At 59.7% G+C, this 56,741-nt stretch carries 55 protein-coding genes, 3 tRNA genes and 1 pseudogene; 28 read left to right on the top strand and 31 right to left on the bottom strand.

All coding sequences use genetic code 11. The features are described 5' to 3' along the window. Positions 1-38: 38 nt before the first annotated feature. From E4O98_RS06990 to E4O98_RS07035, 10 genes are all read right to left on the bottom strand, one after another. Positions 39-236 (bottom strand): type III secretion protein, encoded by a 198-nt coding sequence (locus E4O98_RS06990; protein WP_081883306.1) that lies wholly within the window; start codon positions 234-236, stop codon positions 39-41. A gap of 241 nt (positions 237-477) precedes the next feature. Beyond that, positions 478-1,401 (bottom strand): sigma 54-interacting transcriptional regulator, encoded by a 924-nt coding sequence (locus E4O98_RS06995; RefSeq protein WP_032878007.1) that lies wholly within the window; start codon positions 1,399-1,401, stop codon positions 478-480. 323 nt (positions 1,402-1,724) lie between these two features. Then, positions 1,725-2,825 carry a redox-regulated ATPase YchF gene (ychF, locus tag E4O98_RS07000; RefSeq protein WP_005784608.1) on the bottom strand — a complete coding sequence of 367 codons (1,101 nt, stop codon included), beginning with the start codon at positions 2,823-2,825 and terminating at the stop codon, positions 1,725-1,727. A 22-nt stretch (positions 2,826-2,847) separates the two neighbouring features. After that, positions 2,848-3,432, bottom strand: coding sequence for an aminoacyl-tRNA hydrolase (gene pth / locus E4O98_RS07005; RefSeq protein WP_005784610.1), 585 nt, complete (start codon positions 3,430-3,432; stop codon positions 2,848-2,850). Between the two features lie 167 nt (positions 3,433-3,599). After that, on the bottom strand, positions 3,600-4,205 hold the full coding sequence (locus E4O98_RS07010; protein ID WP_005784612.1) for a 50S ribosomal protein L25/general stress protein Ctc: 606 nt from the start codon (positions 4,203-4,205) through the stop codon (positions 3,600-3,602). Positions 4,206-4,343: 138 nt separating this feature from the next. Beyond that, complete coding sequence (locus tag E4O98_RS07015; protein WP_003208392.1) at positions 4,344-5,285, bottom strand: ribose-phosphate pyrophosphokinase; 942 nt, start codon at positions 5,283-5,285, stop codon at positions 4,344-4,346. A 46-nt stretch (positions 5,286-5,331) separates the two neighbouring features. After that, positions 5,332-5,406: transfer RNA gene (locus E4O98_RS07020), tRNA-Gln, on the bottom strand. Positions 5,407-5,443: 37 nt separating this feature from the next. Then, a complete protein-coding gene (ispE, locus tag E4O98_RS07025) occupies positions 5,444-6,292 on the bottom strand; it encodes a 4-(cytidine 5'-diphospho)-2-C-methyl-D-erythritol kinase (RefSeq protein WP_032878006.1) in 849 nt (282 codons plus the stop codon). 1 nt (position 6,293) lies between these two features. Further along, the gene (gene lolB, locus E4O98_RS07030; protein WP_032878005.1) at positions 6,294-6,911 is read right to left on the bottom strand and encodes a lipoprotein insertase outer membrane protein LolB; all 618 of its coding nucleotides are present in this window, start codon (positions 6,909-6,911) and stop codon (positions 6,294-6,296) included. A gap of 4 nt (positions 6,912-6,915) precedes the next feature. Further along, positions 6,916-8,640, bottom strand: coding sequence for a tetratricopeptide repeat protein (locus E4O98_RS07035; protein ID WP_032878004.1), 1,725 nt, complete (start codon positions 8,638-8,640; stop codon positions 6,916-6,918). Between the two features lie 182 nt (positions 8,641-8,822). Between E4O98_RS07035 and hemA the strand changes: the two genes are divergently transcribed. The 6 genes from hemA (at position 8,823) to E4O98_RS07065 (ending at position 14,187) form a co-directional block, all read left to right on the top strand. After that, complete coding sequence (hemA, locus tag E4O98_RS07040) at positions 8,823-10,112, top strand: glutamyl-tRNA reductase (protein ID WP_032878003.1); 1,290 nt, start codon at positions 8,823-8,825, stop codon at positions 10,110-10,112. Beyond that, on the top strand, positions 10,109-11,191 hold the full coding sequence (prfA, locus tag E4O98_RS07045) for a peptide chain release factor 1 (RefSeq protein WP_032878002.1): 1,083 nt from the start codon (positions 10,109-10,111) through the stop codon (positions 11,189-11,191). The genes hemA and prfA overlap by 4 nt, the downstream gene beginning before the upstream one ends. Then, entirely contained in the window at positions 11,192-12,022 is an 831-nt protein-coding gene (gene prmC, locus E4O98_RS07050; RefSeq protein WP_078820237.1) for a peptide chain release factor N(5)-glutamine methyltransferase, read from the top strand. Continuing rightward, complete coding sequence (locus E4O98_RS07055; RefSeq protein WP_148853432.1) at positions 12,016-12,771, top strand: molybdopterin-synthase adenylyltransferase MoeB; 756 nt, start codon at positions 12,016-12,018, stop codon at positions 12,769-12,771. The genes prmC and E4O98_RS07055 overlap by 7 nt, the downstream gene beginning before the upstream one ends. Continuing rightward, positions 12,764-13,558: a glutamate racemase gene (gene murI / locus E4O98_RS07060; RefSeq protein ID WP_032877999.1), complete on the top strand. Its 795-nt coding sequence runs from the start codon at positions 12,764-12,766 to the stop codon at positions 13,556-13,558. The genes E4O98_RS07055 and murI overlap by 8 nt, the downstream gene beginning before the upstream one ends. 110 nt (positions 13,559-13,668) lie before the next feature. Next, a complete protein-coding gene (locus E4O98_RS07065; RefSeq protein ID WP_005784623.1) occupies positions 13,669-14,187 on the top strand; it encodes an acyloxyacyl hydrolase in 519 nt (172 codons plus the stop codon). Positions 14,188-14,324: 137 nt separating this feature from the next. On the opposite strand, the gene E4O98_RS07070 is transcribed toward E4O98_RS07065, so the two are convergent. From E4O98_RS07070 to E4O98_RS07125, 12 genes are all read right to left on the bottom strand, one after another. Continuing rightward, positions 14,325-14,630, bottom strand: coding sequence for a YkgJ family cysteine cluster protein (locus tag E4O98_RS07070; RefSeq protein WP_032803249.1), 306 nt, complete (start codon positions 14,628-14,630; stop codon positions 14,325-14,327). Positions 14,631-14,684: 54 nt separating this feature from the next. Further along, complete coding sequence (locus tag E4O98_RS07075; RefSeq protein WP_032877998.1) at positions 14,685-15,176, bottom strand: DUF2878 domain-containing protein; 492 nt, start codon at positions 15,174-15,176, stop codon at positions 14,685-14,687. Continuing rightward, on the bottom strand, positions 15,169-16,440 hold the full coding sequence (locus tag E4O98_RS07080; RefSeq protein ID WP_032877997.1) for a cyclopropane-fatty-acyl-phospholipid synthase family protein: 1,272 nt from the start codon (positions 16,438-16,440) through the stop codon (positions 15,169-15,171). Before E4O98_RS07080 ends, E4O98_RS07075 begins: the two co-directional genes overlap by 8 nt. Continuing rightward, positions 16,427-17,236, bottom strand: a complete 810-nt coding sequence (locus tag E4O98_RS07085) for a DUF1365 domain-containing protein (RefSeq protein ID WP_148853436.1) — start codon at positions 17,234-17,236, stop codon at positions 16,427-16,429. The genes E4O98_RS07080 and E4O98_RS07085 overlap by 14 nt, the downstream gene beginning before the upstream one ends. Beyond that, entirely contained in the window at positions 17,233-18,480 is a 1,248-nt protein-coding gene (locus E4O98_RS07090; protein WP_032877995.1) for an FAD-dependent oxidoreductase, read from the bottom strand. The genes E4O98_RS07085 and E4O98_RS07090 overlap by 4 nt, the downstream gene beginning before the upstream one ends. Beyond that, positions 18,477-19,259 carry an SDR family NAD(P)-dependent oxidoreductase gene (locus tag E4O98_RS07095; RefSeq protein WP_032877994.1) on the bottom strand — a complete coding sequence of 261 codons (783 nt, stop codon included), beginning with the start codon at positions 19,257-19,259 and terminating at the stop codon, positions 18,477-18,479. Before E4O98_RS07095 ends, E4O98_RS07090 begins: the two co-directional genes overlap by 4 nt. Further along, positions 19,256-19,678, bottom strand: coding sequence for a nuclear transport factor 2 family protein (locus E4O98_RS07100; RefSeq protein WP_032877993.1), 423 nt, complete (start codon positions 19,676-19,678; stop codon positions 19,256-19,258). The genes E4O98_RS07095 and E4O98_RS07100 overlap by 4 nt, the downstream gene beginning before the upstream one ends. After that, positions 19,671-21,113 (bottom strand): deoxyribodipyrimidine photo-lyase, encoded by a 1,443-nt coding sequence (phrB, locus tag E4O98_RS07105; RefSeq protein ID WP_248134526.1) that lies wholly within the window; start codon positions 21,111-21,113, stop codon positions 19,671-19,673. Before phrB ends, E4O98_RS07100 begins: the two co-directional genes overlap by 8 nt. Beyond that, a complete protein-coding gene (locus tag E4O98_RS07110; protein ID WP_032877991.1) occupies positions 21,114-22,043 on the bottom strand; it encodes a MerR family transcriptional regulator in 930 nt (309 codons plus the stop codon). A 3-nt stretch (positions 22,044-22,046) separates the two neighbouring features. Continuing rightward, positions 22,047-23,006: a DUF523 and DUF1722 domain-containing protein gene (locus E4O98_RS07115; protein ID WP_005784633.1), complete on the bottom strand. Its 960-nt coding sequence runs from the start codon at positions 23,004-23,006 to the stop codon at positions 22,047-22,049. 112 nt (positions 23,007-23,118) lie between these two features. Continuing rightward, a complete protein-coding gene (locus E4O98_RS07120) occupies positions 23,119-23,334 on the bottom strand; it encodes a TIGR02450 family Trp-rich protein (protein ID WP_005784634.1) in 216 nt (71 codons plus the stop codon). Beyond that, complete coding sequence (locus tag E4O98_RS07125; RefSeq protein ID WP_032877989.1) at positions 23,331-24,317, bottom strand: FAD-dependent oxidoreductase; 987 nt, start codon at positions 24,315-24,317, stop codon at positions 23,331-23,333. The genes E4O98_RS07120 and E4O98_RS07125 overlap by 4 nt, the downstream gene beginning before the upstream one ends. Positions 24,318-24,529: 212 nt before the next feature. Here E4O98_RS07125 and E4O98_RS07130 point away from each other — a divergent pair, with 212 nt between their 5' ends. Then, positions 24,530-25,429: a TIGR01777 family oxidoreductase gene (locus E4O98_RS07130; protein ID WP_032877988.1), complete on the top strand. Its 900-nt coding sequence runs from the start codon at positions 24,530-24,532 to the stop codon at positions 25,427-25,429. A gap of 14 nt (positions 25,430-25,443) precedes the next feature. Next, positions 25,444-26,469, top strand: coding sequence for a ferrochelatase (gene hemH / locus E4O98_RS07135; protein WP_223018952.1), 1,026 nt, complete (start codon positions 25,444-25,446; stop codon positions 26,467-26,469). 127 nt (positions 26,470-26,596) lie between these two features. Here hemH and E4O98_RS07140 read toward each other — a convergent pair whose 3' ends face one another. Continuing rightward, positions 26,597-28,690: a TonB-dependent siderophore receptor gene (locus E4O98_RS07140; protein ID WP_248134528.1), complete on the bottom strand. Its 2,094-nt coding sequence runs from the start codon at positions 28,688-28,690 to the stop codon at positions 26,597-26,599. 112 nt (positions 28,691-28,802) lie between these two features. After that, positions 28,803-29,963, bottom strand: a complete 1,161-nt coding sequence (gene algW / locus E4O98_RS07145; protein ID WP_005784639.1) for a Do family serine endopeptidase AlgW — start codon at positions 29,961-29,963, stop codon at positions 28,803-28,805. Between the two features lie 101 nt (positions 29,964-30,064). On the opposite strand from algW, the gene E4O98_RS07150 reads away from it, so the two are divergent. From E4O98_RS07150 to cysN, 3 genes are all read left to right on the top strand, one after another. Beyond that, positions 30,065-30,823 carry a Nif3-like dinuclear metal center hexameric protein gene (locus E4O98_RS07150; protein WP_103734664.1) on the top strand — a complete coding sequence of 253 codons (759 nt, stop codon included), beginning with the start codon at positions 30,065-30,067 and terminating at the stop codon, positions 30,821-30,823. A gap of 259 nt (positions 30,824-31,082) precedes the next feature. Continuing rightward, positions 31,083-32,000, top strand: a complete 918-nt coding sequence (gene cysD, locus E4O98_RS07155) for a sulfate adenylyltransferase subunit CysD (RefSeq protein ID WP_005784641.1) — start codon at positions 31,083-31,085, stop codon at positions 31,998-32,000. A 9-nt stretch (positions 32,001-32,009) separates the two neighbouring features. Next, positions 32,010-33,908, top strand: a complete 1,899-nt coding sequence (gene cysN / locus E4O98_RS07160; protein WP_078820251.1) for a sulfate adenylyltransferase subunit CysN — start codon at positions 32,010-32,012, stop codon at positions 33,906-33,908. 193 nt (positions 33,909-34,101) lie between these two features. Here cysN and E4O98_RS07165 read toward each other — a convergent pair whose 3' ends face one another. The 3 genes from E4O98_RS07165 to E4O98_RS07175 form a co-directional block, all read right to left on the bottom strand. Then, positions 34,102-35,001 (bottom strand): acyltransferase, encoded by a 900-nt coding sequence (locus E4O98_RS07165; protein ID WP_005784643.1) that lies wholly within the window; start codon positions 34,999-35,001, stop codon positions 34,102-34,104. Continuing rightward, a complete protein-coding gene (gene pta / locus E4O98_RS07170) occupies positions 35,002-37,101 on the bottom strand; it encodes a phosphate acetyltransferase (RefSeq protein WP_078820253.1) in 2,100 nt (699 codons plus the stop codon). 79 nt (positions 37,102-37,180) lie between these two features. Next, complete coding sequence (locus E4O98_RS07175; protein ID WP_103734661.1) at positions 37,181-37,471, bottom strand: DUF3565 domain-containing protein; 291 nt, start codon at positions 37,469-37,471, stop codon at positions 37,181-37,183. Here E4O98_RS07175 and E4O98_RS07180 point away from each other — a divergent pair. Continuing rightward, the gene (locus tag E4O98_RS07180) at positions 37,470-37,955 is read left to right on the top strand and encodes a peptidylprolyl isomerase (RefSeq protein WP_003171645.1); all 486 of its coding nucleotides are present in this window, start codon (positions 37,470-37,472) and stop codon (positions 37,953-37,955) included. The two genes, E4O98_RS07175 and E4O98_RS07180, sit on opposite strands and share 2 nt — an antisense overlap. A gap of 263 nt (positions 37,956-38,218) precedes the next feature. Here E4O98_RS07180 and rpsT read toward each other — a convergent pair whose 3' ends face one another. Then, complete coding sequence (gene rpsT, locus E4O98_RS07185) at positions 38,219-38,497, bottom strand: 30S ribosomal protein S20 (protein WP_003188401.1); 279 nt, start codon at positions 38,495-38,497, stop codon at positions 38,219-38,221. 253 nt (positions 38,498-38,750) lie between these two features. On the opposite strand from rpsT, the gene murJ reads away from it, so the two are divergent. The 6 genes from murJ (at position 38,751) to ispH (ending at position 46,268) form a co-directional block, all read left to right on the top strand. Beyond that, a complete protein-coding gene (gene murJ / locus E4O98_RS07190) occupies positions 38,751-40,289 on the top strand; it encodes a murein biosynthesis integral membrane protein MurJ (protein WP_078820255.1) in 1,539 nt (512 codons plus the stop codon). A 119-nt stretch (positions 40,290-40,408) separates the two neighbouring features. Continuing rightward, a complete protein-coding gene (gene ribF / locus E4O98_RS07195; RefSeq protein WP_003188404.1) occupies positions 40,409-41,347 on the top strand; it encodes a bifunctional riboflavin kinase/FAD synthetase in 939 nt (312 codons plus the stop codon). 14 nt (positions 41,348-41,361) lie between these two features. Next, positions 41,362-44,193 carry an isoleucine--tRNA ligase gene (gene ileS, locus E4O98_RS07200; protein ID WP_248134530.1) on the top strand — a complete coding sequence of 944 codons (2,832 nt, stop codon included), beginning with the start codon at positions 41,362-41,364 and terminating at the stop codon, positions 44,191-44,193. Further along, entirely contained in the window at positions 44,186-44,698 is a 513-nt protein-coding gene (gene lspA, locus E4O98_RS07205) for a signal peptidase II (RefSeq protein ID WP_032877979.1), read from the top strand. Before ileS ends, lspA begins: the two co-directional genes overlap by 8 nt. Positions 44,699-44,705: 7 nt before the next feature. After that, positions 44,706-45,143: an FKBP-type peptidyl-prolyl cis-trans isomerase gene (gene fkpB, locus E4O98_RS07210; protein WP_177327426.1), complete on the top strand. Its 438-nt coding sequence runs from the start codon at positions 44,706-44,708 to the stop codon at positions 45,141-45,143. Positions 45,144-45,320: 177 nt separating this feature from the next. Continuing rightward, complete coding sequence (gene ispH / locus E4O98_RS07215; protein ID WP_248134532.1) at positions 45,321-46,268, top strand: 4-hydroxy-3-methylbut-2-enyl diphosphate reductase; 948 nt, start codon at positions 45,321-45,323, stop codon at positions 46,266-46,268. Here the strand turns inward: ispH and E4O98_RS07220 are convergent. Next, a complete protein-coding gene (locus tag E4O98_RS07220; RefSeq protein ID WP_032877973.1) occupies positions 46,222-46,803 on the bottom strand; it encodes a GspH/FimT family pseudopilin in 582 nt (193 codons plus the stop codon). The two genes, ispH and E4O98_RS07220, sit on opposite strands and share 47 nt — an antisense overlap. 206 nt (positions 46,804-47,009) lie before the next feature. Here E4O98_RS07220 and pilV point away from each other — a divergent pair, with 206 nt between their 5' ends. From pilV to thiO, 5 genes and pseudogenes are all read left to right on the top strand, one after another. After that, positions 47,010-47,495, top strand: coding sequence for a type IV pilus modification protein PilV (gene pilV, locus E4O98_RS07225; RefSeq protein ID WP_005784655.1), 486 nt, complete (start codon positions 47,010-47,012; stop codon positions 47,493-47,495). Further along, positions 47,492-48,199, top strand: a pseudogene (locus tag E4O98_RS07230) (prepilin-type N-terminal cleavage/methylation domain-containing protein). Before pilV ends, E4O98_RS07230 begins: the two are co-directional and overlap by 4 nt. 5 nt (positions 48,200-48,204) lie before the next feature. Further along, on the top strand, positions 48,205-48,735 hold the full coding sequence (locus tag E4O98_RS07235; protein WP_248134534.1) for a PilX N-terminal domain-containing pilus assembly protein: 531 nt from the start codon (positions 48,205-48,207) through the stop codon (positions 48,733-48,735). Positions 48,736-48,746: 11 nt separating this feature from the next. Continuing rightward, positions 48,747-49,148 carry a type IV pilin protein gene (locus E4O98_RS07240; RefSeq protein WP_282445085.1) on the top strand — a complete coding sequence of 134 codons (402 nt, stop codon included), beginning with the start codon at positions 48,747-48,749 and terminating at the stop codon, positions 49,146-49,148. Between the two features lie 62 nt (positions 49,149-49,210). After that, the gene (gene thiO / locus E4O98_RS07245; RefSeq protein WP_032877963.1) at positions 49,211-50,320 is read left to right on the top strand and encodes a glycine oxidase ThiO; all 1,110 of its coding nucleotides are present in this window, start codon (positions 49,211-49,213) and stop codon (positions 50,318-50,320) included. Here the strand turns inward: thiO and E4O98_RS07250 are convergent. Then, entirely contained in the window at positions 50,307-50,540 is a 234-nt protein-coding gene (locus tag E4O98_RS07250; RefSeq protein ID WP_005784659.1) for a PP0621 family protein, read from the bottom strand. The two genes, thiO and E4O98_RS07250, sit on opposite strands and share 14 nt — an antisense overlap. A gap of 127 nt (positions 50,541-50,667) precedes the next feature. Further along, entirely contained in the window at positions 50,668-51,693 is a 1,026-nt protein-coding gene (locus E4O98_RS07255) for an outer membrane protein assembly factor BamD (RefSeq protein WP_005784660.1), read from the bottom strand. 149 nt (positions 51,694-51,842) lie between these two features. Between E4O98_RS07255 and rluD the strand changes: the two genes are divergently transcribed. The 5 genes from rluD (at position 51,843) to E4O98_RS07280 (ending at position 56,684) form a co-directional block, all read left to right on the top strand. Continuing rightward, the gene (gene rluD / locus E4O98_RS07260) at positions 51,843-52,805 is read left to right on the top strand and encodes a 23S rRNA pseudouridine(1911/1915/1917) synthase RluD (protein ID WP_005784662.1); all 963 of its coding nucleotides are present in this window, start codon (positions 51,843-51,845) and stop codon (positions 52,803-52,805) included. After that, a complete protein-coding gene (gene pgeF / locus E4O98_RS07265; protein ID WP_032877959.1) occupies positions 52,802-53,527 on the top strand; it encodes a peptidoglycan editing factor PgeF in 726 nt (241 codons plus the stop codon). Before rluD ends, pgeF begins: the two co-directional genes overlap by 4 nt. A 135-nt stretch (positions 53,528-53,662) precedes the next feature. Next, the gene (gene clpB / locus E4O98_RS07270; RefSeq protein WP_005784667.1) at positions 53,663-56,227 is read left to right on the top strand and encodes an ATP-dependent chaperone ClpB; all 2,565 of its coding nucleotides are present in this window, start codon (positions 53,663-53,665) and stop codon (positions 56,225-56,227) included. A gap of 295 nt (positions 56,228-56,522) precedes the next feature. Continuing rightward, positions 56,523-56,598 (top strand) — tRNA-Asn (locus E4O98_RS07275). A gap of 9 nt (positions 56,599-56,607) precedes the next feature. Further along, positions 56,608-56,684 (top strand) — tRNA-Pro (locus E4O98_RS07280). Positions 56,685-56,741: the final 57 nt, after the last annotated feature.

Raw genomic sequence — 56,741 nt, forward strand, 5'->3', positions numbered from 1 at the left:
GGGCTGCAAAGCCTGAAAGGTAATCGATCACCTCGCGATTATTGGCCTGAGCCCGACCGGATCAGTGCTTGAATATTTTTTACTTCAGCACTCTTCCAGCCATTTTTTATTGCATCAGCCTTCATTTTCTCGAAGATAGCTTCGGCTGAGCCCTCGTTCGCGCCTCCAACTCCATCCATACTCCCTGAATATGTCTGCGGTATAGAGCCTGTACCACTTCCTGCGCCAACATTCATATAGAAATCCTACTATGAGTTTTTTGGGTCTTTATTTTTCCATCGGTCAAATCACGGCAGCATCTACGTGTTACAGAGATTTGCTTCTGGCAACAACTGTGTGGCCCGTATTAGTAATGCGTTCCAGATGTTTCCAGGTCGCGATGTAACTAATTGTTTTCTTGAGTGGTTGTTTGATCAGGTCTTTGGCGATACAGGGTTTTTATGGCCTACTTGTTAGCTGTGAGAGGAATGATTGAGCTTATGCCAGTGATATCTTCAAGTGTTTCATCCTGTAATACAGCGTGCGCTTAGCGACCCCCAGTTCAATTGCTACGGTATCTACACAGTGGTGGTGGCGGTACATGGATTCTTCAATCAATGCTTTTTCAATTTGTTGGAGGCGTGTCTTCAGGTCCGTCTGAAGTGGTTGCTGTCTGCATGCGGGAGTTGAGAGCGGCGGGAGGCCCAAGACGAACCGTTTCGCCGTCGAACGTAGTTCGCGCACATTACCCAGCCAGGAGTGACAGAGCAGTTGATGCAGCAGGCTGTCAGGAGGCGATGGGGCACTGCATTTGAACTGCTCCGCTTCTTCCTGAACCATTTCCAGAAACAACGGGATGATGCGTTCGCGCCGATCTCGCAGGGCGGGGAGCTCGATGTTGACCACATTCAAACGAAAGTAGAGGTCACGCCTGAAGGCGCCTTGTTCGACCATGATTTGCAGCGACTGCTGGGCTGATGCGATGACGCGCATGTCCACGGAGATCAGCCGAGTCGAGCCCAGGCGTTCCACCCCACGGCACTCCAGCACGCGCAGGAGCTTGGCTTGCAGGTTCAGGGGCATGCTGTCGATCTCATCCAGGTATAGGGTACCCAGGTGGGCTGCTTCGACGAATCCAGCCCTTGATTGTATTGCCCCGGTATAAGCCCCGCTGTTGACACCGAACAACTGGCTTTCCGCGAGGCTTTCTGGGATTGCCGCACAGTTCACGGCAACAAAATTACCGCGTCGCCCCGATAAACGATGAATCCGCTGTGCAAGAGTGTCTTTTCCGGTGCCGGTTTCTCCCAGCAACAGAATGTCAACGTTGAGCGCGGCAGTGTTGTTAAGCGTGGTTTCAATTTCCGGACCTTCGATGAGTGAAACGTCTGTTTTATTATCCTTCTGGACGTAGGTCGACATGAATTGATACTCCCTGTTCGCTATTACTTCACTGTTGCAAATACGGTGTGCAAGCGCCATTTCAGTAGAGCGTAGATTATAAAAGTTGTCACTCGGTGTAGAGAGGTTTAAGCGGAGGAGTGATGTAGGAAAATGATGGTAAGTTAAGGCTTGTTGGTCGCAGGAATAAGTGCGGGGTTAATCGGTCGATTGGTAAGTAGGAATATTCTGAGAGTCTGTTTTTTTTGGGGATACAAGTCTTTTTTCATAAGCGCTCGCCCACAAAAAAGCCGATGCAATGCATCGGCTTTTTCTGGTCCCGCAGTCAATACCGCGGGTTGTACTTACACGTTAAAACGGAAGTGCATTACATCGCCATCCTTGACGACGTATTCCTTGCCTTCCAGGCGCCATTTACCGGCTTCCTTGGTGCCGGCTTCACCCTTGTACTGAATGAAGTCGTTGTAGGCGATCACTTCGGCGCGGATGAAGCCCTTTTCGAAGTCGGTGTGGATCACGCCGGCAGCTTGTGGCGCGGTAGCGCCAACCTTGACGGTCCAGGCGCGAACTTCTTCGACACCGGCGGTGAAGTAGGTCTGCAGGTTGAGCATCTCGTAGCCGGCGCGGATCACACGGTTCAGGCCAGGCTCTTCAAGGCCCAGGGCCTCAAGAAACATATCTTTTTCTTCGCCGTCATCGAGCTCGGCGATTTCAGCTTCGATCTTGTTGCATACCGGAACAACAATGGCGCCTTCTTCCTCGGCAATGGCCTTGACCACGTCGAGCAGCGGGTTGTTCTCGAAGCCGTCTTCGGCGACGTTGGCGATGTACATCACAGGCTTGGTGGTCAGCAGGTGGAAGCCCTTGATCACAGCCTTCTCGTCGGTGCCCATGCTCTTCATCAGGCTGCGTGCCGGCTTGCCTTCGGTGAAGTGAGCGATCAACTGCTCCAGCAGGCCTTTCTGGACCACTGCGTCCTTGTCTCCGCCTTTGGCGTTACGCGCGACTTTCTGCAGTTGCTTTTCGCAGCTGTCGAGGTCGGCGAAGATCAGTTCCAGGTCAATGATTTCGATGTCGCGCTTGGGGTCGACGCTGTTGGAGACGTGGATCACGTTCTCGTCTTCAAAGCAGCGGACCACATGGGCAATGGCATCGGTTTCACGGATGTTGGCCAGGAACTTGTTGCCCAGGCCTTCGCCTTTGGATGCGCCAGCGACCAGGCCCGCGATGTCGACGAATTCCATGGTGGTCGGCAGGATGCGCTTGGGGTTGACGATCGCTGCCAGTGCCTCCAGGCGTGGGTCCGGCATCGGCACGATGCCGCTGTTGGGTTCGATGGTGCAGAAGGGGAAGTTCTCCGCCGCAATACCGGACTTGGTCAGGGCGTTGAACAGGGTGGATTTGCCGACGTTGGGCAGGCCGACGATGCCGCAATTGAATCCCATGGTGTTTCCCCTCGGGTAAAAGTCAGGCCTTCTGGCTGTGCAGGTTTTTCATCGCGCGGTTCCATTCACCGGCGAAGATATCCGGCAGCACGCCGAGGGCAAAATCGATGCTGGCATCGAGTTTTTCCTGTTCGGCGCGTGGCGCACGACCCAGGACGAAATTTGAAACCATACTGGCAACGCCTGGGTGGCCAATGCCGAGCCGCAGACGGTAAAAGGTATTCTGATTGCCCAGCTGCGCGATGATGTCGCGCAGGCCATTGTGCCCGCCGTGTCCGCCGCCTTGCTTGAGCTTGGCAACGCCGGGTGGCAGGTCCAGTTCGTCATGGGCCACCAGGATTTCTTCGGGTTTGATCCGGAAGAAGCCCGCAAGCGCCGCGACAGCCTGGCCGCTGCGGTTCATGTAGGTGGTGGGAATCAGTAGACGAATATCCTGACCCTGGTGCGAAAAGCGCCCGGTCAGGCCGAAATATTTGCGATCGGCCACAAGGTTGATGCCTTGGGCATGGGCGATGCGCTCAACAAAAAGGGCCCCCGCGTTATGCCGGGTCTGTTCGTATTCGGCGCCTGGATTTCCCAGGCCAACGATCAGTTTAATGGCAGTCACGACAGGGGCCCTTCCTTTGGAGTTGTGGATAACATCGCTACACCAGCGTGCGGCGAAAGTGGACGACAGGAGCTCACTTATCCAGAGATAAACTTCGCGTTGTTGCCCGCTTTCTCGCTACGTTTCGGTCCGCGATGTTCCCTCAAGCTCCTTCGTTGCAGAGTGTATTACTCGGCAGCGGTTTCGCCGGCTTCATCTTCTGCTACAACACGTGGCGCGTGGACGTTGGCAACAGCCTTGTCGTCGTTGTGAGCCAGTGCAACGAACTCAACGCCTTTAGGGGCCTTGAGGTCGGACAGGTGGATGATGGTGCCGATTTCAGCAGCCGACAGGTCGACTTCGATGAACTCAGGCAGGTCTTTCGGCAGGCAGCTTACTTCCAGCTCGGTAGTGGTGTGAGAAACAACGCCACCTTTCTTGACTGGAGCTTCTTCGCCAACAAAGTGCACAGGCACGATAGCGGTCAGTTTCTGACCAGCTACGACGCGTACGAAGTCAGCGTGCAGTACGTGGCCCTTGGAAGGGTGGCGCTGCAGGGCCTTGATGATAACGTTCTGCTTTTTGCCGCCAACGTTCAGTTCGATAACGTGGCTGTAGGCAGCGTCGTTTTCGAGCAGTTTGGCAACTTCTTTGGCCAGCATGCTGATGGATTCAGGGGCTTTGTCGCCACCGTAAACTACAGCTGGAACCAGGCTTGCGAGACGACGCAGGCGGCGGCTCGCACCTTTCCCCAGGTCGGAACGCACTTCAGCATTCAGAGTAAAATCGTTCATGTTGTATCTCCAAAATAACCACATTCGCCCCAGCGTTTGCGACCAGCGCTAAAGGCGATATGGGCAAAAAAGCCCCGCCCCAACAGTATGTTGGGGCGGGGCGCTTTTCGTCAGTGAGGTGCTCCGAAGGTTTGACCCTTAACGGAACATCGCGCTGATCGATTCTTCATTGCTGATGCGGCGAACCGCTTCGGCAACTACCGGTGCGATATCCAGTTGACGGATACGCGAACAGGCTTGAGCAGCAGCGGACAACGGGATGGTGTTAGTCACCACCAGTTCGTCCAGCATGGAGTTCTCGATGTTCTCGATCGCTCGGCCCGACAGCACAGGGTGTGTGCAGTAGGCGAAGACTTTTGCAGCACCGTGCTCTTTCAGGGCTTTCGCCGCGTGGCACAGGGTGCCGGCGGTGTCGACCATGTCATCAACCAGAATACAGGTACGCCCTTCGACATCACCGATGATATGCATCACTTCAGAGTGATTGGCTTTTTCACGGCGTTTATCGATGATCCCGAGGTCCACGCCCAGGGATTTGGCAACGGCCCGTGCACGCACGACGCCACCAATGTCCGGGGACACGATCATCAGGTTTTCAAAGCGCTGGTCTTCGATGTCATCCACCAGAACGGGGGAGCCGTAGATGTTATCTACCGGAATATCGAAGAAACCCTGGATTTGGTCAGCGTGCAGGTCAACCGTGAGAACACGGTCGATGCCTACCACGGTCAGCATGTCAGCAACGACTTTCGCGCTGATAGCCACACGTGCGGAACGCGGACGGCGATCCTGACGGGCATAACCAAAGTAAGGGATTACAGCTGTGATTCGAGTCGCTGAGGAGCGGCGGAAGGCATCAGCCATCACGACGAGTTCCATCAGGTTATCGTTGGTCGGAGCGCAGGTCGGCTGAATAATGAAGACGTCTTTACCGCGGACATTTTCATTGATCTCGGCTGTAATTTCGCCGTCGGAAAACTTACCGACAGAGATGTCACCGAGAGGGATATGCAGCTGACGTACGACACGTCGAGCCAGATCGGGGTTGGCATTCCCCGTAAAGACCATCATCTTGGACACGCGCAGTACCTAGAGGCTGAGGGTAACCTGGATGAGTATTAGAAAATGGCAGGGGCGGCTGGATTCGAACCAACGCATGGCAGGATCAAAACCTGCTGCCTTACCGCTTGGCGACGCCCCTGTATCTGTTGCAACGAGTGCCTAACACTCGATTCCTTTTAGAGCAGACTTTGCAGCTTGCGATGCAACATCGAAACGTTGCTTCCCTTTGCTACAAACCCTGTAAGGGTCTCTGTAAGAAGGGCCGAGACTTTATCAGCTTCAGCTTTGCTTGGGAAGCCCCCAAACACACAACTTCCAGTTCCGGTTAATTTTGCTTCGGTAAATTTACCTAACAAATTCAAAGCGTTACGTACCTCTGGATAACGCCTTGCTACAACCGGTAAGCAGTCATTTCGACTGTTTCCCTTGGGAACGGGGCGCACTTTAATGGGAGAAGAGTTACGTGTCAACAACGGATCTGAAAAAATTTCTGCTGTACTTACAGATACTTGCGGCACAAGCACGACATACCAAGGTTCTTCGGGCTCTACAGGGGTAAGTTTCTCCCCTACGCCCTCAGCAAACGCGGCGTGGCCGCGCACGAAAACCGGGACGTCCGCGCCCAGCGTCAGGCCCAGCACAGCCAGGCGATCGTGGTCCCAGCCCAGTTGCCACAAGTGGTTCAGCCCCAGCAACGTCGTTGCAGCATTCGAGCTCCCGCCCCCGATACCTCCGCCCATGGGCAGGATTTTGTCGATCCAGATATCTATCCCGAGCGGGCAGCCGGATTGTTGCTGAAGTTTTTTCGCCGCCTTCACGATCAGATTGCTGTCGTGGGGCACGCCTTCGAATTCGGTGTGCAGCTGGATCACGCCATCGTCGCGTACGGCGAAGGTCAGCTCATCGCCATAGTCGAGGAACTGAAAGAGGGTCTGCAGCTCGTGATAGCCATCTTCACGGCGACCAAGAATATGCAGCATCAGATTGAGTTTCGCAGGCGAGGGCAGGGTCAGGCGTTCTGTCACGTTATTGCCCCAACTTGCGCGGTTGCCAGTCCTTGATCACCAACGTGACATCAAGGTCGGTGCCGTGCAGCTTGATGCGCTCGGGCAGCCAATAACCGTTCTGTTGCACGTAGCTCAGGTACTCCACCTGCCAGCCGTCCTGCTCCAGGGAGGCAAGGCGACTGTCGCCATTGAGGCTCAGGCGACTTTTGCTCTCGGGCGCCGGAAGACCGCGCACCCACCAGACCAAATGCGAGACAGGCAGCTTCCAGCCGATCTGCTGCTCCAGCAGTTCCTCCGGGGAGGTCGCTTCATAGCGGCCCTGGTTGGCCACTTCCAGGCTCACCTGCCCCGGCCGGCCCGTCAGGCGAGCCGCCCCCCGGCCCAGCGGGCCCGAGAGGCGAATGTCGTAATAATCCTGGCGTTGCAGCCAGAACAGGGTGCCGCTGCCGGAATCTTTCGGCGCGCGAACCCCGACCTTGCCCTCGATCTGCCAGCCGTCGATGCTGCTGAGCTGATCCTTGTGTTGTTGCCATTGCGCCGGGTTGCCCTGGCCTTCAACGGATTCACGGGTGCCTACGCCCGCGCAACCGGCGAGCAGGGCGATAAAACTGAAAACGATAATGTGGCGCAAGAACATAAGCTTAAAGGGTCTCGGATCCGGTCAGGCGCTTGATGGTGCCGCGCAGGATTGGGCTTTCGGGTTGTTCCTTGAGGAATTTTTCCCAGATTTGTCGTGCTTCGCGTTGCTTGCCCTTGGCCCAGAGCACTTCGCCCAGGTGCGCGGCAACTTCTTGATCGGGAAACCGCTCCAGTGCCTGGCGCAGCAAGCGCTCGGCCTCGTCGAGGTTGCCCAGGCGGTAATTCACCCAACCCAGGCTGTCGAGTACAGCCGGGTCTTCAGGGTTGAGCGCATGGGCCTGTTCGATCAGTACCTTGGCTTCGGCGTAACGCGTGGTGCGGTCGGACAAGGTATAACCCAAGGCGTTGAGTGCCATGGCGTTATCCGGGTCGCGCTTGATGATCAGGCGCAGGTCCTTTTCCAGTTGGGCCAGGTCATCGCGTTTTTCTGCCTGCATGGCGCGGGTGTACAGCAGGTTCAAATCGTCGGGATATTGCAACAAAGCTTGTTGCAGCAGCTTCCAGGCGCGTTCGCCCTGCTTGTTGGCCGATAAGGTCTCGGCCTGGATCAAGTACAGCTGGATGGCGTAGTCCGGCTCGGCATCGCGGGCCGCCGCCAGGCGTTTTTCCGCTTCGTCGGTACGGCCATTGCTCATCAGGATGTCGGCCTGGCGCAACTGGGCGGGCAGGTAGTCATTGCCGGGGCCGACCTGGGCGTACTCGAGCAGGGCGGCCTGCGGGTCGTTGCGTTCTTCAGCGATGCGGCCCAGGTTCAGGTGCGCCGAGTCGACATGGCTGTCACGTTCAATCAACTGTTCCAGGTAGCCCTTGGCCTCATCCCAGGCTTTGGCTTCCAGGCACACCAGGGCCAGCGAATAGCGCAGTTCGTCGTCGTCGGGGTATTGCTGGACCAGGTTGGCGAACTGCACTTTGGCGTCTTCCATGCGGTCCTGCTCAACCAGCATTCGCGCATAAGTCAGGCGCAGGCGCTTGTCGTCCGGGTATTTCTTGATGCTTTTTTCCAGCAGAGGAATCGCTTCCTTGCCGCGGTTGAGGTTCTGCAGCAGGCGTGCTCGCAGCAGGATCGGCGCGATCTCGCCGTCTTCCGGCGGGTTCTGCTCAAGCAATTTGAGTGCGGCGTCGGCTTCGTCATCCTGTTGCAACAGCAAGGCTTTGCCGAAAATCAACTGGCTGTTCTTCGGATGCTTTTGCAGCAGGCGGTCGAAGCTCTTCATCAGGCCATTGCGGGTGTCCTGATCGGTGTCGGCGGCCGACAGTGCCAGGAAGTCGAAATGCGTGTCGCCCTTGCCCTGCAGGACTTTCTCCATATAGACCATAGAGTCGTCATAGCGGCCCGCGCGCGCCAGTTGCACGGCGGCGGCGCGCTGGGCTTCCAGATCATCGGGGGCATTTTTTGCCCAGATCAGCGACGTATCCAGCGCAGCCTGGTCGGCGCCCAGGTATTCGGCGATGCGAAACGCACGCTCGGAAATGCCCGGATCCTGGGTGTTGATGGCCTGGGTCACGTAATTATCCAGCGCAATATCGAAACGATTACGCTGGCCGGCCAGTTCCGCGGTCAGCAGGCTGTAGATCGTTTCTTCACTGAACGAGGAATAAACCTTGGGCTTTTCAGGGGCGGGGGAGGTGTCTTCTACCGGCGGCGTAGCCTCCGGCGACACGGGTGCCATGGCCTGGCAGCCGCTGAGAAAGACAAAAGCAAGGAGCAACGCGGAAGATCTATTCATATAGGAAGAGGACGACTAACCTGCGGTCGGATCATCATGACACAAGCCTTCGGCCAAACATAACCGAGTCTCAGTGGAGGCCTTTATAGGCATAACGCATTAGGACAATAGACGACGGTGGTTGTTCTGGATCTTTCGAAGTAGGACAATTGTCGGCTTCCCGACATCATCAGCGATATTGAATGGCCTTCCTCGCACTCGGTATTAACCACAAGACTGCCTCCGTAGACGTGCGCGAGCGCGTGGCGTTTACGCCAGAGCAGTTGGTTGAGGCCTTGCAGCAGCTCTGCCGGCTCACCGACAGCCGCGAAGCTGCGATCCTTTCGACCTGCAATCGCAGCGAGCTCTATATAGAGCAGGAACATCTTTCAGCGGATGTGGTACTGCGCTGGCTGGCCGATTATCACCATTTGAGCCTCGATGACCTGCGCGCCAGTGCCTATGTGCATGAAGAGGATGCGGCAGTTCGTCACATGATGCGTGTGGCGGCCGGTCTCGACTCGCTGGTGTTGGGCGAACCGCAAATTCTTGGCCAGATGAAGTCTGCCTATGCCGTAGCGCGTGAGGCCGGCACGGTCGGCCCGCTGCTGGGGCGCCTGTTCCAGGCCACCTTCAATTCGGCCAAGCAGGTGCGTACCGACACGGCTATCGGCGAAAACCCGGTGTCGGTGGCCTTTGCCGCTGTCAGCCTAGCCAAGCAGATTTTCAGCGACTTGCAGCGCAGCCAGGCGCTGCTGATCGGTGCCGGTGAAACCATTACCCTGGTAGCCCGGCACCTGCACGATTTAGGCGTGAAGCGCATCGTTGTCGCCAACCGCACGCTCGAACGGGCGAGTATCCTCGCCGAACAGTTCGGTGCCCATGCCGTGCTGTTGTCAGACATTCCGGCTGAACTGGTACGCAGTGATATCGTTATCAGCTCCACCGCCAGTCAGTTGCCGATCCTCGGCAAAGGTGCGGTCGAGAGCGCGTTGAAACTGCGCAAGCACAAGCCGATCTTCATGGTGGATATCGCCGTTCCCCGGGATATCGAACCCGAAGTCGGCGAGTTGGACGACGTTTACCTCTATAGCGTCGACGATCTGCATGAAGTGGTCGCCGAGAACCTCAAGAGCCGCCAGGGTGCCGCCCAGGCCGCTGAGGAGATGGTCAGCACCGGTGCTGAAGATTTCATGGTGCGCCTGCGTGAATTGGCGGCGGTGGATGTGCTCAAGGCGTATCGTCAGCAGGGCGAACGCCTGCGTGATGAAGAGTTGCTCAAGGCCCAGCGTCTGCTCGCCAACGGCAGCAGCGCCGAAGAGGTGCTGATGCAATTGGCCCGTGGCCTGACCAACAAACTGCTCCATGCACCCAGCGTTCAGTTGAAAAAGCTTACCGCCGAAGGCCGCCTCGATGCGCTGGCCATGGCTCAGGAACTCTTTGCCCTCGGTGAGGGCGCGTCAGACAGCTCTTCGGATAAAAAACCGCAATGAAAGCGTCACTGCTCAATAAACTGGACGTGCTCCAGGACCGTTTCGAAGAACTGACCGCCTTGCTCGGCGACGGCGAGGTCATTTCTGATCAGGCCAAGTTTCGCGCTTATTCCAAGGAGTACGCCGAAGTTGAGCCGATTGTAGCCACCTACAAACATCTCACCAAAGTGCAGGCTGACCTCGAAGGCGCTCAGGCGCTGCTCAAGGACAATGACCCGGACATGCGTGAAATGGCCGTGGAAGAAGTCCGCGAGGCCAAGGAAAAACTCGCCGAACTGGAAGGCGACCTGCAACGCATGTTGCTGCCCAAGGACCCTAATGACGGGCGCAACGTGTTCCTCGAAATCCGCGCCGGTACCGGTGGCGACGAGGCGGCGATTTTCTCCGGCGACCTGTTCCGCATGTATTCGCGCTACGCCGAACGACGCGGCTGGCGGGTCGAGATCCTGTCCGAGAACGAAGGTGAACACGGTGGCTATAAAGAAGTCATTGCTCGGGTCGAAGGTGACAACGTCTACGGCAAGCTGAAGTTCGAATCCGGCGCCCACCGTGTGCAGCGTGTCCCTGCGACTGAGTCCCAGGGCCGTATCCATACCTCGGCGTGCACCGTAGCGGTGTTGCCTGAGCCGGACGAGCAGGAGGCCATCGAGATCAACCCCGCGGACTTGCGTGTCGACACCTACCGCTCGTCGGGCGCCGGTGGCCAGCACGTCAACAAGACCGACTCGGCGATTCGGATTACCCACTTGCCGTCGGGCATCGTGGTGGAATGCCAGGAAGAGCGTTCCCAGCACAAGAACCGGGCGCGGGCCATGTCCTGGCTGTCGGCCAAATTGAACGACCAGCAAACCAGCGCCGCCGCAAACGCGATTGCCAGCGAGCGTAAGCTGCTGGTGGGCTCGGGCGATCGCTCCGAGCGCATCCGAACCTACAACTTTGCCCAAGGCCGGGTAACCGACCATCGTGTCAATCTCACCCTTTATTCCCTGGACGAGATTCTCGCTGGTGGCGTGGATGCGGTGATCGAGCCGTTGCTCGCCGAATATCAGGCGGATCAACTGGCCGCGATAGGTGAATAAATGACCATCATAGCCAGCCTGCTGCGCGCGGCCGACCTGCCCGATTCGCCCACTGCGCGCCTGGATGTGGAACTGCTGCTGGCCGCCGCCCTGGGCAAGTCCCGCAGCTACCTGCACACCTGGCCGGAAAAGATCGTCAGCAGCGAAGACGCCCTGACCTTTGCCGACTACCTGCAGCGCCGCCGCAGCGGCGAGCCGGTGGCCTATATCCTCGGCCAGCAAGGCTTCTGGAAGCTGGATCTGGAAGTCGCGCCGCACACGCTGATTCCGCGTCCGGAAACCGAATTGCTGGTGGAGGCCGCTCTGGAACTGCTGCCTGCTACCCCGGCCAAAGTCCTGGACCTGGGCACCGGCAGTGGCGCCATTGCCTTGGCGTTGGCCAGCGAACGCCCGGCCTGGCAAGTCACCGCCGTTGATCGCGTGCTCGAAGCGGTGGCCCTGGCCGAGCGCAACCGCCAGCGTCTGCACCTCAATAACGCGACGGTGCTGAACAGCCATTGGTTCAGCGCCCTGCAAGGCGATCGCTTTGACTTGATCATCAGCAACCCGCCCTACATTGCCGACAACGATCCGCATCTGGTGGCGGGGGATGTTCGGTTTGAACCGGCGAGCGCCCTGGTGGCCGGGCCTGATGGCCTGGACGATTTGCGCCTGATCATCGATCAATCACCGGCCCATCTGAATGCCGGTGGCTGGCTGTTGCTTGAGCACGGCTACGACCAGGCCTTGGCTGTGCGTGACTTGTTGCTGAGCCAAGGCTTTGAAGGCGTACACAGTCGTATCGATCTTGGCGGTCACGAACGCATCACCCTGGGGCACCGACCGTGCTGACCGATCAGGAGCTGTTGCGTTATAGCCGGCAGATTCTGTTGCAGCATGTCGACATCGAAGGGCAGTTGCGCCTGAAACAGAGCCGCGCGTTGATCGTCGGCCTCGGTGGCCTGGGCGCTCCGGTTGCGCTCTACCTCGCCGCTGCCGGTGTAGGTGAGCTGCACCTGGCGGATTTTGACACGGTCGATTTGACCAACCTGCAACGTCAGATCATCCATGACACCCACAGCGTAGGGCAGACCAAGGTAGATTCGGCCATGCGTCGGCTGAGCGCGATCAACCCTGAAATCACCCTGACCGCCCATCGCGTGGCGCTGGATGCTGACTCGCTGGTCTCTGCAATCGGCGCGGTGGATGTGGTGCTCGATTGCAGCGACAACTTCTCTACCCGCGAAGCGGTGAATGCGGCCTGCGTCGTGGCGGGCAAGCCATTGATCAGTGGCGCGGCCATTCGCCTTGAGGGGCAATTGTCGGTGTTCGACCCGCGTCGCGCCGACAGCCCGTGCTATCACTGTTTATACGGGCACGGCAGCGACACCGAACTGACCTGCAGCGAAGCCGGTGTGGTCGGGCCGTTGGTGGGGCTGGTCGGTAGCCTGCAAGCGCTGGAAGCCTTGAAGCTGTTGGCAGGTTTCGGTGAGCCGCTGGTGGGTCGCCTGTTGCTGATCGACGCCTTGACCACGCGTTTTCGCGAATTGCGCGTCAAGCGCGACCCGGGTTGCAGCGTGTGTGGAACCCTGCATGGTTAAGGGCGCGCCCATCGGTGTGTTCGACTCCGGCGTCGGCGGCCTGACGGTGCTGGAAGAAATCCAGCAGTTATTGCCCCATGAATCGCTGCTGTATGTGGCCGACTGCGGGCATATCCCCTATGGTGAGAAAACGCCCACTTTCATCCTTGAGCGTTCTCGAACCGTCGCCGAGTTTTTCCGCGAGCGCGGTGCCAAGGCATTTGTTATCGCGTGTAACACCGCAACGGTCGCCGCCGTTGCCGATTTGCGCCAGGACTACCCAGATTGGCCCTTGGTCGGCATGGAGCCTGCGGTCAAGCCCGCTGCTGCCGCTACCCGCAGCGGCGTGGTGGGTGTGCTCGCCACCACCGGGACGCTGCAAAGCGCCAAATTCGCGGCCTTGCTCGACCGCTTCGCCACTGATGTACGAGTGGTGACCCAACCCTGTCCGGGCCTGGTGGAGCTGATTGAAGCCGGTGACCTGAACAGCCCGGCTTTGCACATACTGTTGCAGGGCTATATCGAGCCACTGCTCAGCGCCGGTTGCGACACCATCATCCTGGGTTGCACCCACTATCCCTTCCTCAAGCCGCTCCTGGCGCAGATGCTGCCCCCCAGTATTATCCTGATCGACACCGGCGCCGCCGTGGCGCGCCAGCTCAAGCGTTTGCTGGATGAGCGCGACCTGCTGGCAGCTGGCAATCCCGACACTGCACAGTTCTGGACCAGCGGCGATCTGACCCACCTAAGAAATATCCTACCGACACTTTGGAAACATCCCGGAGTTGTGCGAAGCTTTGGCTCGTGAAAATTTCGTGAAATGGTGCTGATAAAAGCTGAACTTCCGGCTCTACGTCAGCTTCTATAGCCAGTTAGCCTGTTTAAAACTATATAACTTCGTTCGGAAGGATGTTTCTTATGAAGCGCTTGTTCTGTTTGGCTGCGATTGCGGCCGCTGTGTTGGGACACTCTGTTTCAGCCCAGGCCGCCGGCCTGGAGTTCGGGTTGGGGAGTACCAGTGATTCGACGTTGACCTATCGACTGGGCCTGACTTCGGATTGGGATAAAAGCTGGATGCAAAGCGATGTTGGCCGTCTGACCGGCTACTGGAGCGGCGCCTACACGTATTGGGAAGGTGATGACCGGGCAGGTGCCAGCAGCCTGTCGTTCTCGCCGGTGTTTGTGTATGAGTTTGCCGGCCAGTCGGTCAAGCCCTACATCGAAGCCGGTATCGGCGTGGCGGTGTTCTCCCGTACCCGGCTGGAAGACAACAACATCGGCCAAGCCTTTCAGTTCGAAGACCGCCTGGGTTTCGGCCTGCGGTTTACCGGTGGGCATGAAGTGGGCATTCGCGCCACGCACTATTCCAACGCCGGCATCAGCAGCAATAACGATGGGGTAGAGAGCTACTCGTTGCACTACACCATGCCGTTGTAATTCAACAACAACGAAGCCCCCCCTGTGGGAGCGGGCTTGCTCGCGAAGGCGGTGTATCAGCTAGCACATGCATAGACTGACCCACCGCCTTCGCGAGCAAGCCTGCTCCCACATTTAGATCTTTGCTCATCGCAGGATCAGCGGTAGACCGTCGCGATGCCTTCCCGCTCTTCAAGACACTCCGGCGCACCCATCTCAAACTCCCGGCAAATCAGCGGGCGAAGCGCGTAAATCGTGCACATCATCGTGTCCCGGTCCAGCGCGGCGCACCAGCCGTCGTCCAGGCGCAGCATCACTTCGCCGCCCCACTCATCGGTATCGATAAAGCGCTGCGGCACGCCGGTGTCGGTGATCAGCATGACTTCCAGCTGACAGCAGCAGGCCGCGCACGTCGAGCAGGTGACGGCCGGTTCAGTGATTTGGATATGGGGGATGTTGGTCATAGCCGCGCAGTGTAAGGCAAGTGCGTTAAGCGTGTATGAATGCTCGGACAAGCGTCAGTGTTCGAGCTTGCGCGCGAGCCCGTGCAGCAAGGGAAACAGCATGGCCCATAGCAGCGTCAGACCGGTCAGAGTGGCTGCCGTGCCGTAGCCAAAACCCACGCCGGCCAATTGGCTGCCGGCGTAATAAGACAAAGGTCCACCCACTGCGCCCAACAGGCCGGCCAGCCACCAGGGCCGTGCACTCCAGGCCAGGCAATGGCGCAGGGTCGTGGCCAGCAGCGCCCACAGTACGATCAACCAGAATGGAATCAACGGCCCGGGCTCGCTGAAGTGGAAAACGCCCAGGGTGCGCAACAGCGTGTCCAGCAGTGTGCCCGCCAGTGTCACGTTGAGCACGAGCAGGCCGTCATCCGCCGGCGAACTTATCCACAGCAGATGCACGCCCAGTGCCGCCAAACCCACCAGCAGCCATGGGCTGTCGCCGCCGAGTACGCAGGCAAACCAGCCGCATTGGAACAGCGCGGCATTGGCCAGGGTTTTAAGCACTGAAGCGCCCAAGCAATGGCGGGTTGATCGCCGCGGGTTTGGCCAGCAGCAGTTGTGCGGTACCAATGGTGCGTTCCATAAACCCGCCTTCGCAATAGCACAGGTAGAACTCCCACAAACGCAGGAAATATTCGTCGTAGCCCAATTCCATGAGACGGCCATGGGCGCGGCGGAAGTTTTCATGCCACAGGCGCAGGGTACGGGCGTAGTGCAGGCCGAATTCCTCCATGTGCAGCAGGTTCATGTCGGTGTCGCGGCTGACGATGTGCAGCATGTTCTGTACACAGGGCAGGGCGCCACCGGGGAAAATGTAGCGCTGGATGAAGTCGACGCTGCGCTTGGCCTGCTCAAAGCGCTGTTCGCGAATGGTGATGGCTTGCAGCAGCATCAGGCCGTTGGGCTTGAGCAAGTGCGCACATTGTTTGAAATAGGTCGGCAGGAACCGATGGCCCACCGCTTCGATCATCTCGATCGACACCAGCTTGTCATACTCGCCGGTGAGGTCGCGGTAATCGCTGAGCAGCAAGGTCACTTGATCTTGCAGGCCCTGCGTCTGGATGCGTTTTTCGGTGTAGGCGAATTGCTCCTTGGACAGGGTCGTGGTGGTGACCTTGCAGCCGTAATGCTGCGCCGCATACAACGCCATGCTGCCCCAGCCGGTGCCGATTTCCAGCAGATGGTCGCTGGGCTTGAGCGCCAGTTTCTGGCAGATGCGCTCCAGCTTGTTCAGTTGCGCTTGTTCCAGGCTGTCATCGGGTGTCAAAAACTGCCCCGCCGAGTACATCATGGTCGGGTCGAGAAACTCTTCGAACAGGTCGTTGCCCAGGTCGTAATGGGCGGCGATGTTTTTCTGCGAGCCCTTGCGTGTGTTGCGGTTGAGCCAGTGCAGGCCTTGGGTGAACGGGCGGGCCATGCGTGCCAGGCCACCTTCCATGGCGTCGAGTACTTCCAGGTTGCTGACCATCACCCGGACCACGGCGGTGAGGTCGGGACTGGTCCAGTAACCATGGATAAATGCCTCGCCGGCGCCGATCGAACCATTGGCGGCCACCAGGCCCCATACCGCCGAGTCGAGAATCTGAATTTCGCCTAACAGGTGCGCTTCCCGTGCGCCGAACACTTGTCGCTCGCCGTCTTCGATCACCACCAACTGGCCGTGACGCAGTTGGCTGAGCTGGCGCAGCACCGCCTTGCGCAACAGCGCAGCGGTCATGCCATTGACGTTCAGGCGGTTAGCCTTGACCGATAAACTAGGGTGTTTCATGGCGGCGATCCTTGGTGTACCCGACGGCGGTGCGAGAGGCGCCATCGGCGGCCCGGTGGGAAAAAATCGGTGTGCGCTTGAGCAGCAGGCGCAAGGCTTGCCAGTAGATTGCCAGGCAGGTCTTGGCGGTCATCCAGGGGAAACGCCACAAATAGTGATGCAGGCTTGCGCGGCTGAGTGAGTGTTTTTCCAGGCTCAAGGTGGCGTCGAAAACCTTTTGCGTGCCCTGCCAGTCGGCCATGTGCACGCCGAGCCGGGCAGATGGAGGGCTGAAACTCATGCGATATTCCAGGTCGCGCGGTAAGAAGGGCGACACATGGAACCCCTTGGCCACGGCGAAGTGCTGATGCTCATCGGCGTCGAGGGGCTGGGCCGGCAGCACGTAGTGATAGCGCTCGCGCCATGGCGTGTTGGTCACTTCACACAGAATCGCGGCCAACTGCCCGTCGGCCTCGAAGCAGTAGAAGAAACTCACCGGGTTAAACGCCAGGCCCCAACTGCGGGCCTGGGTCAGCAGGCAGATAGCGCCCTGGGGTGTTCGCCCCAGAGCTTTGCCGACTTCGTGGCGCACGGCATCGCTCAAACTCATGCCGTGGCGCGTGAGTTCACGCAGGTAATCCTGCTGGCGAAAGCCGAAAGGCGCCAGGCGACCAGTGCCGGCCAGGGGTGAAAGCCCGAGTACTGCATCCTGTTCGCTGAGGTCCAGATACAGCAGGCCGATGCGGTAGCGAAAAGCGTGGGCCCTGGGCGTAAACCGGCGATGGGCGATCCAGCCGCTATACAGGGCGCTGTTCACAGGCTTTCCCCGAACGCCTGGGCCACGCGCAGGGCACTGACCACGCCGTCTTCGTGGAAGCCGTTGGCCCAGTACGCGCCGCAGTAGAAGGTGTTGCGGGTACCGTGCAATTCTTCCCAGCGTGCTTGAGCGGCCACGGCGGCCAGGCTGTACTGCGGATGGGCGTAGGTGTAGCGCGCGAGGATCTTCAACGGGTTGATCACTTGCGTCTGGTTGAGGCTGACACAAAACGTGGTGTCGCTGTCGATGCCCTGCAGGATGTTCATGTCGTAGGTGACGGCGGCCTGATTCTGCGAGTGGCCGGTCAACCGGTAATTCCAACTGGCCCAGGCCAGCTCGCGGTCAGGCAGCAAGCGCGTGTCGGTGTGCAGCACTACGTCGTTGTCGGCGTAGGGTAGGGCGCCGAGGATCTCTTGTTCGGCCTGGCTCGGGTCGTCAAGCAATGCCAGGGCCTGATCACTGTGGCAGGCCAATACCACCCGGTCGAAGGTTTCGCTGCCGTACGGGCTGTGGATAACCACGCCATTGTCGGTGCGTTGCACTTTATGCACAGGGCAACCGAGGCGCACACGCTCGCGAAAACTGCGGGTCAGCGGTTCGATGTAGCTGCTTGAACCGCCTTCGATCACGCACCATTGCGGCCGGTTGTTGACCGACAACAAGCCGTGGTTCTTGAAGAAGCGCACGAAGAATTGCAGTGGGAAACCGAGCATGTCCGAAAGGGACATTGACCATATCGCAGCCCCCATTGGCACGATGTAGTGGCGGATAAACCTTTGGCCGTAACCGCCGGCTGCGAGGTAGTCACCGAGGGTCATCTCGGCACTGATACGCTGCTCTTGCAGGTCCAAAGGCGCTTGGCGGTTGAAGCGCAGGATATCGCGCAACATGCCCCAGAACCCGGGCGACAGAATATTGCGGCGTTGGGCAAACAAGCTGTTGAGGTTGTTGCCGTTGTACTCGAACCCGCTGCTTTGGTCACACACCGAAAAGCTCATTTCGGTGGGTTTGAACGTCACGCCGATCTGGCCCAGCAACTGGATGAAGTTGGGGTAGGTCCAGTCGTTGAACACAATAAAGCCGGTGTCCACGGCATAGCGTTCGCCCTCTACGGTAACGTGGACTGTGTGCGTGTGCCCGCCGATGCGGTCGCCCGCTTCGAACACGGTGATGTCGTGGCGGCGGCTGAGCAGGTAGGCGCTGGTCAGCCCGGCGATACCGCTGCCGACAATGGCGATCTTCACGGAATGTCCTTTTTCGGTGGCGGGCTGCGCAACATGCGCTTGCCGATGATCAATTGCGCGCGGTTAGGCAACTTCGACAGCGGCCACAGGGTGGCAATGAACATGGCCGGGAAGGCAATTTCCAGCGGGCGTTTCTCCAGTTTCGCAAAGATGTGCCGCGCCGCCTTGTCGGCGGACCAGCTCAGGGGCATCGGGAAGTCATTGCGTTCGGTCAGCGGTGTGTCAACAAAGCCTGGGCTGATCACGGTGACGTCGATGTTTTCCGGTGACAGGCTGATGCGCAGGGACTCGAACAGGTAACGCAGGCCGGCCTTGGATGCGCCATAGGCTTCGGCGCGTGGCATCGGCAGGTAAGTCACCGCGCTGGCCACGCCCACCAGATGCGGGGTACGCCCCGCGCGCAACAGCGGCAGCGCGGCCTCGATGCAATAACTGCTGGCCAACAGATTGGTACGCACCACATGTTCGATGATCGAAGCGTCAAATTGCCGGGCGTCGACATATTCACAGGTGCCGGCATTGAGGATCACCGTGTCCAACTCACCCCAGACCTGGGCGATGTGTTCACCGATCTCGCGCACGGTCTGGCTGTCGGTCAGGTCGCCGGCCACCACCAGCACTTGCCCTGGATAACGATGGGCGAGTGCTTCCAGCGGGCCTTTGGTGCGGGAACTGAGGGCCACATGGGCGCCACTGTTGAGCAGCTCTACGGCCAATGCGGCGCCGATGCCACTGCTGGCGCCGGTCAGCCAATAACGGCGGGGCGATGCAAGGCTCATCCCATTCTCCTTTTCAGCCAACTGATGACGCGGCCGAGAATCGGCACATGTTCATAAAGCAGTGCGCCCGCATCGAAGTAATCGCGATGCCGGTAGACCTTGTCGCGCCACATCAAGTGGGAACAGCCCTCTACCCGGATCATCTTGCCTGCGGCCAGGCGCGGATGACGAAAACTCATGATCCAGCGCAGGTAGCCTTCGCCTTCGGCCGTCTGGTCGATACCCTGAAACTCGAAATCCAGTTGGCTGACGTTGCTGTATAGCTGAGCGAAATAACGCTGCAGTTCGGGCAGCCCATGGACTTCATGCAGCGGGTCGGCAAATACAATGTCATCACTGTACAAACTGCCAAGCAGGTGCAGGTTGTGCTTGTCCAGCGTGGTGAAGGCTTCGGCGAAGCGGCGCAGGAAGTCACTCATGATCAGCCATCTCCTGACGTGAAGGCAGGCGGCGAAAGGCAGCCAATGCGCGTTCCCGAGAGGCTTTGAGGTCGACGATGGCGCAGGGGTAATCCGCCACGCCAAACAAACCGCCAGCCGCTGCCGGGTGATGCACTTCTTTTTTATTCAGCGTGGCCAGTTCCGGCAGCCAGCGCTTGATGAAAATGCCGTCGCCGTCGAATTTCTCCGATTGGCTCAACGGGCTGAAAATCCGGAAGTACGGTGCCGAGTCGGTACCGGTCGATGAGCTCCACTGCCAACCGCCATTATTGGCCGCCAGGTCACCGTCGATCAGGTGGCGCATAAAAAAGCGCTCGCCTTCGCGCCAGTCGATCAGCAGGTTCTTGGTCAGGAACATCGCCACCACCATGCGCAGGCGGTTGTGCATCCAGCCGGTCTCCAGCAATTGGCGCATGGCCGCGTCGATGATCGGCAAACCCGTGCGCGCCTGTTGCCAGGCCGCGAGGTCTTCGGGGGCATTGCGCCAGGCCAGCGCTTCGGTTTCCGGGCGAAAGGCGCGGTGGCGGGACACCCGTGGGTAGCCGACCAGAATGTGTTTATAGAACTCGCGCCATAGCAGCTCGTTGATCCAGGTGATGGCGCCGATGTCGCCGCTCTCGAACTCGCCCTGATTGGTTTGCAGCGCAGCGTGCAAGCACTGGCGCGGCGAAACCACACCGGCGGCGAGGTAGGCCGAAAGCTGGCTGGTACCGGGTTTGGCTGGGAAGTCGCGCTCGTCCTTGTAATAGCTGATCTGCTCGTCGGTGAAGGCGTCGAGGCGGCGGCGCGCCTCGTCTTCACCGGCTGGCCACAGGGCGCGCAAGGTTTCGCTGGGCGACTCGAAACCGTCGACCGTGGTCGGCACCGGATCGCTTTTCACGTCGAGCCTGGCCTGAGCTTTCGGCGTTGCCACCTGGCGCGGCAGGGCGCTGTGCAGGCGGTTGTAGCAAACCTTGCGAAACTGGCTGAACACTTGGAAATAGGTGCCGGTCTTGGTCAGTACGCTACCGGGTTGGAAAAACAGTTGGTCCAGGTAGCTGTGAAACGTGATTCCCTGCGTTTGCAGCGTCTCTGCCACGCCAGCATCACGCTGGCTCTCGTGGATGCCGTATTCCTCGTTGACATGCACAGACTCCACCGACAGTTCCCGGCACAGTTCGCTCAGTGCAGCGGGCGCCTGGTCCCAGGTCGCGGCGTAGCGGATCAATAAAGGGATGTTCAGTTCGCCCAGCGCCTGGCTCAAGTGCTGCAGGTTGCGCAGCCAGAAATCGATTTTGCACGGCGCGTCATCGTGGGCCAGCCACTGCTGAGGAGTGATCAGGTAAATGGCCGCGACGGGGCCACGCTGGCACGCAGCAGCAAGGGCCGTGTTGTCGTGCAGGCGCAAGTCGGTGCGCAGCCAGATCAGATGCATTTAGACGATTCCACGCTGGATCAATAATTGGTGGGCCGACAACGGGTCTTGCGCCATGAACAACTCAGGGATGTCGCGGGTGAGTACGGACAACTCGGCGTTGTGAATGCGCACCGTCGGGCCGGCAATCACTATTGGGCAACTGACGTCGCCCAATAGTTTTGTCAGTGTCGACAAATGGAGGGTCTTGCTCGAATACAACAGCACGGCGCGTGGTTGCAGGTGTTCCACCGCCAGGGCCAGTTCGCCGGCAGGCAGCGGCCAATCGAATACTTCCACCGGGCAGTCGGCGCTGCTCGCCAGCCAGGCGCTGAGCCACAGGTGCGGTTCCAGCGGTAAGTCGGAATGGTTGACCAGCAGCAGCGGCGCGCCGTGGAGTTGGCGATTGTTGTGATAAATCCGCGCGCCGAACTTGCTGCGCAGCCACGACAGGAAAAACGCCCGCTCCATCTGCGCGCCGAACTGGCCCTGCCACCGTTGTTCCAGCTCCTTGAGCAGCGGCAGCATCAATTGCTCGCACAAGGTGCGTGGCGGGTAGAGCGCCATGGCCTGGTTGAAGGCGTCATCGACCCGGCGTTCGGCCAGTTCGCTGATGGCATCCACCAAATGCTGGCGCAGGGCGTGCCACTCGTTTTCCATGGGCGCGGGGCTGGCCTGGGCTGAGTCGATCAAGCCTTTGACCTGACTGACCGGCACGCCTCGATTGAGCCAGGTGAGGATGGCGTGGATGCGTTGTACATGTTCGGCACTGAACAGCCGGTGCCCCTTGGGCGTGCGCTGGGGCACGATTAGGCCGTAGCGGCGCTCCCAGGCGCGCAGGGTCACGGCGTTGACGCCGGTCTGGCGCGCCACTTCGCGGATTGGCAACCAGCCGTTTTCAATGGCCAGGGCAATGTCTTCGCCGGGTTCGTCAAGCAGGGCAGCTTTCATGGGTTATATCGCATTACGCAGGCTGAGGTTTTCCGGGTGCGGTTGCAGGTAGGCCTGCTGCGCGATGTAACGGTCCGGATGTTGGCGAAAGTGATGCTTGAGCAGGGTGAGTGGCACTACCAGCGGCACGATGCCTTGACGGTACTGGCCGATCACGGTTTGCATTTCCTGTTTGTCATCGGCGCTGATGACCTGCTTGAGGTAGCCGCTGATGTGTTGCAGCACATTGCTGTGTGTGCCGCGGGTGGCGCACTTCTTCAGGCCCGTCATCAGCTCGCCGAAGTAGCCGTGGGCCAGAGCCTGGAGATCGACGTCCTTGCCCATGCTGCCGAGCAAATGGCCCAGGCTTTTGTAATGCGCCGGGCTGTGGGCCATCAGCAGGTACTTGTAGCGCGAGTGAAACGTCAGCAAGCCGTGGCGGGTGAGCCCCTCGGCCAGCAGTTGTTGCCAGCTGGCATACACGAATACGCGGGTCAGGAAATTTTCCCGCAACACAGGGTCGTTCAGCCGGCCGTCTTCTTCTACCGGCAGGTTAGGGTGACGCGCACAAAACGCCTGGGCGTAAATGCCGCGGCCGCCACCGTCAACGGGCGTGCCGTTGGCGCGGTACACCTTGACCCGCTCCAGGCCGCACGATGGCGACTTCTGCATGAAGATATAACCGCACAGGTCTGTGTGTGCCTGGGCCATTTGCTGGCCGTAGTCGTGCAGTGGCTGCGTGACGTTGAGTTCACGGTTTACCGTGCCAACGGCTTGCGGCTGCGCAGGGTCGCCTACCAGCCGGATTGGCTCGCGGGGGATGCCCATGCCGATGGCAACTTCCGGGCACAACGGCACGAAGTCGAAGTAGTCGCTGAGTGTCTGGGTGCACAGCAGCGACTGTTTATGCCCACCGTTAAAGCGCACGTTTTCGCCAAGGAGGCAGGCGCTGATGGCGATCTTCGGTTTTGTACTACTCGACATACCCAAAACCTCTGCAATAATCCTGTACAACTTATAAAGTTTGTACAACTACGTCTCATCATAGATTCGATGTTGTACAAGTCAAATAGTTTGTATAGGTTTTTTTGCAGTGTTACTTCCAGCCGATTTTCCAGCACTCGGCGTTTTGCAGGGTCTGCCATGGCAGGCGTTCGGCACGGTGGGTCAGCACCGCTTGCAGCTCGATTTCCAGCACCGTGCCTTCGTCATCACGAAACAACTCGGTGACCAAAAAGTGTTTTTCCTTGTTGCGTGGCTGTGCTGCCGTCCATTTCGACAGCAGCAGCTTGCTGGGGTTGAGGCGGTTCATTGCAGGTGTGCGATCAAGCGTCGTGCCGCTTCCTGACCACTGAGCCAGGCGCCTTCCACCCGGCCCGAAAGGCACCAGTCGCCGCAGACGAACAGGCCCAGGTCGGCATCGGCCAGTACGCCGAACTCATGGCTGCCCGACGGGCGAGCGTAGAGCCAGCGGTGTGCCAGGCTGAATGACGGCGCGGGCATGGCGCTGTGCAGCAGTTCGGCGAAGGCGCCGTGCAAGTGCTCGATTACCGCTTCCTTGGGCAGGTCCAGGTGCGCCTTGCTCCAGGCGCTGGTGGCGTGCAGCACCCAGGTGTCGAGGGTGGTGTCGCGCCCGGGTTTGCTGCGGTTGCGCGCCAGCCAGTCAAGGGGGCTGTCTTGCACGAAGCAGCCCTCCATCGGTGTATCCAGGGGCTTGTCGAAGGCCAGCGCAATGGCCCAGGTCGGGTCCATTTTCACCCCGGCGGCGGCACTTGCCAGCTTGGGGGCAGCGGCCAGCAGGGCAGTGGCCTGAGGGGCCGGTGTGGCGATGATCACATGGCTGAAGGGGCCGTGACTCTCACCGTCGGCGTCGAGCAGGTTCCAGTGCTGTGTGCCCTGGAACACCTCGGTGATGCGGCAACCGAACTCCACCGGCAGGTCATCGAGCAGTGCGCGGGTGATCGCGCTCATGCGCGGTGTACCGACCCAGCGGATCTGTTCATCGGGGGAAGGCGTCAGTTGGCCGGACTTGAAGTTGTACAGCTGGGGCTTCCACTGTTCGGCCCAGCCATTGCTTTGCCAGCGCTGCACTTCGTTGACGAAGCGCCGGTCGCGGGCGGTGAAGTATTGCGCGCCCATGTCCAGCGCGCCGGCATCGCTGCGCTTGCTGGACATGCGGCCACCGCTGCCGCGGCTTTTATCGAAGAGTTGTACGGTGTGGCCCGCGTCTTTCAACGCTCGGGCGGCGGAGAGACCGGCTATGCCGGTGCCGATGATCGCGATGGGGACAGTCATGGGAGGCCTCGTTTTACCGTTGGGTACAGACTACGCCGACACCAATAGCTGTACAATATTGTTTTTTGGTATAAGTTTTGGCGTGCCTGATTGTGTGGCGTGACCTATGGTTAAGCTCAGGCTTGAACGCGCGTCACGCTCGATTATCAAATTGATCCCTGCTTATAAAATAGACCAGTGAGCGGCGGCGAACGTTACATGAGGAGAGTCCCATGCATATTTTGCTGACCGGCGGTACCGGCCTGATTGGCCGTCAACTTTGCCAACACTGGCTCGCCCAGGGTCATCGCCTGACGGTGTGGAGCCGGCAACCGGAAACGGTCGCCAGGGTCTGCGGCGCACAGGTGCTTGGGGTGGCTCGCCTGCAAGAGGTGATTGGCGCGGTGGACGCGGTGGTCAACCTTGCGGGTGCACCCATCGCTGACCGGCCCTGGACCCACAAGCGCAAGGCATTGCTGTGGAGCAGCCGCATCAACCTCACCGAAACCCTGCTGGCCTGGATCGACAGCCTGGAGCAGAAACCGGCGGTACTGATCTCCGGCTCCGCAGTGGGCTGGTATGGCGACGGCGGCGAGCGCGAATTGACCGAAGCCAGCGGGCCAGTGCTGGACGATTTCCCCAGCCAGTTGTGTATTGCCTGGGAAGAAACCGCCCAACGTGCCGAAGCCCTGGGCGTTCGCGTGGTGCTGGTGCGCACCGGCCTGGTGCTGTCGGCGCAGGGCGGCTTTTTGTCGCGCCTGTTGCTGCCCTTCAAACTGGCGCTGGGCGGGCCGATCGGTAACGGTCGGCAGTGGATGCCATGGGTGCATATCAAGGATCAAATCGCCCTGATTGATTTTCTTCTGCACAAGACTGACGCCAGCGGTCCTTATAATGCCTGCGCGCCACACCCGGTGCGTAATCGCGAGTTTGCCAAGACCCTCGGCCAGGTGTTGCACCGCCCGGCGTTCATGCCGATGCCGGCGTTTGCACTGAAGGTTGGCCTGGGCGAATTGTCTGGTTTGTTGCTGGGCGGGCAGAAGGCCTTGCCTGAACGGCTGCTGGCGGCGGGTTTCACTTTCCAGTTCACTGAGTTGCGTGCGGCTCTGGACGACCTGTCCAGCCGCCTCTAAAGATAGGATGTTGCATGACCGATCACGCGTTGTTACTGGTCAACCTGGGTTCGCCAAAGTCCACTTCGGTGGCTGATGTGCGCAGCTACCTCAATCAGTTCCTGATGGACCCTTATGTGATCGACCTGCCATGGCCGGTGCGGCGTTTGCTGGTGTCGCTGATCCTGATCAAGCGCCCTGAGCAGTCTGCCCATGCTTATGCGTCGATCTGGTGGGATGAGGGCTCGCCGTTGGTGGTCTTGAGCCGTCGTCTGCAACAGCAGATGACTGCGCAGTGGACCCACGGCCCTGTGGAACTGGCAATGCGTTATGGCGAGCCGTCGCTGGAAACCGCCCTGACACGGCTGGCCGCCCAGGGTATCGGCAAGGTGACACTGGCGCCGCTGTATCCGCAATTTGCCGACAGCACCGTGACCACGGTGATAGAAGAAGCCAGGCGCGTGGTGCGCGACAAGAAACTCGCTATCCAGTTTTCGATCCTGCAGCCTTTTTACGACCAGCCCGAGTACCTCGATGCTCTGGTAACCAGCGCACGCACTTACCTGGAGCAGGATTTCGATCACTTGCTGCTCAGTTTCCATGGTCTGCCCGAGCGCCATCTGAAAAAGCTCGACCCTACCGGCGGGCATTGCTTCAAGGATGCCGACTGCTGCAAGAACGCATCGCCAGAGGTGCTCGCCACCTGCTATCGCGCCCAATGCTTCAGCGTCGCCCGGGATTTTGCCGCGCGTGCCGGTTTGCCCGATGGCAAGTGGTCGGTGGCGTTTCAATCGCGCCTTGGCCGGGCCAAGTGGATCGAGCCCTACACCGAGGCCCGCCTGGACGCGCTGGCCCAGCAGGGCGTGAAGAAGCTGCTGGTGATGTGCCCGGCGTTTGTCGCCGACTGCATCGAGACCCTGGAAGAAATTGGTGATCGCGGGCGGGAGCAGTTCCGCGAGGCGGGGGGCGAGGAGTTGGTGTTGGTGCCGTGCTTGAATGATGACCCGCAATGGGCGGCGGCGCTCAATACCCTGTGCGAACGAGCGCCCGTTGCCTTGTAGTCAAGCCTTGCGGTGACTCAAATGTGGGAGGGGGCTTGCTCCCGATGGCGGTGGATCAGTGACAGATATACTGCCTGATACTCTGCTATCGGGAGCAAGCCCCCTCCCACATTCAGTTCCATGCTCGTCAGAGATTGAGGGTCAGGCTGACGGTGAGGTTGCGCGGTTCACCGGGGTTGGTCCAATAGCGGCTGTAGGAGCGCTCGTAGTACTTCTCATCGAACAGGTTATTCAGGTTCAGCCCCACGGTGACATTCTTCGTGGCCTTGTAGTGGGCCAGTAAATCCACGGTGTGGTAGGCCGGCAGTTCGAAGCCTGTGCCCGCCTCGCCGGAACGGTCACCCACATAAGTAAACGCCGCCCCCAGGTCTGAACCGCGCAACGCCCCATCCTGGAATTCATAAACGCCCAACAGACTGCCGCTGCGCTTGGCGACCCCGAGAATGCGACTGCCCGTGGGGATGGCTTTGTCGCCCTTGGTCACTTCGGCGTCGATATAGGCCAGTGCGCCAATCACGCGTATGGCGTCGGTCACTTGCCCGGTCACCTGCAGGTCAAACCCCTGGCTGCGCGCCTTGCCAATGGCGCGGTCGGTGTTGGTCGCCGGGTCCAGGGTGAGGACGTTTTCCTTTTCGATATGGAAGGCCGCGAGCGTCGCGCTGAGGCGCTCGTCAAACATCTCGCTCTTGATACCCACCTCATAGCCCACGCCTTCTTCTGGCTTGAAGGATTTGCCGCCGGCATCCAGGCCGCTGTTCGGCTTGAACGAGGTGGATGCGTTGGCAAATACCCCGACTTGCGGTGTCAGCTGATAGAGCAGGCCGGCGCGTTGGGTCAGGGCGTCGTGGGTCTGGCGGCTTTTGGCGTGGTTGCGGGCGAAGTTCTCGGTGCTCTGTTCGAAGTGCTCGAAGCGCGCACCGATCATGCCTCGCAGGCGGTCGGTGAAGATGATCTGGTCTTGCAGGTTCAGGGCGTGGCTTTTGGTCTGTTCGAAGAAGTCGGTGCCGGAGCGTGCGCCATTGGGTTTGGCCTGGCCATAGACCGGTTTATAGATGTCGATAGGGTAGTCACCGCCAATCGCCGTCACACGCTCCTTTTTGCGGTAGTCCTCGTATTCGGTGCCGATCAGCAGTTCATGCTGCCAGCTGCCGATATCGAACAGCCCGCGCAGTTCCAGCTGGGTGATGCTGTCATGCCAACCGGTCGAGCGTTCACGGTAGCGACGGTTGACGGTGTGACCATCCCCATTCAGCGCACGGCTTTCCGACGCATCGCCCCACAGGCTGCCCTGCTTGTAGTGGCTGGCCAGGCGCAGCTTCCAGGCGTCGTTGAGGTGGTGTTCCAACGCGGCCTGGATGCGGTTGTTGTGGTTGCGAATATTGCCGTCGTTGGGCTCGCCCAGAAAGGTGGAATGGGACATGCCAGTATCGGCGACGATGCCCCGGTCGAAGGTGGAGCTGTGGCGCACGAATTCGCTTTCGACCAGCAACTGAGTGTCCGGGGTCAACTGCCAACTGAACGACGGCGCGACGAACACTCGTTTAGCGTCCACGTGATCGCGGAAACTGTGCTTGTCTTCAACCGCCAGATTCACCCGTGACAAGACGCGCCCCTCGCTGTCCAGCGGCGTATTCACATCCAGCGCAGTGCGGTAGCGGTCCCAACTACCAGCACTGGTTTGCAAGGTGGTGAACGCTTCGGGCTGGGGTTTCTTGGTGACGATGTTCACCGTGCCGCCAGGATCGCCACGCCCATATAAGCTGGCGGCGGGGCCTTTGAGAACTTCAATGCGTTCGATATTTGCCGCGTCCGGCGTACTGGGGTAACCGCGGTTGGCGCTGAAACCGTCCTGGTAGAACTCAGACGTGGTGAAGCCGCGCACGCTGTATTCGTAGAGGGTCAGGCCACCGAAGTTGTTTTGCTTGGATACGCCGCCGGCAAATTCCAGGGCGCGCTCCACGCTGGTACTGCCCAGGTCCTTGAGCACCGTGGCGGGGATCACGCTGATCGATTGCGGTATGTCGCGAAGGGCGGTATCCGTTTTGGTGGCACTGGCAGAGCGGGTGGCGCGATAGCCTTGGACCGGGCCTGTGGCGGACTCATACGCCTCGGAGGTTACGCTGATGGTGTCCAGTTCCAGGGTGTTTTCTTCGGCGTAGGCATGGTCGAGCAGCAAACCCAAGGCCAGGCCGGCCAAGGGCACAAACTTTCGAGACGGCATGATAGAGCGTTCCAATAGCGATATTGAAACAATATAACATGCCTAATGAGAATGAATCGCTAAGAAATGTCGCCCTACAAGCGCCCGCGAACGGGCGCTAGGGTCGCGACGGTTATTGCTCTTCTTTTATCGGTGCGGTCGCCGGTGGCGGACGCAGGCCGATTTCCGCCGAGAGCTTGATCTCCTTGCCGTTACGCATGACCAGGATCGCCACCTTGTCGGTCGGTTTGATTCGCGCCACCTGGTTCATCGACTTGCGGCCATCACCGGCCGGTGCACCGTCGATGCTGAGGATTACATCGCCCAACTCCAGGCCGGCTTTCTGCGCCGGGCCATCGCGGAAGATCCCGGCGACCACGATGCCTGGGCGTCCGGTCAGGCCAAACGACTCGGCCAGTTCCTTGGTCAAGGGTTGCACTTCAATGCCCAGCCAGCCGCGAATGACCTGGCCGTGTTCGATGATCGACTTCATCACTTCCATCGCCAGCTTCACCGGGATCGCAAAACCGATGCCTTGGGAGCCGCCGGACTTGGAGAAAATCGCTGTGTTGATGCCGGTCAGGTTGCCATTGGCATCCACCAGCGCACCGCCGGAATTGCCCGGGTTGATGGCTGCGTCGGTCTGGATGAAATCTTCGTAGCTATTAAGGCCCAACTGGTTGCGCCCGGTGGCGCTGATGATGCCCATGGTGACTGTCTGGCCCACGCCGAACGGGTTGCCGATAGCCAGTGCTACGTCACCCACGCGCAACCCGTCGGAGCGACCGAGGGTGATCGATGGCAGGTTCTTCAAATCGATTTTCAGTACTGCGAGGTCGGTTTCCGGGTCGCTGCCCACCACACGGGCCAGGGTTTCGCGGCCATCACGCAGGGCGACCACGATCTGGTCGGCGCCGGTAGTCACGTGATTATTGGTGAGGATGTAGCCTTCGGGGCTCATGATTACCCCGGAACCCAGGCTCGACTCCATGCGGCGCTGCTTGGGGCCGTTGTCACCGAAATAGCGGCGAAACTGCGGGTCCTCGAACAGCGGGTGCGCCGGTTTGTTGATGACCTTGGTGGTGTACAGGTTGACCACCGCAGGGGCCGCAATGGTGACCGCGTCGGCATAGGTGACCGGGCCCTGCACCACCGTGTTGGTTTGCGGTGCTTGTTGCAGGTTCACATCCAGGGTAGGCAGGCCCACCCATTGGGGATAACGCTGAATAATCAGCATCGCGATCAGCACGCCAGCCAACAATGGCCATCCAAAAAAACGCAGTGCCTTGAGCATCAAGTAAGTCCTGACAGGTTGCAGGGGGCGGGCGAGCGCCCATAATGTCGCGCATTATACGAGGCTGCGATGCCTGCGAACCGGATATTTAGGAGTCTTTTATGGCCGTCCCTCTTACCACCCTCGTTGAGGAAGCCGACCGCTACCTTGGCAGTGCCAAAATTGCCGATTATTGCCCCAATGGCTTGCAGGTCGAGGGCCGCCCGCAGGTGATGCGCATCGTCAGCGGTGTGACCGCAAGCCAGGCGCTGCTGGACGCCGCCGTCGAAGCCGGGGCCGATCTGGTGCTGGTGCATCATGGTTATTTCTGGAAGGGCGAGAGCCCGTGTATCACCGGCATGAAGCAGCGCCGCCTGAGAACCCTGCTCAAGCACGACATCAGCCTATTGGCCTATCACCTGCCATTGGACCTTCACCCTGAGGTGGGCAATAACGTGCAACTGGCCAAGCAACTGGACATCACCGTCGAAGGCCCGTTGGACCCGAGCAACCCCAAGGTGGTCGGCCTGGTGGGGTCGCTGGCCGAACCCTTGTCACCGCGTGATTTCGCCCGCCGTGTGCAGGATGCAATGGGGCGCGAACCGCTACTGATCGAAGGCAGCCAGATGATCCGTCGCGTCGGCTGGTGCACCGGAGGTGGCCAGGGCTATATCGACGAGGCGATTGCCGCCGGGGTCGACCTGTACCTGAGCGGCGAGGCATCCGAGCAGACCTTCCACAGCGCCCGTGAAAACGACGTCAGCTTCATTGCTGCTGGTCATCACGCCACCGAGCGCTATGGGGTGCAGGCGTTGGGCGATTATCTGGCGCGACGCTTTGCCCTGGAGCATCTATTTATCGACTGCCCGAACCCGATCTGAGCCTTAGAGCGCGACTGAATGTGGGAGGGGGCTTGCTCCCGATGGCGATGGATCATTGAAATATGTACTAACTGACACACTGCTATCGGGAGCAAGCCCCCTCCCACACTTGAGTCTATTTGCGGCCAAACTGGCCGGTATATTCATATACCGTTTCGATCTAGATGGCGCCCTGAATAGAAGAAGGTGCTGTGCTAGCATGCCCCGCTCGAACACGGCCCGCCTGGCCGTCCATAAGATCGTTTTTCCGTGAGTAACCATGGTCGACAAACTGACGCATCTGAAACAGCTGGAGGCGGAAAGCATCCACATCATCCGCGAGGTCGCCGCCGAGTTCGACAACCCGGTGATGCTCTACTCGATCGGTAAAGACTCCGCCGTGATGTTGCACCTGGCACGCAAGGCTTTCTTCCCGGGCAAGCTGCCGTTCCCAGTGATGCACGTCGACACGCGCTGGAAATTCCAGGAAATGTACAAGTTCCGCGACAAAATGGTCGAAGAGCTTGGCCTGGACCTGATCACTCACGTCAACCCGGATGGCGTGGCGCAGGGTATCAACCCCTTCACCCACGGCAGCGCCAAGCACACCGATATCATGAAGACCGAGGGCCTCAAGCAAGCCCTGGACAAGCATGGTTTCGATGCAGCGTTCGGCGGCGCCCGTCGCGATGAAGAGAAGTCCCGTGCCAAAGAGCGCGTGTACTCGTTCCGCGACAGCAAGCACCGCTGGGACCCGAAGAACCAACGTCCGGAGCTGTGGAACGTTTACAACGGCAACGTCAACAAGGGCGAGTCGATCCGCGTGTTCCCGTTGTCCAACTGGACCGAGTTGGATATCTGGCAGTACATCTACCTGGAAGGTATCCCGATCGTGCCGCTGTACTTCGCCGCCGAGCGCGAAGTGATCGAGAAGAACGGCACGTTGATCATGATCGACGACGACCGCATCCTCGAACACCTGTCCGACGAAGACAAAGCCCGCATCGTCAAAAAGAAAGTCCGTTTCCGTACCCTTGGCTGCTACCCGTTGACGGGCGCGGTGGAGTCCGAAGCCGAGACGCTGACGGACATCATTCAGGAAATGCTCCTGACGCGAACTTCCGAGCGCCAGGGCCGGGTCATCGACCACGATGGCGCAGGCTCCATGGAAGATAAAAAACGTCAAGGCTATTTCTAAGGGGCTGTCATGTCGCATCAATCTGATTTGATCAGCGAGGACATCCTCGCCTACCTGGGCCAGCACGAGCGCAAAGAGATGTTGCGCTTCCTGACCTGCGGCAACGTCGACGACGGCAAGAGCACCCTGATCGGGCGCCTGCTGCACGACTCCAAGATGATCTACGAAGATCACCTGGAAGCCATCACCCGCGATTCGAAGAAGTCCGGCACCACCGGCGATGACATCGACCTGGCCTTGCTGGTCGACGGCCTGCAGGCCGAGCGTGAGCAGGGCATCACCATCGATGTTGCCTACCGCTACTTCTCCACCGCCAAGCGCAAGTTCATCATCGCCGACACCCCCGGCCATGAGCAGTACACCCGCAACATGGCCACCGGTGCGTCCACCTGTGACCTGGCGATTATCCTGATCGACGCCCGCTATGGCGTGCAGACCCAGACCCGTCGCCACAGCTTTATCGCCTCGTTGCTGGGCATCAAGCACATCGTGGTGGCCGTCAACAAGATGGACATCAACGGCTTTGACCAAAGCGTATTCGAGTCGATCAAGGCCGATTACCTGAAGTTCGCGGAAGGCATCGCGTTCAAGCCAAGTACCCTGGCCTTCGTGCCGATGTCGGCGCTCAAGGGCGACAACGTGGTGAACAAGAGCGAGCGTTCGCCCTGGTACACCGGCCAGTCGCTGATGGAGATCCTCGAGACCGTCGAGATCGCCAACGACCGCAACTACACCGACCTGCGTTTCCCGGTGCAGTACGTCAACCGCCCGAACCTGAACTTCCGTGGTTTTGCCGGCACTCTTGCCAGCGGCATCGTGCACAAAGGCGACGAAGTCGTGGTGCTGCCGTCACGCAAACGCAGCCGGGTCAAATCCATCGTCACCTTCGAAGGTGAGCTGGAGCACGCCGGCCCAGGCCAGGCCGTAACCCTGACCATGGAAGACGAGATCGATATCTCCCGTGGCGACCTATTGGTGCATGCCGACAATGTGCCGCAAGTGACCGATGCGTTCGACGCCATGCTCGTGTGGATGGCTGAAGAACCGATGCTGCCGGGCAAGAAATACGACATCAAGCGCGCTACCAGCTACGTGCCGGGCTCTATCACCAGCATCGTGCATCGCGTGGACGTGAACACCCTGGCCGAAGGTCCGGCGAGTTCGCTGCAGCTCAACGAAATTGGCCGGGTCAAGGTCAGCCTTGATGCCGCCATTGCGTTGGATGGCTATGACAGCAATCGCACCACCGGTGCCTTTATCGTCATCGACCGCCTGACCAATGGCACCGTGGCCGCGGGCATGATCATCGCGCCACCGACCAGCCAGGGCGGTGCAGCGCAGCACGACAAATTGGCACACGTGGCCACTGAAGAGCGTGCCCTGCGTTTCGGCCAGCAACCGGCCACCGTGTTGTTCAGCGGCTTGTCGGGTGCCGGCAAGAGCACGTTGGCCTATGCGGTTGAGCGCAAGCTGTTCGACATGGGGCGTGCGGTGTTCGTGCTGGACGGCCAGAACCTGCGGCATGACCTGAACAAAGGCTTGCCTCAGGACCGTGCCGGGCGTACCGAGAACTGGCGCCGTGCGGCTCACGTGGCGCGTCAGTTCAACGAAGCCGGTTTGCTGACCCTTGCGGCTTTTGTCGCGCCGGATGCCGAAGGCCGTGAACAGGCCAAGGCGCTGATTGGCAGTGATCGCCTGTTGACCGTCTATGTGCAGGCGTCGCCGCTGGTATGTGCCGAGCGTGATCCGCAAGGTTTGTACGCGGCCGGTGGGGATAATATCCCTGGCGAGTCCTTCCCGTACGACGTGCCGTTGAATGCCGACCTGGTGATCGATACCCAGGCCTTGTCGCTGGAAGACAGCGTCAAGCAAGTGCTGGAGTTGTTGCGTCAGCGCGGCGCGATCTAGGCTTTATTGCCGCACAAAAAAGCCCGCCACCGAGTGATCGGTGGCGGGCTTTTTACACATTCTCAAATGTGGACTCGGTCAATGTGGGAGCTGGCTTGCCTGCGATGGCGGACTGTCAGTTTATTTATCCTTAGCTGATCCACCGCTATCGCAGGCAAGCCAGCTCCCACATTGAATTGCATCCACATGTTGATCAGCGGCTGGCTGGAAAGTCTTTGTGCAACTGCTCCAGCAACGCATCCTTGTCTTCCCACAACCGGTTGATCCAGCCCTGGAACGCTAACCGGTACTCCCCATCCTGCTCATAATTCTTGCCAATGAATTCAGCCGGGATCTGCACCTCTTCAAACTGCACCACCACCTCCTTCACATTCCCGCACAGCAAATCCCAATAGCCAGGGCGCCCGGCAGGGTAGTGAATGGTTACATTCACCAGTGATTTGAGCTGCTCCCCCATGGCATCCAGCACAAACGCAATTCCGCCGGCCTTGGGCTTGAGCAAATAGCGAAATGGGGAGTTTTGCTGCGCATGTTTGCCCGGCGTAAACCGTGTGCCCTCGGCAAAGTTGAAAATGCCCACCGGATTGTCGCGAAACTTCGCACAGGTCTTGCGGGTGGTTTCCAGGTCCTTGCCTTTCTTTTCCGGGTGCTTCTCAAGATAAGCCTTGGTGTAGCGCTTCATGAACGGAAAGCCCAGTGCCCACCACGCCAGACCAATCACCGGCACCCAGATCAGCTCTTGCTTGAGAAAAAACTTCAGCGGGCGAATGCGCCGGTTGAGCACGTATTGCAGCACCATGATATCGACCCAGCTCTGGTGGTTGCTGGTCACCAGATACGAATGCTGATAGTCCAGGCCTTCAAGGCCGCTCAGGTGCCAGCGTGTGCGGCGCACCAGGTTCATCCAGCCTTTGTTGTTGGTCACCCAGGCTTCGTGGGTGTGGTTCATCAGCCATTCGCTGAAGCGCTTGGCGAAGGGCAGTGCCTTGAACAGCGCGACAATAAACAGGAACGAGCACAGCAGGATCGTGTTCAGCGCCAGCAACAGCGAAGCGATCACCCCGCGTACGGCGGCAGGTAGAAAATCCAGCATTTAGATATCCATAGGTCGGTTGGCGGCTTGGATCGCAGTCAGCGCGATGGTGTACACGATGTCGTCTACCTGGGCGCCGCGCGGCAGGTCGTTGACCGGTTTGCGCAGGCCCTGGAGCATCGGCCCCAGGCTCACGCAATCGGCGCTGCGTTGCACGGCTTTGTAAGTGGTGTTGCCGGTGTTCAGGTCGGGGAACACGAACACCGTGGCCTTGCCCGCCACCTGGCTATTGGGCGCCAATTGCCGGGCCACGCTTTCATTGGCGGCGGCGTCGTATTGCAGCGGTCCGTCGATCAGCAGCGAGCCTTGCTGTTCGTGGGCGAGCAGGGTGGCTTCGCGGACTTTTTCCACTTCTTCGCCGCTGGCCGAATCACCGCTGGAGTAGCTGATCATCGCCACGCGTGGCGTGATGCCGAACGCGGCGGCGGAATCGGCGCTTTGCAAGGCGATTTCCGCCAGTTCCGCGGCGCTTGGGTGTGGGTTCATCACACAGTCGCCGTACACCAGCACCTGCTCGGGGAACAGCATGAAGAACACCGACGATACCAGGGTGCATCCGGGCGCGGTCTTGATCAGTTGCAGGGCCGGGCGAATGGTATTGGCGGTGGAGTGGATGACGCCGGAGACCAGGCCGTCCACTTCGTCCAGGGCGAGCATCATGGTGGCGATCACCACTGTGTCTTCCAGCTGTTGCTCGGCCATGGGGGCGTTGAGGCTCTTGGTCTTGCGCAAGGCAACCATCGGCTCGACATAGCGCTGGCGAATCAGGTCCGGGTCAAGAATCTCCAGGCCCTCGGGTAGCTCGATACCCTGGGCACGGGCGACCGCTTCGACATCCGCCGGTTTGGCCAACAGCACGCAGCGGGCAATGCCTCGGGCCTGGCAGATGGCGGCGGCCTGCACCGTCAGCGGCTCGCTGCCCTCGGGCAACACGATGCGCTTGTTGGCGGCCTGGGCCCGTTGGATCAACTGGTAGCGGAACACCGCCGGCGACAGGCGCATCTCCCTGGGCGTGCCACACCGTTGGTGCAGCCAGCGTGCGTCGAGGTGGCTGGCGACGAAGTCGGTGATGATCTCCGCGCGCTCACGGTCATCGATGGGGATTTCCTTGTTGAGGCTATTGAGCTGGTTGGCGGTGTCGTAGGAGCCGGTGCTCACCGACAGCACTGGTAACCCGGCCTGGAAGGCGCCGCGGCACAGATCCATGATGCGCGGGTCGGGCAGGGTGTCGCTGGTCAGCAGCAGGCCGGCCAGCGGCACGCCGTTGATCGCGGCCAGGCTGACGGCGAGGATGATGTCGTCGCGATCGCCTGGGGTGACCACCAGGACGCCGGGCTTGAGCAGCTCTACGGTGTTGCGCATGGTACGGGCGCAAATGATGATCTTGGTCATGCGCCGGGTTTCATAGTCACCGGCGTTGAGGACCTGCGCACCCATCAGGTCGGCCACATCGCGGGTGCGCGGGGCATTGAGTTCGGGCTGGTAGGGGATGCAGCCAAGCAGGCGGAAATCGCCGCTGCGCAACAACGGCGAGTGCTCTTTAAGGCGCGCCGAGAATGCCTCCATGCTTTCGTCGGTGCGCACTTTGTTGAGGATCACGCCCAATACTTTCGGGTCTTTGGGGCCGCCGAACAGTTGGGCCTGCAATTCCACCCGGCCAGAAAGCTCGGTGAGCACTTCGTTCTCCGGCGCCGAGACCAGGATCACTTCCGCATCCAGGCTCTTGGCCAGGTGCAGGTTGACCCGCGCGGCGTAGCTGGCGCTGCGGGTCGGCACCATGCCTTCGACGATCAGCACGTCTTTGCCTACGGCGGCCTGCTGATACAGGGTGATGATTTCTTCAAGCAGCTCATCGAGTTGGCCGTCGCCGAGCATTCGCTCCACATGGGCCAGGCCCAGGGGTTGTGGTGGCTTCAGGCCGTGGGTACGTGCCACCAGCTCAGTGGAGCGCTCCGGACCGGTATCGCCCGGGTGTGGCTGGGCAATCGGTTTGAAGAAGCCGACTTTAAGGCCGGCCCGTTCCAGGGTGCGCACCAGCCCAAGGCTGATGGAGGTCAGACCCACACCAAAATCGGTGGGCGCGATAAAAAAAGTCTGCATGCGAATTCTCTGGAGGTGCATGGCTTGGGTGGCGCCCTATGCATGGGCGCCTACCGCGAATCAGGCGTCAAGGTTATCGTTATTCGCGCACTTGCGCACACCAGCCGCACGCAAAGGGTTGGCCTATTTTTTCAAGGCGTTGCGCGGGGTCGACGACCCAGGCGCGCGACTGCCACGGCGGCTGGTGGCGCAGGTGCTGGGTGTGGCCGCAGGACAGCTCGGCAACCCAGTGCAGGTCGTCATCCTGGTGGAATCCGGTGATCGTCGAGACCGTTGGTCGGCCCCGTCTGTCCGGGTTCTGTTCGCTTTCGGGCAAATCCTTGTTTAGACTTGTCCGTTCTTCATTCTTATGCAAAAGGTCTCGCCCCATGACGATCGCCGCTAACAAGGCTGTCTCCATCGACTATACCCTGACCAACGACGCTGGTGAGGTCATCGACAGCTCAGCCGGCGGCGCGCCGCTGGTCTACCTGCAAGGCGCAGGTAACATCATCCCAGGCCTGGAAAAGGCCCTGGAAGGCAAGGCAGTCGGTGACGAACTGACCGTAGCCGTAGAACCTGAAGATGCCTACGGCGAATACTCCGCCGAGCTGGTCAGCACTTTGAGCCGCAGCATGTTCGAAGGCGTTGACGAGCTGGAAGTGGGCATGCAGTTCCACGCTTCCGCGCCGGACGGCCAAATGCAGATCGTCACCATCCGTGACCTGGACGGCGATGATGTGACGGTCGACGGCAACCACCCTCTGGCTGGCCAGCGCCTGAACTTCCAAGTGAAAATCGTTGCCATCCGCGATGCTTCCCAGGAAGAAGTGGCTCACGGCCACGTCCACGGTGAAGGCGGTCACCACCATTGATTGTGGTTTGATCAATCGGTAGCAAAAACGCCCCGACTGGTTCGGGGCGTTTTTTTTTGCGTTTTAATGTGGGAGGGGGCTTGCTCCCGATAGCGGTGTATCAGTACCAGATATTCTGACTGACACACCGCCATCGGGAGCAAACCCCCTCCCACAAGGGAAGTTGTGATGAATCTTTGGGCAAACAAAAATGCCCCGGACCTTTCGGTACGGGGCATTTCTTAACTGTTACGCAGCCTGGGCTGCGTGGCAGTTGTTACCACTTAGGCTGCAGCAGGAACGCTCAGAGCCTTGATGTGGCCATTCAGGCGGCTCTTATGGCGAGCGGCCTTGTTCTTGTGGATGATGCCTTTATCGGCCATACGGTCGATAACTGGCACGGCCAGAACGTAAGCAGCTTGAGCTTTTTCAGCGTCTTTGGTGTCGATGGCTTTAACTACATTCTTGATGTAGGTACGAACCATGGAACGCAGGCTGGCGTTGTGGCTGCGACGCTTCTCAGCCTGTTTTGCACGTTTTTTGGCGGAAGGTGTGTTGGCCACCGTCGAGCTCCTCGAAAGACTTTTTAGGAAATAGCAAACAAAATAGGCCGCGAATCATGCCGATGACTTGATGGGTTGTCAAGGGCGGCTGATGCGAACTGCTGAGTGGTCGATCTGAAGAGGCGGGTGATTTATTTCCGGCGCTTGACCTGTAAACTCGCGAGCTTTGGCTCTGTGCTGTTGCAGGCGCGCAGTATCGCATAAGTGGGCGCTTTGTTCGCCTGCTCTTTATCTATAGGCGCAAACTCTTTCAATGAATCTGCTCAAATCGTTGGCTGCGGTCAGCTCTATCACGATGATCTCCCGGGTTTTGGGGTTTGTGCGTGACACTCTGCTGGCGCGCATCTTTGGCGCCAGTATGGCCACGGATGCCTTCTTTATTGCCTTCAAACTCCCCAACCTGCTGCGACGTATCTTTGCCGAAGGCGCGTTCTCCCAGGCGTTCGTGCCGATTCTGGCCGAATACAAGACCCAGCATGGCGAGGAGGCGACTCGTACGTTCATCGCCTACGTCTCGGGTTTGCTGACGCTGGTACTGATGCTGGTAACCATCGTCGGGATGCTCGCCGCGCCCTGGGTGATCTGGGCCACGGCGCCCGGTTTTGCCAATACGCCGGAAAAGTTTGCGCTCACCACTGATCTGCTGCGGGTGACCTTTCCTTATATATTGCTGATTTCCCTGTCTTCGCTCGCCGGGGCGATCCTCAATACCTGGAATCGTTTCTCGGTACCGGCCTTTGTGCCGACCTTGCTGAACGTCAGCATGATTATTTTTGCGCTGTTCCTTACGCCGTATTTCGATCCGCCCGTCATGGCCCTGGGCTGGGCGGTCCTGGCCGGCGGCCTGGCGCAGTTGCTGTACCAACTGCCGCACCTGAAAAAAATCGGCATGCTCGTACTGCCACGCCTGAACCTCAAGGACACCGGCGTCTGGCGGGTGATGCGCAATATGCTGCCGGCGATACTCGGGGTATCGGTCAGTCAGATTTCCCTGATCATCAACACCGCGTTCGCCTCGTTGCTGGTATCCGGCTCGGTATCGTGGATGTACTACGCCGACCGCTTGATGGAGTTGCCATCCGGTGTGCTTGGCGTGGCATTGGGCACGATCCTGCTGCCTACCCTGGCACGCACCTATGCCAGCAAGGATCGTCAGGAGTATTCGCGCATTCTCGATTGGGGCCTGCGTCTGTGCTTTCTGTTGGTGTTGCCATGCGCACTGGCCCTGGGAATCCTGGCCGAGCCGCTGACGGTCTCGCTGTTTCAATACGGGCAATTCGATGCGCATGACGCCTTGATGACCCAGCACGCGCTGGTTGCCTACTCCGTCGGCCTGCTCGGCATTATTGTGATCAAGGTTCTGGCACCGGGCTTCTACGCGCAGCAAAACATCCGTACGCCGGTGAAAATCGCGATTTTCACGTTGATCGTCACGCAACTGCTCAACCTGGTATTTATCGGTCCTTTGGCCCATGCCGGGCTGGCGCTGGCGATCAGTGCCGGAGCTTGTATCAATGCCGGCCTGCTGTTTTATCAACTGCGCAAACAGCAGATGTATCAACCACAGCCGGGTTGGGGGATGTTTACCCTCAAGTTGCTCGTGGCGGTGGCTGCGATGTCCGCCGTGCTGGTGGGCTTGATGCACGTGATGCCAGCCTGGGGCGATGGCGATATGCTGGAGCGCTTTATGCGCCTGGGCGTGTTGGTGGTTGCGGGTGTGGCGGTGTACTTCGGGATGTTGCTGTTGCAGGGTTTCCGCCTGCGCGATTTCAATCGCAAGTCGCTGGGATAGAGACTTCGCCGCGATAAAACGATTGTTTTATCGATTCGACCCATTTGGCCTGCGCTGTTGCCTGTCGTCCGGGGCCGGGTGTGGTTATAATCGACCACTTTATGAGCAAGAAGCGCGTTATGCAGCTGGTTCGAGGTCTCCACAACCTGCGCCCCGAGCATCGGGGCTGCGTCGCCACTATTGGCAACTTTGACGGTGTTCACCGTGGCCACCAGGCTATCCTGGCAAGGTTGCGCGAGCGTGCGGTCGAGTTGGGTGTGCCCAGCTGCGTGGTGATTTTCGAGCCACAACCGCGGGAGTTCTTTACCCCGGAAACAGCGCCGGCCCGTTTGGCGCGCTTGCGCGACAAGCTGCAACTGCTGGCGGAGGAGGGCGTGGACCGCGTCCTCTGCCTGGCTTTCAACCAGCGTTTGCGCAGCCTCAGCGCCGCCGAGTTCGTCGACCGCATCCTGGTCGATGGCCTGGGTGTACAACACCTGGAGGTCGGTGACGACTTCCATTTCGGTTGCGATCGGGTCGGGGATTTCGATTTCCTGCAACATGCCGGCGTCAACCAGGGCTTTACCGTTGAAGCCGCCCAAACCGTCGAACTGGACGGCCTGCGTGTGAGCAGCACCCAGGTGCGTAACGCCTTGGCTGCCGCCGACTTCGACCTGGCCGAGCGTTTGCTCGGTCGCCCCTTCCGCATTGCCGGGCGGGTACTGCACGGCCAGAAGCTGGCGCGCCAATTGGGCACGCCAACTGCCAACGTGCAACTCAAGCGCCGCCGTGTGCCGCTGACCGGGGTTTACCTGGTCAGCGTCGACATCGACGGCCAATCGTGGCCGGGAGTCGCCAATATAGGCGTCAGGCCCACGGTTGCAGGTGATGGCAAGGCCCACCTGGAAGTTCACCTTTTGGATTTTGCCGGTGATTTATACGACCGGCGTTTGACGGTGGTTTTCCACCAGAAGCTGCGTGAAGAGCAGCGTTTCGCCTCCCTGGAGGCGTTGAAAACGGCGATCAATGCGGATGTCGCCGCCGCCCGTGCACTAGCCGCACCTAGCGCCCATCGCTAACCGAAGAGCCTTAAATGACCGACTATAAAGCCACGCTAAACCTTCCGGACACCGCCTTCCCAATGAAGGCCGGCCTGCCACAGCGCGAACCGCAGATCCTGCAGCGCTGGAACAGTATTGGCCTGTACGGAAAGTTGCGCGAAATTGGCAAGGATCGTCCGAAATTCGTCCTGCACGACGGCCCTCCTTATGCCAACGGCACGATTCATATCGGTCATGCGCTGAACAAGATTCTCAAGGACATGATCCTGCGCTCCAAAACCCTGTCGGGCTTTGACGCGCCGTACGTTCCGGGCTGGGACTGCCATGGCCTGCCGATCGAGCACAAAGTCGAAGTGACCTACGGCAAGAACCTGGGCGCGGACAAGACCCGCGAACTCTGCCGTGCCTACGCCACCGAGCAGATCGAAGGGCAGAAGTCCGAATTCATTCGCCTGGGCGTGCTGGGCGAGTGGGACAACCCCTACGAGACCATGAACTTCAAGAACGAGGCCGGTGAAATCCGTGCCTTGGCTGAAATCGTCAAGGGCGGCTTCGTGTTCAAGGGTCTCAAGCCCGTGAACTGGTGCTTTGACTGCGGTTCGGCCCTGGCCGAAGCGGAAGTCGAATACGAAGACAAAAAGTCGTCGACCATCGACGTGGCCTTCCCGATTGCCGATGACGCCAAGCTGGCCGAGGCATTCGGCCTGGCAAGCCTGGCCAAGCCGGCTGCCATCGTGATCTGGACCACCACCCCGTGGACCATCCCGGCCAACCAGGCGCTGAACGTGCACCCGGAATTCACCTACGCTCTGGTGGATGTCGGTGATCGCCTGTTGGTGCTGGCCGAAGAAATGGTCGAGTCGTGCCTTGCCCGCTACGAGTTGCAAGGCTCGGTGATCGCCACCGCCACCGGCTCCGCGCTGGAACTGATCAACTTCCGTCACCCGTTCTATGACCGTCTGTCGCCGGTGTACCTGGCTGACTACGTCGAGCTGGGTTCGGGTACCGGCATTGTCCACTGCTCGCCTGCCTATGGCGTGGACGACTTCGTGATCTGCAAGAAGTACGGCATGGTCAACGACGACATCATCAACCCGGTGCAGAGCAACGGCGTATACGTGCCTTCGCTCGAGTTCTTTGGTGGCCAGTTCATCTTCAAGGCTGACCATCCGATCATCGAAAAGCTGCGTGAAGTCGGTGCGTTGATGCAAACCGCCGCCATCCAGCACAGCTACATGCATTGCTGGCGTCACAAGACCCCGCTGATCTACCGCGCTACGGCGCAATGGTTTATCGGCATGGACAAAGAGCCGACCAGCGGCGACACCTTGCGTGTACGCTCGCTCAAGGCCATCGAAGACACCAAGTTCGTCCCGGCCTGGGGCCAGGCGCGCCTGCACTCGATGATCGCCAATCGTCCGGACTGGTGCATCTCCCGCCAGCGCAACTGGGGCGTGCCGATCCCGTTCTTCCTGAACAAGGAAAGCGGTGAGCTGCACCCGCGCACCGTCGAGCTGATGGAAGTCGTGGCCCAGCGTGTCGAGCAGCAAGGCATCGAAGCCTGGTTCAAGCTGGACGCTGCCGAGCTGCTGGGCGACGAAGCGCCGCTGTACGACAAGATCAGCGACACCCTCGACGTGTGGTTCGATTCGGGCACCACTCACTGGCATGTGCTGCGTGGTTCGCACCCGATGGGCCACGAGACCGGCCCGCGTGCCGACCTGTACCTGGAAGGTTCGGACCAACACCGTGGCTGGTTCCACTCGTCGTTGCTCACCGGTTGCGCCATCGACAACCATGCGCCGTACCGCGAGCTGCTGACCCACGGCTTCACCGTCGACGAGACGGGCCGCAAGATGTCCAAATCGCTGAAGAACGTGATCGAGCCGAAAAAGATCAACGACACCTTGGGCGCCGACATCATGCGCCTGTGGGTGGCTTCCACCGATTACTCGGGTGAAATCGCCGTGTCGGACCAGATCCTGGCCCGCAGCGCCGACGCCTATCGTCGTATCCGCAATACCGCGCGATTCATGCTGTCGAACCTGACCGGCTTCAACCCGGCCAGCGACCTGCTGCCGGCCGAAGACATGCTCGCCCTCGACCGTTGGGCTGTGGACCGTACCTTGTTGCTGCAGCGCGAGTTGCAGGAACACTACGGCGAATACCGCTTCTGGAACGTCTACTCCAAGATCCACAACTTCTGCGTGCAGGAGCTGGGTGGTTTCTACCTCGACATCATCAAGGACCGCCAGTACACCACTGGCGCCAACAGCAAGGCGCGCCGTTCGGCGCAGACCGCGCTGTACCACATCAGCGAAGCGCTGGTGCGCTGGATCGCACCGATCCTGGCATTCACCGCTGACGAACTGTGGGAGTACCTGCCGGGCGAGCGTAACGAGTCCGTCATGCTCAACACCTGGTACGAAGGCCTGACCGAACTGCCGGCTGACTTCGAACTGGGCCGCGAGTACTGGGAAGGCGTGATGGCCGTCAAGGTTGCGGTGAACAAGGAACTGGAAGTCCAGCGTGCGGCCAAGGCCGTGGGTGGCAACCTGCAAGCCGAAGTCACCCTGTTTGCCGAAGACGGCCTGACCGCCGACCTGGCCAAGCTGAGCAACGAGCTGCGCTTCGTGCTGATCACCTCTACTGCGAGCCTGGCGCCGTTTACCAAGGCTCCGGCAGATGCGGTGGCTACCGAAGTGCCTGGCCTTAAGCTCAAAGTGGTCAAGTCGGCCTTCCCCAAGTGCGCTCGTTGCTGGCACTGCCGTGAAGACGTCGGCGTGAACCCTGAGCACCCGGAAATCTGCGGTCGTTGTGTCGACAACATCAGCGGTGAAGGCGAGGTTCGCCACTATGCCTAATGCAGACAGTCGTTTCGGACGTCTGGGCTGGCTCGTACTGAGCCTGCTGGTCCTGGTCATTGACCAGGTCAGCAAGGCTCACTTCGAGGGCTCCCTGGAAATGTTCCAGCAAATCGTGGTGATCCCGGATTATTTCAGCTGGACCCTGGCCTACAACACTGGCGCCGCCTTCAGCTTCCTCGCTGACGGCGGTGGCTGGCAGCGCTGGCTGTTTGCTGTGATCGCCGTGGTGGTAAGTGCCGTACTGGTGGTGTGGCTCAAGCGCCTGGGCCGCGACGACACCTGGCTGGCCATCGCGCTGGCCCTAGTGTTGGGTGGCGCGCTGGGCAACCTGTATGACCGCATCGCCCTGGGCCATGTGATCGACTTTATCCTGGTGCATTGGCAGAACCGCCACTACTTCCCGGCGTTCAACTTTGCCGACAGTGCTATCACCGTCGGCGCAATCATGCTGGCGCTGGATATGTTCAAGAGCAAGAAAACCGGAGAAACCGTCAATGACTGATCAGGTATTGGCTGAGCAACGCATCGGCCAGAACACGGAAGTCACTTTGCATTTCGCACTGCGCCTGGAGAATGGCGACACGGTCGACAGCACGTTCGACAAGGCCCCCGCGACCTTCAAGGTCGGCGACGGCAACCTGCTGCCGGGTTTCGAAGCGGCACTGTTCGGTTTCAAGGCCGGTGACAAGCGCACCCTGCAAATCCTGCCGGAAAACGCCTTCGGCCAGCCCAACCCGCAAAACGTGCAGATCATCCCCCGTTCGCAGTTCCAGAACATGGACCTGTCGGAAGGCTTGCTGGTGATCTTCAATGATGCGGCGAACACTGAATTGCCTGGCGTGGTGAAAGCATTTGATGACGCGCAAGTGACCATCGACTTCAATCACCCGTTGGCCGGCAAGACGTTGACCTTTGACGTCGAGATTATCGACGTCAAAGCGCTGTAACCGACCGTACGCGGTCTAAAATGTGGGAGGGGGCTTGCTCCCGATAGCGGTGTATCAGCTAAATGTGCAGACTGATATACCTATATCGGGAGCAAGCCCCCTCCCACCTTTGATCTCCATTGTCGGTTGAGTCAGTGTCAAATTGACTCAATATGGCTGCAATACACGAGGCACAGCATGCAAATCAAACTCGCCAACCCCCGTGGCTTCTGCGCCGGCGTGGACCGGGCGATCGAAATCGTCAATCGCGCCCTGGAAGTCTTCGGGCCGCCGATTTATGTGCGCCATGAAGTCGTCCATAACAAATTTGTGGTCGAAGACTTGCGCGCGCGCGGGGCGATCTTTGTCGAAGAACTCGATCAGGTGCCCGACGACGTGATCGTCATCTTCAGTGCCCACGGTGTTTCCCAGGCTGTACGTACCGAAGCGGCGGGCCGTGGCCTCAAGGTGTTCGATGCCACCTGCCCACTGGTGACCAAGGTGCATATCGAAGTGGCGCGCTACAGCCGCGACGGTCGTGAGTGCATCCTGATCGGCCACGCCGGTCACCCGGAGGTAGAAGGCACCATGGGCCAATACGACGCCAGCAACGGCGGTGCTATCTACCTGGTCGAGGACGAGAAAGACGTCGCCAACTTGCAGGTGCACAATCCGGAACGCCTGGCCTTCGTGACCCAGACCACCTTGTCCATGGACGACACCAGCCGCGTAATCGATGCCCTGCGCACGCGGTTCCCGGCCATTGGCGGCCCGCGCAAGGATGACATCTGCTACGCCACGCAAAACCGCCAGGATGCGGTCAAGCAACTGGCAAATGAGTGTGACGTAGTGCTGGTGGTCGGCAGCCCTAACAGCTCCAACCCCAACCGCCTGCGTGAGCTGGCCGAGCGCATGGCTACGCCGGCGTACCTGATCGACGGTGCCGAAGACATGCAGCGCAGTTGGTTCGATGGTGTCGAGCGTATCGGCATCACGGCAGGCGCCTCCGCACCGGAAGTGCTGGTACGCGGCGTGATCCAGCAGTTGCAGGCCTGGGGCGCTACTGGCGCCGATGAGCTGGCAGGTCGTGAAGAGAACATCACGTTCTCGATGCCGAAGGAACTGCGGGTCCGCTCGCTGCTCTGACGCCAACAATGCCGGCATCGGCTCGGCATAATGCCTGCTCGGTCTTGTCACTGCGCAGGCTGATGCGTCCGCTGGGGGCCAGCACGATCTGATACAGGCTCTGTGCCTGGCTCGTGTCGCACACATGCACGGTGCCGGCACGGAAGCCTCCGCCGGCGAAAACCGGTTCTCCCAAGCCGCTGAAACGCACCTGGTTCGTGACCGGGCCATTGCCTGCCACGGGCACGCGACCATCGCCCTGGCGCTCCAGCAGCACCGGGTTGTCGTCGTCCTGATGGCCGCGTCCACTGACATCCAGTATCACCCGCCACCCCAGGCTCCAGTCCCTGTCGTTTGCATGAATGACCACCGCCTGATTGCGCGTGATGGCCTCCATGCGTGCGTAACGCAGTCCGGCGGCAAGTGATTGGGCCACGCTTTGTCGTTGCTGCGATTCAAGCAAACCTTTGAAACCGGGTACGGCCAATTGCGCGAGGAAGCTGGTGACGATCAGCCCCAGCAGCATTTCAATCAGGGTGAACCCTCGTTGTGTCATGTGCGTTCCCTCCGTGGACGCGAGTGAATCTTCGAGTTGCAGACCTAGGTATAGCGCCTGGCCGCGAATGCTGGGTGATGGCCTTTATGTCCAAAGTATTTCCCTTTGTTCCGGCAGCAGCGCTGCTCGAAATCCGCCGCTAGTCTTGGATCGCACAGCAGGGTTTGCCTGCTTTTTTCCGGCCTTCGACATGGATGACGACGGTAATGCCTGCCCGCCCGAATCGATTTTTTCTGCGCTCCGCGCATCGGCACCAATCCGGCATGACGCTGATCGAGGTGCTGATAGCGCTGTTGATCCTGGCTGTCGGCCTGATGGGCGCTGCAATGCTTCAGCTCAACGCGCTCAAGTACACCGACAGCGCCAGGATGATCAGCCAAGCCAGTTTTATCGCCTACGACATGCTCGACCGAATTCGCGCCAATGCTGGTGCGGATTACACGTGGGGGAGGGACGAGTCGGGGCCGCCCAACACTTCGGCCGCCAGTGTGCGCGACCTGGACCTGCACGATTTCGAGGCCAATATCATTGGTTTTGCTGGCAAGGACGCCAAGGGTTCAGTGGCGGTAAGCGGGCATGAGGTCACCATCAGCATCAGTTGGGAGGATCGCCGCTCAGCAGGCACCCCAGGAGCACGGGAAACCTTCACGCTGACCAGTCGAGTCACCAGTGAGCAGGGAGCCTTGCAATGAATCGTCATGCCCGAGGTTTCAGCCTGGTGGAGTTGTTGCTGGCACTCGCCGTCGGGCTGGTGCTGGTGTTGGGGGTGAGTCAGGTGCTCATAAGTTAACGATTGACTCACGGCAGCCAGCAGGCCGCCATGGTGCTGCAGGATGATGCGCGGCTTGCCCTGGGCAAGATCACACAGGACATTCGTCAGGCAGGCATGTTGGGATGTTTGGCCGCGACCGTTATCGACAACGCCCCGGCTGCCTTCGATCGACCGATAAGCTGGGACGCGTCGGGAAGTTCAAGGTCGCTGACGTTGGTCACCGCGTACGTCGGTGACGGCGCTGGCAAGCCCGACTGGACGGTGTTGTCCGACTGCAAGGAGACGGCCCAGGCGTATGCCGGGGCAGCACCTGCTGCCGCCCCTGGCCTGATCCGCTTTGGCATACGCCAGCTTACCTACACCTATGAATCGGGCCAGTTGAAGGTCAGTACTCCGGCAGCGCCGGCAAAGGCGGTACTGATTGATAACGTGGGGGCATTCGACATCAGTTTTGGCTTGGCGGCTGAACCTGCATCAACGGTTGTGGTGCGTTACGACAGCCATCCAGCTGACAGTTCTTTGGTACGTAGTGTGCGTATCTCCATGACTCTGCAAGACCCAACTGGGCGGGTTAAGGACCAGACCTACAGTGTCGTTGCGGCGCTGCGAAATCGGTTGGGTTAGGGGCGATGTCGATGCTTGGCGGTATTCGGGTACGGCAGAACGGGATGGTGCTGCTGATCAGTCTGGTATTCCTGCTGTTGTTATCGCAGGTGGGGCTGTCGTCGGTACAGGGGGCGGTCGCCCAGCAAAAAGTCGCGAGTAGCCTGTGGCAGCGTAATCAATCCTTTCAGTCTGCTGAAAGCGGTTTGCGGCTGGGGGAGTCGGTTGTGCAGAGGGGCGGCCCTGCGATGCCTGTGTGCAACTCGGTTATTACATGTGTACCGCCTAATGAAGCATTTTCCTTGACTGGCGCAGGGGCAAACCCTGTCTCAGCGGTCACCTGGTTGGCCTTGAGGGGTGGGTTTTATGGCGTTCAATCCCTGGGGGAAGGAGCAGGGCTGGCTCATTTGCCGCCCGATACACGGGCAGCGCTCTTTCGCATCACTGCCGTGGGCCTTACAGGCCAATCGCGCACGGTGCTGGAGTCGGTTTATGCACGGGTGGAGGAGGGCGGCAACGTCAGGTTTCGACGGATTTCATGGCGGCAACTTCAATAAGGAGCAATGGGATGGGCATGGATAGCCAGGGCTTTACCCTGATGGAGTTATTGATCGCCGTGGCGATCGTTGCGTTGTTGGCCGGCATTGCGTATCCCGGGTACATCGGCCAGGTAAAAAAGGTGTATCGCGCGCAAATAGTCGCGTTGCTGAGCGAGCAAGCCCAGCACCTGGAGCGCGCATATACCAGAAACGGCACTTTTATTGATGCGGGCGGCGCCATTGCGGGTAACGATCACTATAGAATCAGTGTGATTTTAAACCCCCAGGATTTCGACTTGCTCGCTACGCCTGCCGTGGACTCAGTCATGCCGGACGACGCGTGTGCAGCTTTCAGCTTGAGCAGCACCGGTATGCGAAGCAACCCGGGAGCGGCGCCTGAAATGTCGCGCAAAGTCTGCTGGGGGCAGTGATGAGAGTGCTTGAAGAGTGGGCGCCGGGCGCGCCTTTCCCTGTTTATCGGCGGGATCAGATGATGGCAAAGCAACAGCAAGTGGTGATTGTCGGCGGCGGAGTAATCGGGCTGTTGACGGCGTACAACCTTGCCAGAGAAGGGCGTGCAGTCATGCTGCTGGAGCGTGTGGGGCTTGGGCAGGAGTCTTCCTGGGCGGGTGGCGGAATTGTCTCACCGTTGTATCCATGGCGTTATAGCCCGGCCGTGACTGCCTTGGCCCATTGGTCCCAGGATTTCTATCCGCAGTTGGCACAGCGCTTGTTTGCCGCAACCGGTGTCGATCCCGAGGTTCATACCACGGGTTTGTACTGGCTTGACCTGGATGATGAGGCTGATGCATTGGCCTGGGCTGCGCGTGAAGGGCGGCCATTGAGCAAGGTGGATGTGTCCCAGGCTCATGATGCCGTGCCGGCGCTGGGAGGCGGCTACTCCCGGGCGATCTACATGGCCGATGTGGCCAATGTGCGCAACCCTCGCCTGGTTAAATCCTTGAAGGCGGCGCTGCTGGCGTTGCCGGATGTGACGATTCACGAGCACTGCGAAGTGTCGGGTTTTGTGCAGAACAACAATCGCGTGGTGGGGGTGAACACTGCTACGGGACCGGTTTTTGCCGATCAGGTGGTGCTCGCCGCCGGGGCCTGGAGCGGGCAGTTGCTGAGCACACTGGGCATGACCCTTCCCGTGGAGCCGGTCAAAGGCCAAATGATCCTGTACAAGTGCGCGTCCGACTTTTTATCCAGCATGGTCTTGGCCAAGGGGCGCTATGCAATCCCCCGCCGCGATGGGCACATTCTGATTGGAAGCACATTGGAACATGAGGGGTTCGACAAGACGCCGACCGAAACTGCGTTGGCGAGCCTCAAGGCGTCTGCGGTTGAACTGATCCCCGCCTTGGCGGACGCCGAGGTGGTCGGGCATTGGGCGGGGTTGCGGCCCGGTTCGCCGGAAGGTATCCCCTATATCGGAGAGGTTCCCGGCTTTCAGGGCTTGTGGCTCAATTGCGGGCATTACCGCAATGGCCTGGTACTCGCACCTGCCTCCTGCCAGTTGTTCGCCGACTTGCTGTTGGGGCGGGCTCCGATCATTGATCCGGCGCCTTATGCCCCGGCAGGTCGCCTCAACGCTGGATAGACTTCGGCCCTTGTTCCAGGTGCGCCTGGGTGCAGTACCACTCCTGGCGCGAACTCAGTGCGCGATCCTGCGGCAGGTGCACGCCGCAGTGGGCGCATCGCACCATCAGCGCTGCGTTCGGCTCGGCAGGTCGTTGCTGGCGGGCTGCAGGGTTTTTGAATTTGCGCCAGAACCATACCGCGGCAGCAATGACGGCAATCCAGAACAGTAGACGAAGCATGATGGGCAGTTTCTCGACAAGGAATGCGCCAGTTTAGCCAAGCTGGCCACAGGCGCACAGCGCAATAAATACTCGCTCATAAAAAAGGGAGCTCCTTCAGAGCTCCCTTTTGCGTTGCGTCGAACAATCAGTCGAACACACCGAAGGTCATGTAGCTGAACCACGAACGGTCTTCGTTGTTGCCAAGGGCCTGCGGCTCCTCTTCTTCGATAACGTCGCCGTTCTCGTCGTGAGGCTTGAGGTCCGAAGGGATGGCATCCTTGGCGTCCTGGTACTGCTTGATCACGTCCTGGTTGGCGCGGGTTTCACCCGGCGGCAGTGGCGGACGAGACTCGATCAGGCCCAAAGTGTACTTGCTCAGCCACGAACGGTTGTCGGCTTCGGCAACCTGAGGCACGAACTGGCCATCTTTCAGGCTTGGGTGATCTGGGTAGTTGAGCTTCAGGGTTTCCAGGCTGGTGGTCGCCAGGGTGTCCAGGTGCAGACGCTGGTAAGCCTCGGTCATCACCGCCAGGCCGTCGCCCACGGATGGGGTTTCCTGGAAGTTCTCCACAACATAGCGGCCACGGTTGGCGGCAGCTACGTAGGCCTGACGGGTCAGGTAGTAGTGGGCCACGTGGATTTCGTAGGAGGCCAGCAGGTTGCGCAGGTAGATCATGCGCTGCTTGGCGTCCGGCGCGTAGCGGCTGTTGGGGTAGCGGCTGGTCAGCTGGGCGAACTCGTTGTAGGAGTCGCGTGCAGCGCCCGGGTCACGCTTGGTCATGTCCAGCGGCAGGAAGCGCGCCAGCAGGCCAACGTCCTGGTCGAACGAGGTCAGGCCCTTCATGTAGTAGGCGTAGTCCACGTTCGGGTGCTGTGGGTGCAGGCGGATAAAACGCTCGGCAGCGGACTTGGCAGCTTCCGGCTCGGCGTTCTTGTAGTTGGCGTAGATCAGCTCCAACTGGGCCTGGTCGGCATAGCGGCCGAATGGGTAGCGCGACTCCAATGCCTTCAGCTTCGCTGTGGCGCTGGTGTAGCTATTATTGTCCAGGTCTGTCTGAGCTTGCTGGTACAGCTCGACTTCGCTCAGGTTTTCGTCGACGACGTCCTTTGTTGACGAGCAAGCAGCAGTCATGGCGAGGATGGCGATCAGCAGCAGGTGTTTCACTTGCATGGCGGCTTGCGTCCCTATGACGGCCGCTGTCTTGGGCGGGGCCGTCCTGTTATGATGAGCGCCCCGTTGAAAGCCTCGGGGCAAAAGACGCCGTATTTAACCACAAGCGCGCAGCCGAAACCAAAGGCTGTGCCACGCCTAGTCTGAGCATGTCCGATAAAATTGAACTTCGCGCAGAGGTGCCGTCCGAATTGGGCGGCCAACGCCTCGATCAAGTCGCCGCACAATTATTCGCTGAGCACTCGCGCTCGCGCCTTTCCGCCTGGATCAAAGACGGCCGCCTGACTGTGGATGGAGCGGTTATCCGCCCGCGAGACATAGTTCATGGCGGTGCGATTCTTGAGCTGACTGCCGAGCAGGAAGCCCAGGGAGAATGGGTCGCCCAGGACATCGAGCTGGATATCGTCTATGAAGACGACGACATCCTGGTCATCAACAAACCCGCTGGCCTGGTGGTTCACCCGGCTGCCGGGCACGCTGATGGCACTTTGCTCAATGCCCTGTTGCACCACGTCCCGGACATCATCAATGTCCCGCGCTGCGGCATCGTGCACCGTCTGGACAAGGACACCACCGGTTTGATGGTGGTGGCCAAGACCATTCAGGCGCAGACGCAACTGGTTACTCAGTTGCAGAGTCGCAGCGTCAGCCGGATCTACGAGTGCATCGTGATCGGTGTGGTGGTGGCCGGGGGCAAGATCAACGCCCCGATTGGTCGCCACGGCCAGCAGCGCCAGCGTATGGCGGTGATGGAAGGCGGCAAGCAAGCCGTCAGCCACTACCGTGTGCTGGAGCGTTTCCGCTCCCACACCCATGTGCGGGTCAAGCTGGAAACCGGGCGCACCCACCAGATTCGCGTGCACATGGCGCATATCAACTTCCCGTTGGTCGGCGATCCTGCCTACGGTGGGCGCTTCCGTATTCCGCCGGCGGCAAGCCAGACAATGGTCGAATCGCTGAAGTCCTTCCCGCGCCAGGCACTGCACGCACGCTTCCTGGAACTGGATCATCCGACGAGCGGTAAGCGCATGAGTTGGGAATCGCCACTTCCAGACGACCTGGTCTGGTTGTTGTCGCTGCTCAAGCAGGATCGTGAGGCGTTTATCGGATGAGTGACTGGCTGATTCCTGACTGGCCCGCGCCGTCTCAGGTCAAAGCCTGCGTCACGACTCGTGCGGGCGGTGTCAGTCTGGCGCCGTTCGACAGCCTCAACCTGGGCGATCACGTCGAGGACAGCCTTGAGGCCGTCCTTGAAAATCGCCGTCGTCTGAGCAGCGCCTTCGATATCCAGCCTGCCTGGTTGCGCCAAGTCCACGGTACTCACGTGGTTGAGGCCGATCCAGGCCTTACCGTCGAGGCAGATGGCAGTTGGACCAGCACCCCCGGCATCGCCTGCACATCCATGACCGCCGATTGCCTGCCTGCGCTGTTCTGTAATCGTGCGGGTACCCGGGTTGCCGCAGCCCATGCCGGTTGGCGTGGCTTGGCGGCTGGCGTGCTGGAGGCCGCATTCGAAAGCCTGGATACTGCTCCTGAAGACGTCCTGGTCTGGCTCGGCCCAGCCATTGGCCCGCAAGCCTTTGAGGTCGGCCCGGAGGTACGTGAAGCGTTCATGCAGCAACTGCCGGCCACCGCTGAAGCCTTTGTTCCCAGCCACAACCCCGGCAAGTTCATGGCCGACATCTACCAGCTGGCGCGCCTGCGTCTGGCAGCAAACGGTGTCACCGCTGTATATGGTGGTGGTTTTTGCACCGTGACCGATCCACGCTTCTTTTCTTATCGCCGCAGCCCGCGTACGGGCCGATTCGCCTCCCTTATCTGGCTTGAACGCTAGACTGTCCTGACCTGTATCAACCGTCCGCCGCTTGAAACCCCCAGAATCCACCCCATCTATAAGGGTATCTGGCAGGTTTCTTCATTCAGGATGTGTTTGTTCATAGCTCCGGCCTGCTCAAAAGGAAGGTGACTAATGCGTATTGATCGTTTAACCAGCAAATTGCAGTTGGCCTTATCGGACTCCCAATCCCTGGCGGTCGGCCTCGACCATCCGGCGATTGAGCCGGCGCACTTGATGCAGGCGCTCCTGGAGCAACAAGGTGGCTCTATCAAACCCTTGTTGATGCAGGTGGGCTTTGACATCAACAGCCTGCGCAAGGAGTTGAGCAAAGAGCTCGACCAACTGCCGAAAATTCAAAACCCTACCGGCGACGTGAATATGTCCCAGGACCTGGCGCGCCTGCTCAATCAGGCGGACCGCCTGGCCCAGCAGAAGGGTGACCAGTTCATCTCCAGCGAACTGGTGCTGCTCGCCGCCATGGACGACAACAGCAAGCTCGGCAAATTGTTGCTGGGGCAGGGCGTGAGCAAGAAAGCCCTGGAAAACGCTATCAACAACCTGCGTGGCGGTGAGGCCGTGAACGACCCCAACCATGAGGAGTCGCGACAGGCCCTGGACAAATACACCGTCGACCTGACCAAGCGTGCCGAAGAAGGCAAGCTCGACCCGGTGATTGGTCGTGACGATGAGATTCGTCGCACCATCCAGGTCTTGCAGCGTCGCACCAAGAACAACCCGGTGCTGATCGGTGAGCCTGGCGTGGGTAAAACCGCGATTGCCGAGGGCCTGGCCCAGCGCATCATTAATGGTGAAGTGCCGGACGGCTTAAAAGGCAAGCGCCTGTTGTCCCTGGACATGGGGGCCCTGATCGCCGGTGCCAAGTTCCGTGGTGAGTTCGAAGAACGACTGAAATCCCTGCTTAATGAATTGTCGAAGCAGGAAGGCCAGATCATTCTGTTTATCGACGAACTGCACACCATGGTCGGCGCCGGTAAAGGCGAAGGCTCGATGGATGCTGGCAACATGCTCAAGCCGGCCTTGGCGCGGGGCGAGTTGCATTGCGTCGGTGCGACCACGCTCAACGAATACCGTCAGTACATTGAAAAGGATGCGGCCCTTGAGCGGCGTTTCCAGAAAGTGCTGGTGGAAGAGCCAAGCGAAGAAGACACCATCGCGATCCTGCGGGGCCTGAAAGAACGCTATGAGGTCCACCATAAGGTGGCGATCACGGATGGCGCAATCATTGCGGCGGCCAAGCTGAGCCATCGCTACATCACCGATCGTCAGTTGCCGGACAAGGCCATCGACTTGATCGACGAAGCGGCCAGCCGCATTCGCATGGAGATTGACTCCAAGCCGGAAGTGCTCGACCGCCTGGATCGGCGCCTGATTCAACTGAAAGTCGAATCCCAGGCGTTGAAGAAAGAAGAGGACGAGGCAGCGAAGAAACGCCTGGAAAAACTTCAGGAAGAAATCGTCCGTCTGGAGCGTGAGTATTCGGACCTCGAAGAAATCTGGACCTCGGAAAAAGCCGAAGTACAGGGTTCGGCGCAGATCCAGCAGAAAATCGAGCAGTCCCGTCAGGAACTGGAAGCCGCGCGTCGTAAAGGCGATCTGAGCCGCATGGCTGAGTTGCAATATGGTGTGATTCCGGACCTGGAACGCAGCCTGCAGATGGTCGACCAGCACGGCAAGCCTGAGAACCAGTTGCTGCGCAGCAAGGTGACCGAGGAGGAGATCGCCGAAGTAGTCTCCAAGTGGACCGGCATTCCAGTCTCGAAAATGCTCGAAGGCGAGCGCGACAAACTGCTGAAAATGGAAAGTTTGTTGCACCAGCGCGTCATCGGTCAGGAAGAGGCGGTGGTGGCGGTATCCAATGCGGTACGGCGTTCCCGTGCCGGCTTGTCCGACCCGAACCGTCCAAGCGGCTCGTTCATGTTTCTCGGCCCGACCGGCGTAGGTAAGACTGAGCTGTGCAAGGCCCTGGCCGAGTTCCTCTTTGATACTGAAGAGGCCATGGTACGCATTGATATGTCCGAGTTCATGGAGAAACACTCGGTGGCTCGCCTGATCGGCGCACCACCAGGCTATGTGGGCTACGAGGAGGGCGGTTACCTGACCGAAGCCGTGCGACGCAAGCCTTACTCGGTGATCCTGCTGGATGAGGTCGAGAAGGCGCACCCGGATGTGTTCAACATTTTGCTGCAGGTGCTGGAAGATGGTCGCTTGACGGACAGCCACGGGCGTACGGTGGACTTTCGCAATACGGTGATCGTGATGACCTCCAACCTGGGCTCGGCACAGATCCAGGAACTGGTGGGGGATCGCGAAGCCCAGCGAGCAGCGGTGATGGACGCCTTGACCACCCACTTCCGCCCGGAATTCATCAACCGGGTGGATGAAGTGGTGATCTTCGAGCCTCTGGCACGGGATCAGATTGCGGGTATCACCGAAATCCAGTTGGGCCGCCTGCGCAGTCGCCTGGCTGAGCGTGAGCTCGACCTTGAGCTGAGCGGCGAGGCGTTGGACAAGCTGATCGCAGTGGGCTACGACCCGGTGTATGGCGCACGGCCGTTGAAGCGTGCGATCCAGCGCTGGATCGAGAACCCGCTGGCACAGTTGATCCTGTCGGGCAGCTTTATGCCGGGCACTCGCGTCACGGCAACGGTGAAAGACGACGAAATCGTCTTCCACTGAGGCCAGCACCCGGTGTAATAACGAGAGGCCTCGCATTGCGAGGCCTTTTTTTTCGATAGGGCGTTGAACTGTAAGGCAAAGGCTTGTAAAGTGCGCCCCGCAGCAACGTCAGCCCACGGGTTTCTTCTCCCCAAGAAGAAATCAGAAAGAAGCGCAAATCATTGTCTTAAAAGCAATTTAAAGGGTTGACAGGGGTTTTTAAGATTGTAGAATAGCGCGCCTCAGAGACGCTAACGTAGCGATACGGACAGGGTCGAAGAGAAGGTTACACAGCAGTAAATTTGAAATATGTAGTTCCGTGATAGCTCAGTCGGTAGAGCAAATGACTGTTAATCATTGGGTCCCAGGTTCGAGTCCTGGTCACGGAGCCAATTTCAAATCGGGGTATAGCGCAGTCCGGTAGCGCGCCTGCTTTGGGAGCAGGATGTCGGGAGTTCGAATCCCCCTACCCCGACCATATTTGGGTCGTTAGCTCAGTTGGTAGAGCAGTTGGCTTTTAACCAATTGGTCGTAG

This window comes from Pseudomonas sp. W2Jun17 (assembly GCF_023127795.1).
Lineage (GTDB): Bacteria > Pseudomonadota > Gammaproteobacteria > Pseudomonadales > Pseudomonadaceae > Aquipseudomonas > Aquipseudomonas synxantha_A.

Coding starts and splice junctions, on each gene's coding strand:
- E4O98_RS07130 (WP_032877988.1), top strand. CDS start 24,530: ATGCATATTTTGCTGACCGGCGGTACCGGCCTGATTGGCCGTCAACTT.
- lolB (WP_032878005.1), bottom strand. CDS start 6,911: ATGTTCTTGCGCCACATTATCGTTTTCAGTTTTATCGCCCTGCTCGCC.
- murJ (WP_078820255.1), top strand. CDS start 38,751: ATGAATCTGCTCAAATCGTTGGCTGCGGTCAGCTCTATCACGATGATC.
- murI (WP_032877999.1), top strand. CDS start 12,764: ATGGTTAAGGGCGCGCCCATCGGTGTGTTCGACTCCGGCGTCGGCGGC.
- E4O98_RS07125 (WP_032877989.1), bottom strand. CDS start 24,317: ATGACTGTCCCCATCGCGATCATCGGCACCGGCATAGCCGGTCTCTCC.
- E4O98_RS07235 (WP_248134534.1), top strand. CDS start 48,205: ATGTCGATGCTTGGCGGTATTCGGGTACGGCAGAACGGGATGGTGCTG.
- E4O98_RS07080 (WP_032877997.1), bottom strand. CDS start 16,440: ATGAAACACCCTAGTTTATCGGTCAAGGCTAACCGCCTGAACGTCAAT.
- pgeF (WP_032877959.1), top strand. CDS start 52,802: ATGAGTGACTGGCTGATTCCTGACTGGCCCGCGCCGTCTCAGGTCAAA.
- E4O98_RS07095 (WP_032877994.1), bottom strand. CDS start 19,259: ATGAGCCTTGCATCGCCCCGCCGTTATTGGCTGACCGGCGCCAGCAGT.
- algW (WP_005784639.1), bottom strand. CDS start 29,963: ATGCTCAAGGCACTGCGTTTTTTTGGATGGCCATTGTTGGCTGGCGTG.
- E4O98_RS07180 (WP_003171645.1), top strand. CDS start 37,470: ATGACGATCGCCGCTAACAAGGCTGTCTCCATCGACTATACCCTGACC.
- E4O98_RS06995 (WP_032878007.1), bottom strand. CDS start 1,401: ATGTCGACCTACGTCCAGAAGGATAATAAAACAGACGTTTCACTCATC.
- prmC (WP_078820237.1), top strand. CDS start 11,192: ATGACCATCATAGCCAGCCTGCTGCGCGCGGCCGACCTGCCCGATTCG.
- E4O98_RS07150 (WP_103734664.1), top strand. CDS start 30,065: ATGGCCGTCCCTCTTACCACCCTCGTTGAGGAAGCCGACCGCTACCTT.
- E4O98_RS07100 (WP_032877993.1), bottom strand. CDS start 19,678: ATGAGTGACTTCCTGCGCCGCTTCGCCGAAGCCTTCACCACGCTGGAC.
- lspA (WP_032877979.1), top strand. CDS start 44,186: ATGCCTAATGCAGACAGTCGTTTCGGACGTCTGGGCTGGCTCGTACTG.
- ribF (WP_003188404.1), top strand. CDS start 40,409: ATGCAGCTGGTTCGAGGTCTCCACAACCTGCGCCCCGAGCATCGGGGC.
- E4O98_RS07240 (WP_282445085.1), top strand. CDS start 48,747: ATGGGCATGGATAGCCAGGGCTTTACCCTGATGGAGTTATTGATCGCC.
- pilV (WP_005784655.1), top strand. CDS start 47,010: ATGCCTGCCCGCCCGAATCGATTTTTTCTGCGCTCCGCGCATCGGCAC.
- cysN (WP_078820251.1), top strand. CDS start 32,010: ATGTCGCATCAATCTGATTTGATCAGCGAGGACATCCTCGCCTACCTG.
- E4O98_RS07115 (WP_005784633.1), bottom strand. CDS start 23,006: ATGTCGAGTAGTACAAAACCGAAGATCGCCATCAGCGCCTGCCTCCTT.
- phrB (WP_248134526.1), bottom strand. CDS start 21,113: ATGCATCTGATCTGGCTGCGCACCGACTTGCGCCTGCACGACAACACG.
- hemH (WP_223018952.1), top strand. CDS start 25,444: ATGACCGATCACGCGTTGTTACTGGTCAACCTGGGTTCGCCAAAGTCC.
- thiO (WP_032877963.1), top strand. CDS start 49,211: ATGGCAAAGCAACAGCAAGTGGTGATTGTCGGCGGCGGAGTAATCGGG.
- E4O98_RS07165 (WP_005784643.1), bottom strand. CDS start 35,001: ATGCTGGATTTTCTACCTGCCGCCGTACGCGGGGTGATCGCTTCGCTG.
- rluD (WP_005784662.1), top strand. CDS start 51,843: ATGTCCGATAAAATTGAACTTCGCGCAGAGGTGCCGTCCGAATTGGGC.
- cysD (WP_005784641.1), top strand. CDS start 31,083: ATGGTCGACAAACTGACGCATCTGAAACAGCTGGAGGCGGAAAGCATC.
- ychF (WP_005784608.1), bottom strand. CDS start 2,825: ATGGGATTCAATTGCGGCATCGTCGGCCTGCCCAACGTCGGCAAATCC.
- prfA (WP_032878002.1), top strand. CDS start 10,109: ATGAAAGCGTCACTGCTCAATAAACTGGACGTGCTCCAGGACCGTTTC.
- ispH (WP_248134532.1), top strand. CDS start 45,321: ATGCAAATCAAACTCGCCAACCCCCGTGGCTTCTGCGCCGGCGTGGAC.
- E4O98_RS07110 (WP_032877991.1), bottom strand. CDS start 22,043: ATGAAAGCTGCCCTGCTTGACGAACCCGGCGAAGACATTGCCCTGGCC.
- E4O98_RS07255 (WP_005784660.1), bottom strand. CDS start 51,693: ATGCAAGTGAAACACCTGCTGCTGATCGCCATCCTCGCCATGACTGCT.
- E4O98_RS07070 (WP_032803249.1), bottom strand. CDS start 14,630: ATGACCAACATCCCCCATATCCAAATCACTGAACCGGCCGTCACCTGC.
- E4O98_RS06990 (WP_081883306.1), bottom strand. CDS start 236: ATGAATGTTGGCGCAGGAAGTGGTACAGGCTCTATACCGCAGACATAT.
- pta (WP_078820253.1), bottom strand. CDS start 37,101: ATGCAGACTTTTTTTATCGCGCCCACCGATTTTGGTGTGGGTCTGACC.
- ileS (WP_248134530.1), top strand. CDS start 41,362: ATGACCGACTATAAAGCCACGCTAAACCTTCCGGACACCGCCTTCCCA.
- E4O98_RS07035 (WP_032878004.1), bottom strand. CDS start 8,640: ATGAATAGATCTTCCGCGTTGCTCCTTGCTTTTGTCTTTCTCAGCGGC.
- E4O98_RS07250 (WP_005784659.1), bottom strand. CDS start 50,540: ATGCTTCGTCTACTGTTCTGGATTGCCGTCATTGCTGCCGCGGTATGG.
- clpB (WP_005784667.1), top strand. CDS start 53,663: ATGCGTATTGATCGTTTAACCAGCAAATTGCAGTTGGCCTTATCGGAC.
- E4O98_RS07175 (WP_103734661.1), bottom strand. CDS start 37,471: ATGGGGCGAGACCTTTTGCATAAGAATGAAGAACGGACAAGTCTAAAC.
- E4O98_RS07220 (WP_032877973.1), bottom strand. CDS start 46,803: ATGACACAACGAGGGTTCACCCTGATTGAAATGCTGCTGGGGCTGATC.
- E4O98_RS07140 (WP_248134528.1), bottom strand. CDS start 28,690: ATGCCGTCTCGAAAGTTTGTGCCCTTGGCCGGCCTGGCCTTGGGTTTG.
- E4O98_RS07120 (WP_005784634.1), bottom strand. CDS start 23,334: ATGAACCGCCTCAACCCCAGCAAGCTGCTGCTGTCGAAATGGACGGCA.
- E4O98_RS07010 (WP_005784612.1), bottom strand. CDS start 4,205: ATGAACGATTTTACTCTGAATGCTGAAGTGCGTTCCGACCTGGGGAAA.
- hemA (WP_032878003.1), top strand. CDS start 8,823: ATGGCCTTCCTCGCACTCGGTATTAACCACAAGACTGCCTCCGTAGAC.
- E4O98_RS07065 (WP_005784623.1), top strand. CDS start 13,669: ATGAAGCGCTTGTTCTGTTTGGCTGCGATTGCGGCCGCTGTGTTGGGA.